Genomic DNA, 57,671 nt, shown 5'->3' with positions numbered 1-57,671 from the left:
GCCCGCCAGCGCCAGCCGGTAGCCGGCCTCGACCCGGCCGCCGAACATCGTCCCGTCGAAGCCGGTGTCGGCCGAAAAGCTGAGGTTAAACAAGGAGCGGTCGAAGCCCGCGTGCGCATAGCCGATGGTGGCGATGGCCGAAACGTAGGCCGCGCCCGCCGTCGCGACGCCGTAGAGGCTGGCGCCGCCATAATTGGTCGTGACGCTGGCGTTCTGGTCGTCCGCCGACAGGCTGCTGCTGGACAGCGTCACGGCGGCGCCCAGCAGCAGGGGCAGGTCGCTCGCCACCCCGTCGATGCCGACGCTGCCGCCGAACGCGGCGCCGGACAAGCCTCCACCGCTGGTGATGCTGCCGGCCGACGCCGCCCACACATAGCGGGCGGCCGCGGCGGCGCCCTCGGCGTCCTCCGGCGCCCCGGCCGGCGCGCCACCGCCCGTGGTGGAGGCAGGCCGCAGGCCCATCCGCCACCGGTCGAGCTGGTTTGTGACCCCGGCGATGGACGCGGATGCGGCATTGATCATGGTCTGCGGCACCATGGACACCGCGCCGCCGCCCACCTTGTCATAGGCGGCATCGAGCGCGGCGACGCTGGAGACGCCCAGGAGCTCGGGCACCACGGCTTCAAACAGAGCGGACGATCCGCGCCCCTGAACCTGACCGATCAAGGCGCCGATCACTTGGCCGCCTGGGGAGAGGCCGGACGGCGTGAAGTCCACCTTGGTGCCGAGCGTGAGGCTGTTGCCGGACTGCGCCACGGAGACATCAAGAATGGCGGTGTCACCGGTCGCCTGGAGGTTTGAAACCGTCAGTCCCCCCTGTGCCGTCAGGATCGTGTGGTCGAACGACCCCGCAGTGATGCCGGACGGATCGGAGACGACGCCCTCAACCTTGCCCGACAAGCTGGCGCTGCCGGTGATCGTCAGCCCATCCGATCGGGTCGAGAGTGGATCGGCCCGCAACACGAGCAGGCCGGTCTTGGTCTGCACCAGGTTGCCGTCGATGGTCGTGGTGCCCAAGCTCGAGGCGCCCGACCGCAGGGTGCCGGCGTTGACGAGCACGCCGGTTCCGCCCAGATCAAGCGAGCTGCCGGCCAGGATCGTGCCGCCCGCCAGGTTCTGCACCCGGTTGGCCGCCCCGGCCTCCAGATCGAAATTGCCGAGGATGGTGCCACCGGTGACAATGTCCGCGTAGCCGCTGCTCACCTTGATGGCGAGCCCATCGGCGCCTTCCGTGGTGGACAGGGTGCCATGGTTGGTGATGTGGGTTTCCGGCCCGTCGCTGGTGATGGCCGTGCCGCCCGCGCCGCCCGTCACCGACACGCCGGAGACGACCACGATCACCGGGTCCCCCTTGCTTTGGGTGATGACGCCGCTCGCTCCGGAACCGGTGGCCGAGATGGTGGCGTTCACGTTCACCGTCACCGTGCCGAAGCTGCCCCATCCCCCGGCGGCGGGCTCCATCACCACGGCGTTCCCGGTCATGACGAGGCCGCCGCCGCCACCGATGGACTGCGCCACCACGCCGGACGCGCCCGCGCCGGTGGTGGTGATCTTTGCCCCCACGGTGACTTTCACATTGTTGCCGTTGCCGGTGCTGGCCCGCGTCTTGGCCGCCACCGTATTGCCATTGCCCAGGGTGGCGCCGCCGCCGCCGCCGATGGACTGGGCGAGGATGCCGAACGCGTTCTCGCCCGAGGTGGTGATGGTCCCGCTCGTGCTCACCGTCACCGCGCCGGAATTGCCGGAATTGCCGCCGCCGCCGAGGGTCGCCGTGTTGCTGGCCAAGGCCAGGCCGCCGCCGCCGCCGATGGATTGCGCCACAATGCCGATGGCCGCGTCGCCGGTGGTCTTGATGGCGCCCGAGCTGGTGATGTTCACCGAATTGCCCACGCCGCCGCCGGTGCCACCGAGCGTGGTGGTCTCGCGCGAGATGGAGAAGCCGCCGCCGCCGCCAATGCTCTGCGCCAGGATGCCGATGGCATAATCCCCAGCGGTGGAGAGGGCGGCCGACGAATTGACGGTGACCGAGCCGGCGTTGCCGCCGGCGGCGCCGCCCAGGGTCTGGCTGCCGCTCACGCTGGTGCTGGCGTTGGAGACGATCCAGCCGCCAATGCCGCCGCCGCCACCGATGGACTGGGCGATCACCGCCGCCGCTTTCTTGTCGCTGGTGGTCACCGACCCCGACACCGTGGCCGTGACCGCCCCGGCGCCGCTGCTGCTGCCGCTGGTGGCACCCAGCCGCAGGCTCTCCGTGCCGTCGACGCTGCTGGAGGAGCCCATCGCGTTGATGGCCACGAGGCTGAGGCCGCCGCCACCGGAAATGGACTGCGCCACCACGCCGAACGCCGCCCGCGCGGCGGTCGTCACCTTGCCCGACGACGACACGCTCACAGCGCCCGCCGCCCCGTAGAGATTGCCCGCCCCGCCCAATTGGGTCGCGATGGTGAAGTCGGAGACGGTTCCGGTGAGGCTCACCCCGGACGTGGCCAGGCCGCCGCCATAGGCGATGGACTGGACCACCAGGCCATGGGCGGCAAGGCCCGTGGTCGAGATGTTGCCGGTGTTCGAGACCGTGGCGCCCGCGCTGTTTCCCCCCTCGCCGCTGGTGCTGCCGAACGTGATCGTGCTGGAATACGGCACGGAATAGCTGGTGCCGGAGTTCAGCACGTCATAGGTGCCGGTGGCGCCGCCGCCGCCGGCGATGGACTGGACCAGATAGGCGGTCGCGCCCAGACCGGACGTGGAGAGGGTCGCCGCCGAGGTGGCGGTCACAAGCCCGGCACTCCCGACCGCGCCCTGGAGCGAGATCTGGTTCTGAGCCTCATTGTTGCCGGTCGCCCCCGCGGTGGTGGAAAGAGCGAGGCCGCCGCCACCACCAATGGACTGGGCCACGAGGCCGAAGGAATTGGCGCCCGTGGTGGCGATGCTGGTCCCGGAGTTGGTGACGGAAAGCGTCACCGCGCCGCCATTGCCAGCCGTCGAGGTGGCCGCACCGAGCGCCACGACGGTCGCCGCCGCGCCATAACTGGATGCCGCGCTGGCATAGGTCGAGGAGGTGGCCAAGCCCCCACCCGCACCGATCGACTGCAGGACGACGGCGGGCGCGTTGGCGCCGGCGGTGGAGGCGCCTTGCGAGACCGTGGCGCTGACCGTCCCGCCATCGCCGCCCTCCCCGCCCGATGCGCCCAGCACCAGGGCCTTGCTCACCTCGGCGTCGAAGCCGCTCTCATAGGAGCTGGCGCCGATGCCGCCACCGCCGCCGATGGATTGGGCGACCACCGCGCTCGCGCCGGTCCCGGTGGTCACCATGCGGCCCTCCACCGACACGGTGACGGCGCCGGCATCGAGGTTGCTGCCGCCCGAGCTGCCGAGGGTCATGTCAAGCAGCACGTTGCCGGTCGCGGAGGTGGTGGAGCTGACGTCTCCCGTCATGCCGCCGCCGCCGCCGATGGACTGGCCGACAACGCCATAGGCGAGATCGCCCGCCGTGGTGACCGCGCCTCCGCCCTGGTTAATGGCGACATTGCCGCCGGCCCCGGAAGTGGATGCCGAGGCCCCCAGGGTGAGGCTGACCAGATAGAATGAGCTCGCGGTGTTGGTGGCGCCGGAGCCGCTCACGCCGCCGCCGCCGCCCAGGGACTGCGCGACGATGCCCGCCGCCAGGTCGCCCGCCGTGGTGATGGGCGTGTCGGACGACACGGTGACCATCTCGCCGGAGCCCCCGGCCCCCGCCGACCCCTGCGCCACCGCCACCGCCACGCCGCTGTCGGTGACGGCAGCCGAGCCGATGGTGGCCGAGGTCGAATAGCCGCCCTGGCCGGTCACGTCCTGGTAGACTTCGGTGTTGGAGCCGGTGAACGATCCGGCCGAACCGCCACCGCCGCCCACCGACTGCGCCAGGATGCCATAGGACTGGGCGCCAGAGGTCCAGATGCCCGGCGTCACCCCGAAAGCATCCACCCCGCTCGTCACATTCACGATCACGGAGCCGCCGTTGCCGCCGCCGCTGCCCGATCCCCCGAGCCCCAGGGCGAGGGAGGCGGTGGCGAGGCCGCCATAGGTGGTGGAGCTGTTGCCGCCATTGCCGCCGCCGCCGCCCACCGATTGCGCCACCACGGCGCCGGAATTGGCGCCCAGCGTCACCAGCGAGCCCTGGGTGTTCACGGTGACGTCGCCGCCATAGGCCCCGCTGCCGCCATTGCCGCCGATCGACATCGACACGCTGCTTTGGTTGAACGACGTGCCGTAATGGGTCGAGCCGCCGTTGCCGCCGCCCCCGCCCACCGACTGGGCGAAGATGGCGGGGGAATTGTCTGGGCTCTCTTCGGCGACGGAACCGTCGGTGAGCGACAGGCCGGTGACGATGACCGCATAATTGGTCACGTTGACGCTGTCGCCCGGGCCAGCGACGCCGCCCGAGCCGCCGATGGACAGACCCACACCAACACCGAGCAGGTCGGTGAAGGAGGTCGAGCCCTTCTTGCCGTCCGCGGCGACCCCGGTTTCCGAGCTCAGCCCGGTCAGGTTGCCGACGAAGTTCATCCCCAGAGCGGTGTAGGCGGTGGTTTGCTTCGCGCTGAGCTTGACCTTGATCGAGGTCTTGGTCGCAACGTGGGCCTGGCCTCCGCTGCCGCCGCCACCGCCCACCGATTGCGCGAAGATGCCGGACGCGGACGCCCCGAGGGTGTTGATGTAGGAATAGTCTTTCCCTGCGGCGCCGGCGATCACCGAGACCGCGCCGCCGGTGCCGCCATCGCCGCCGGAGCCCCCGAGGCCCATGGCGAAGGTGCCGCGCATGCCGATGGATGTGCTGTTGGAATAGGCGCCCTTGGCGGTGCTGACCACCGAGCCACCGTTGCCGCCTCCCCCGCCCACCGATTGCGCGAAGATGCCGATGGCCTGGGTCCCGAGGGTCTGGATGTTGCCGGTGGAGGTGACCGCGACGCTGCCGCCATCGCCACCCGAGCCGCCCGAGCCGCCGATGCTCATCGCCAGGCCGAAGGTCTTGCCGGTGGAGCTGGTGGACACGCCGTCGCCACCATTGCCGCCGCCGCCGCCCACTGACTGGGCAAAGATGGCGCTGGACTGCGCCCCCGAGGTGCCGATGGCCGAGGTGGAGGCGATGGCGACATTGCCGCCGTTGCCGCCCTCGCCCGCCGCCCCGCCGATGGACAGCGACGCAGCGGTCGCATTCTTCGACTTGGAATTGGTCCAGGACGCGATGCTGTCGAGATACGATGCCGCCACATACGACACGTCCGCCGTCGCCGCCGCCGCCGTCGCGCCGGCACCCGCCGCCGACAAGATGGCTTCCAGCGCCGGACCGGTCAGCAGGCTGTTCGACCCGGTGGTGCTGGTGCCGCCATTGCCACCACCCCCGCCCACCGACTGGGCGAAGACGGCGGTGGAATAATCCCCGTAACTCAAGAGCGTGCCGCCGGTGTTCACGTTCACCGCGCCGCCGTCGCCGCCACCGCCGCCGGAACCGCCGATCGCAAGCTGCGCCGTGTAGTTGGAGGTGTATCTGCTGTACTGGCTGTAGGACTGGGCGGCACCGCCGTTGCCGCCGCCGCCGCCCACCGACTGGACGAGGATCACCGGCGACTGGGTGCCATAGGTGACGACGCCGCCGCTGGTCCGGCCCACGTTCGAGGAGACGGTCACGATGCCGGCCTTGCCGCCCGATGCGCCGCCCCCGCCCACCGCCACCGAAAGGGAAATCTCGCTGGCCGTGGACATGGACTGCGCGGCGCCGCCATTGCCGCCCGAGCCGCCGATGGACTGGGCGACGATGCCGGGCGCCAGATCGGTCAGGACCGTGGCTGAGCCGGATGGGGCCGTGCCGGTCTGGATCGTGCCGGCCTGCGTCACGGTCACGGTTCCCGCGTCACCGCCTGAGGCGCCGGAGCCGCCCAGGGCGAGGGACATCGAATAGCCCTCGAGCTTCACCTCGGGGTCCACGCGGACCCCGGACAGGCTCTCCGAGATACTGGTGCCGCCATTGCCGCCGGCGCCACCGATGGATTGCGCCAGGATGCCGATGGACAACTGGCCCTGCGTGGAGATGCTCGCCGCGGTGATGCTCACGTCGCCGGCGGTCTGCCCGGAACCGCCGGAACCGCCGAACGCATAGGCATCGCCGATGGACATCTCGTTGGACGTGCCCACCGCATAGGAGCCCGCGTAGGCCGCGCCACCCGAGCCGCCGCCGCCGCCGATGGACTGGGCGAGAATGCCGATGGACTGGGCCTGCTGCGTGGTGATGGTGCCCGGCATCTCGACGGTGACGCTGCTCGAACCCCCGCCCGAGCCGCCGCCGCCGCCGATGGCCACGGTGGTGGCAATATCCATGCTCCCGGCGCCGCTGGCGCTGATGCCGCCATTGCCGCCGTTGCCGCCGATGGACTGGGCAACGATGCCGGGCGAGAGCAGGCCGTCGGTGGAGATGTTGCCCGAGACCTCGACCCTCGTGACGGTCTCGACCGATCCGCCGGCCCCGCCGGCGCCGCCGAGGCTGAGCGCGGCCGCCGCGTCGCTGCCGATCGTGCCGGCCACGTCCCAGCCGCCCGCGCCGCCGGCGCCGCCGATGGCCTGGGCCACCACGCCGGCCGACTGATCCCCCGAGGTGGTGACGGACGTCGTGTAGACGGTGACACCATAGGACTTGCCGCCGCTGCCGCCACCGCCACCGACGCTCGCGGACACGCTGACGTCGTCACCGACGCTGCCGGCGACGCTGAACCCGCCGGTGCCGCCCTCGCCGCCGAGGCTTTGGGCCACCAGGGCGGACGACATCGGGCCGACGGTTTGAATCGTCCCGACATTGTAGACGACGACGGGCCCCCCGCTGCCGCCGGCCCCCCCGCCGCCGCCGATCGACATGGCGACGCTGCCATTCGACAGCGATGCCCCCGCCGCGAAGCCGCCGTTGCCGCCCGAACCACCCAGCGCCTGGGCCAGCAGGCCCGGCGCGTTGCCCGTCGTCGCGGAGTCCGAAACGATGGAGGCGTAATTGAGGACCACCACGTTGCCGGAGGCGGCTCCGGCGCCGCCACCGCCGCCGACGGCGACGGCGACTCCGGCCTCGCCGCCGATGTCGCCCGAGGCGGAAAATCCGCCGGAGCCGCCGCCGCCGCCGATCGACTGGGCGAGCAGAACCGGCGCACCGCCGCCATAGGTCGCGAGCTGCCCGGTGTTGAAGACGTACACGAGCGAGCTGGCGTTGCCCGCGCCTCCGACCCCACCGATGTTCTGGCTGACGCTCACCGGCGACAGAGCATCGCCCGAGATCGAGAAGCCGCCGACGCCGCCGCCGCCGCCGATCGACTGGGCGACGATGGCGCTCGAGCCGAAGCCATAGGTGGTGATGGCCGAGGAACCGGACGCGACCGTTTGGGTCGCCGAGGCCGCGGTGGCCGTGGCGGTGCCGCTGGTGCTTTCCTGCGCGGAGGAGGAGGTTTCCACGGCCGGGCTCGGCTCGGTGTAGACCATCGGCTGCGGGTCTACGACGCGCGCACTCTCGATCGCTTCCTCGATCTCGGCCATCTCGCCCGAGGCGATCATCGCGATCTTCTCGGCCAGCAGCGTTCCGGCGGAGGTGCTGGATGCGTCGCCGCTGTTGATCGCGGCGACGGCACTCGCCGCGCCGCCGGAGCCGCCCGTGCCGCCGATCGACAGGGACAGGTTCGGCAACTCGCCCGCGGTCACGGAGATGGTCGCGCCGCCCGCGCCGCCGCCGCCGCCGACGGACTGCAGCAACATGCCATGCGAGCGCTCCCCATAGGTGGTGATGACGCCGCCAGGATTGAGGCCTTCGACCGTGTCTCCGGCGCCGCCGGACCCGCCACTACCGCCCACGGACAGGCCGAGGGTGAAGCCCGCCGAGACGGCACTCGACACCGCCGCGCCACCCGCCCCGCCACCGCCGCCGATGGACTGGCCGATGACGCCGGGCGAATCATCGCCGGCGGTCGTGATCTGCATGCCGTTCGTGCCCGCGAAGACGGTCCCCGCCGCGCCGCCGGAGCCGCCGGAGCCGCCGAACGCCAGCGCGAAGCTGCCGCTGGTCGAGCCCGACAGCGCCACCGCATAGCCGCCGGCGCCGCCACCACCGCCGAGGGACTGAGCGACGATGCCCGGCGAGCCCTCGCCTTGCGTGGAAATCTTGGCATCCGGATAGCGGGCGCTCAGGTCCAGCGTGGAACAGGCGAAGCCGCCCGTCATGTAGACATCGGTCTTTTGAACGCAGTTGGTGGCCACCATCCCGCCCGCGCCACCCGAGCCGCCGGAGCCCCCATGGCTCAAACTGGTCGAGAGGCCGCCCGAGAGGTCGAATGCGAGCGCGCCACCGGCATTGCCGCCGCCGCCGCCCACGGATTGGGCGAGGATGCCGGCGGAATTGGCCTCCACCGTGGAGATGGAACCGGTGTTGAGCACGAGCACGCTGCCGCCATCGCCGCCATCGCCGCCCGAGCCGCCGAGGGCGACCGACGCCCCCGCCACCAGCGACGCCGAGCCCGACAGGCCAAAGCCGCCCGAGCCGCCGCCGCCGCCGAGGGACTGGGCGAAGATGCCGAAGGCGCCTCCGGCCGAGGAGGTGGGCACCGCCGAGCCATCGCAGCTGCCGGTGCAGATGTCTCCCGAGTTCTCCACCTGGACGAAGTTACCGTCGCCGCCGCCGCCCCCCGTGCCGCCGACGGATACGGCAAGCGCCGCCGACGAGCTGAAGGCCATGCCGCCGGAGCCCCCCGCGCCGCCCACCGACTGGGCGTAGATGCCCCCCGAGGAGCCGCCGGTCGCCTGCACGCTGCCGGAGTTGTAAACACCGACCTCCCCGGCATAGCCCGCCGGGCCGCCGGCGCCGCCGAGCGCCACCAGGCCGGCCGACACGCCGGCATTGCCGCCGCCGCCGCCCACCGACTGGGCGTAGATGCCGAACGATCCCTGGCCGGTGGTGGCGAGACCGCCCGAGGTCGTGACCGCGACCTCCCCGCCGTCCCCGCCATAGCCGCCGCCGCCGCTGGTGCCGCCGAACCAGGCCGACGACGAACCGGATCCGCCGCCGTTGCCGCCGATGCTCTGGGCGAAGACGGCGCTGACCATCTGCGAGGACACCGCCGCGTTCGCGGTCACCCAGACGGTACCGCCGGCACCGCCCGGGCCAGCGTCGCCCCCGTTGCCACTGCTGAGGGAACTGTCCTCATTGCCGCCGTTGCCGCCCTGGCCGCCGACGCTCTGCGCCCATATTCCGTAGGAGCTGGCGCCGAGCGCCGAGATGGGCATGTTCGTGGTGACGTTGACCGCGCCCCCATTTCCACCCGCGCCGCCATCGCCGCCGCTATAGGCCGTCGAGCTGGTGCTGCCGCCCTGGCCGCCCTGGCCACCCTTGGAATAGACGACGATGCCGGTCGCGCTGAAGGCATAGGTTCCGGCGAGGGTGCTGGTGTCCACCGTGACCGCACCGCCGACGGCGCCGCTGCCGCCGCCACGACCGCTATAGCCGCAGTCCTCGCCCGAGCCGCCCTCGCCGCCGGCGCCGCCCGTGGAGCTGGCGGCCACCAGGGTTCCATCATAGGTGCTGCCCGAAACGCCGGAGTAGGACACCGTGGCATTGATGCTGGTGCCAGGCTGTCCCGGCTGACCATCGCTGGGCTTGTCCATGCACGTGTCATGGGCATTGGAGCCGCTCGGGCCGGACGCGGCGACCTGCTGATTGTTGTAATAAATGGCCGGCCCGACAGATGCCGTTTGGGCAAAAGCCGGAGCACTCAGGGCACCCATGGCGACGGACACAAGAAATCCGCTCCGCGACGCCTTCAACGCGCGCCGCCCCTCAATTTCGCCCTGATCCATAATTGCCGCACGCCCTGATTTCGGCTAGTGTCCGAAAATTATTTCGCCGACAAACTAGCCAATGACTCATTTTTCAAATTTTCAACTTAGCGAAATCAGGCGGACACCTTAAACGCAACGCTATTTTTTGACCCCATCTCAGGGCCTGCCGTGCGGAGATAGACGCCCGCGGGTCATGGCCAAGACCGGACATCAATGCCTTGGAATGCGAGGCGGCATCGACCGAATGCCCCGCCTGTGCGGTCGATGGCGCGTGACAAAAAGGCGGCGACGGCCCCGCATCCCGGCGGAAATCGGCATCCGCGGCAGTCTCGATGGTCGGCTTCCGAGGCTCCGGCCCCCGCGAGTGGAGCCCTCGCCATGGCCGGAACACGGCGTCTGCGCGGAAAGAGCGGTGCCGGCGCTAAGAAGACCGGACAGCCCGGCCCGGACATCACCACCTGCGGCCGGCCGCGCCAGACCCGGTCACCGCGACGCGCAGGAGACGGGGTTGAAGCCACCAGTCGCGAGAGGCCAACCGGGCTGCGCCGGCTCGCCCCGCCGGCGCAGCCCGCGAACAGGCGCGCGGCCGTCACGCGCGGACGCCCCTGCCGGCGCGGCGGACGTCTGTCATCGGCCCCAGTCTCTGACTGGTGCATATGGGGGCGGTCAAGCGCCGCGCAGGCTGAACCAAGGCCCATGAGGTAAACTCATCTGCCTTGGGACTTAAAACTTCACCTCGAAGCGTCCGGTGAAGGCATTCTCCGATGCGGAGGATGCGATCTGCCCGTTGTATCGCAGGGACAGGTTCGCGCCCGGCAGGACGGTGTAACTCAGCCCCGCCTCGATCACCGCCGCATCCGTGGCGACCGGCACGCCGGCGACAGAGAAAGGTGTCGAACCCGACGCATAGGCCATCACCGCCTCGGGCGTGGTGTCGCCGAAGGCATGACGCCAGCCGATGCCGACCTGCGGCGTCAAGGTCTGTTCCGCCACCGGAAGGCGCGCCGCCACCCGCACGCCGAGGGTGCTGTAGAGGGTATCCATGTTGCCCACGGAGAAGGTGAGAGCGGAGGTTGACCCGCCCTCCGTCCCCGACCCGCCATCGACGTGCAGATAGGCAAGGCCCGCGAACGGCTCCAGGGCCATGCCATTGCCGTAGACGGCATAGCCGGCCTCTCCGAACACCTGGGCGACCCCCGTCATGTAATCCGAAGAATTGCTGCCGTGATAGCCGGAGAAAGCCACGCTCCGGCTCATGGACACATCGTGCCACGCATAGCCAGCCCCCAGCCGCAGGCCGAGCCCGCCATATTGCGCGCCCGCGTAGAGGCCGACATCGTAATTGTCCATGGAACCGGACGAATGGACATCCTCCATGTCGAACGAGGACTGGCTGAAGCCGCCAAAGGCGCCCGCCCGCCAATTGTCGCCGAGCGCCACGTCGAAGCCCCCCAGCGCGCCGCCGATGGAGGACGAGACGGACGCCCCGTTACCGTCGGAGAAGGTGTTGCCCCAGCCGCCGAAGGCCTGGGCCCAGAGCACCGGTGCCCAGCCGGCCCCAAGCCCGGCGGTGGCCGGGCCGGAAGCGGCGAGGCCCGCCGGGAGCGAACCCGAGAAGGCCTGCAGCAGGCGCCCCGTCACCGCGTCGCGCACATAAGCCGACTGCTGCTGCATCACGGTTTCGACTGAAGCATAGGCTTCACCCGAGAGCGCCCGGAAGGCGAGGTGAGCCTCGTTCTCCCTTTGGGAGACGACCGCGTCGTAGACCTCGTTGCCCGGTCTAAGTCCATCGGTGGCGCGGGCGACCGAGCGCTCGTTGGCGGTGCGCGCTTCGGACACGAACGGCACATCCTTGCGAACCAACGTCATCTTCACCGCGTTGGTCCCATAGCTCAGCAGCGGATCCAGGAAGGCGAAATTGGAGGTGACGGTGGAAAACGCGCCGGTGATCCCGCCCCCGGCCCGAAGAATAGTGAAGCTGGACGAACCCGGATACTTCCCGCGCCCCGCGACCACCGCCAACGTGCTGCCTTTCTTGATCGCGATCTCGCCCGAGGTCACGATGAGGTCGTGCGCGCTCGTCGGCACCACGTCGGCCTGATAGGTCGAGCCGTTTTCAAACGTGGCATTCCCATTGACCTTGAGGGTTCCAGGCGAATAGCCCGGCGAGACCGTACCTCCCCAGCCGACGGTCAGCCCCCCGATGGCGGCGATGCCGCTCAACACGCTGTCGTTCCCGACGACGAAGCTGGCGGCGCTGGTGGCACGGCGGCTGAAGATCAGGTCGCTGCCGGCGAGGGTGACCGTGCCGGCATAGGTGCTGCTGACAAAATGCGCAGTGCCGCCGCCCTCGAGAATGACCGCGCCGGATCCCGTCAGGCGCTGGGGGAAAACGTATGTGCTCGCGAGATCATAGATCAAGGTCCCCCAATTGGTGATGGGGCCGGACAGGGCGCCGGAGGTCCCGCCGTCGCCCACCTGGAGAACGCCCTCCTGGATCACGGTGCCCCCGGTGTTGCGCACGGCGCCGGTCAGCACCAGCTTGCCCTTGCCGGTCTTCACGAATTGCCCGGTCCCGTCCACGCCCCCGGCATAGGTGCCGAGGCCCACCTGGTTGAAGGTCAGCACGCCGTTGTTGTGCACATTGCCCAGGATGCTCGCCGCATTGCCGATCACGGTTCCCGCGCCGATCACCACGCCGCCGGTGTAGGAATTGACCCCGCTCAGCACCAGCGTGCCCGCGCCGTTCTTGCGCAGAGGGCCGGTCCCCGAGACCGTGCCCTTCAGGGCGAGCCGCTCATTCTCGCTCACATTGAACAATCCACCGCCGTTCAGGATCACTGAACGAGAAGTGGCGAAGCTCGCCTGCGCGGCCAGCGCCGCCCCATTGATGAAGATCGTGCCGGCCTTGGCGCCCAGGCCGGAATCCGCGACCACCGCAAGGGTGCCGCCATTGATCTCGGTGCCCTTCGTGTAGGTATTGGCCGCGGTGAGAAGCAGCGTTCCGCTGCCGGTCTTCACCAGCGTTCCCTTGCCGCTCACCGTGCCCGACAGATCGAGCGTCGCCCCCCGCACCACGCGGATGGTGCCGTTGCCGGCCAGGGAGACGTCGCGGGCGCTGGAAAAACCGGCCGTCGCCCTCAGCGTGCCGCCCATCAGGGTGATATTCGACGCGAGGCCGCCCAGATAGCCGTCTTTGGCCACCGAAAGGGTGCCGCCGCCGCCGATCAGGGTGCCCCCTGCGTAGGTGTTGTGGCCAGTCAGCGTCAAATTGCCGGCTCCGAGTTGCACGACCTTGCCGGCCCCGGAAATGACGCCACCGAAGGTGATGGCGTCCGACTGGCGGAAGACCAGCGTCCCATCGTTCCAGACATTGCCGGCGATGGAGCCGGAGGTTCCCCCGTCGCCGACCTGCACCCGGCCCGAGGTGATGAGAGTGCCGCCGGTGTAGGTGTTGGTGCCGGCCAGGACCAGGGTGCCGGTCCCGGCCTGAACCACCTGCCCGGTGCCGGAGATCGCGCCGGCGAAGGTGACCGTGTTCGCGCGGTCGAAGCGCAGCAGGCCGCCGTTGACCACGTTACCGACGATGGAGCCGGTGGTGCCTCCATTGCCGAGCTGAAGCGTGCCGTCGGCGCCGATGACGGTGTTGCCGGTGTAGGCGTTGTTGGCCGTGAGGACCACGGTGCCGCGCCCGGCCAGGTTGAGCCCGCCATTGCCCAGAACGACGCCTGAGAGGGAGAGGCTCTCGCCGCTGGCCACGCTGAGGGTGCCACCGCCGGCGAGGCGGACGACGCGGCTGCTGGAGAAGGAGGCGCTGACATCCAAAGTGCCGCCGGCGAGGATGAGCGCGCCGATGTCGCTGCCCAGGTTCGCGTCCTGGGACACGCTCACCGTGGCGCCGGCCCCGATGGTGGTTCCGCCGGTATAGCTGCTGGTCCCGGTCAAGGTGAGCGTGCCGCCGGACTGATACACGGCGCCGCTGCCGGAGATGGCGCCATCGAACGTCGTCGCATCGCTGCGCGCGAAGATCAGGGCACCGTTATTCTGCACCGCTCCGACAAGCGTGCCGCTGGTGCCACCATTGCCGATCTGAAGCGTGCCGCTTTCGATGACGACGCCGCCCGCGAGCTGGTTGTCCCCGGTGAGAACCAGGCCACCGCTACCGGCCTGGACCAGGCTGCCGGAGCCAGTGATATCGCCCGTGAACAGCGTGTTGGACGACAGATCGAACGCCAGGACACCGCTGTTCTGCACATCGCCGGTGATCGCCCCGGACGTGCCTCCGGTGCCCACCTGGAGGGTGCCGGCCGCGATCACGGTGCCCCCGGCATAGCTCGTGTTCGAGGCCAGGACGAGGGTGCCGCCGCCGCTCTTGGTGAGGCCGCCGGTGCCGCCGACCGCCCCGCTGAGCGTCAGCTGCGCGGAGCCGGCGACGGACACCGTTCCCCCGTTCACAAGCGAGATGACGCGGGCGGAGGTCAAGCTGTCGGTCGCCGCGAGGGTCCCCGCCTCCAGCACCACGCCGCCGCTGGCGGCACCCAGGTTGGCGTCGGACGAGACCTGAAGGGTGCCGCCGGACACCAGGGTTCCGCCGGCGTAGGTGTTGCTGCCGGTCAGAACGAGCGTGCCGCCGCCCGCCTGTACCACCGCGCCACTACCGGAAATGGCGCCGCCGAAAGTGACGGTATCGGAGCGATAGAAAATAAGGCTCCCGTTGTTCGTCACATTTCCGGCGATGGCGCCATGGGTGCCGCCTTCGCCCACGATCAGGGTGCCGGCCGTGATGGTGGTGCCGCCGGCATAGGTGTTCCCGCCGCCCAGGGCGAGGATGCCGCCGGACACCACCAGGCCGCCGGTTCCCGATATCCGCCCACGGAAGACGGTCGCGGACGTCCCGGACACGGTGAGGGTATTGGCCCCGAGCTGCACGCGGCCGGCCCCGGACAGGGAGGCGATGGTTTCGCTGGCGCCCAGCGCCAAGGTGCCGGCGGTGTCGATGGTTACGTCGGAGGCGTCGGAGATGGCGCTGCCACCGGTCACGCTGAGCGTGCCGGCGGCGATCACGGTGTCGCCGCTGTAGGTATTGGCGCCGCTGAGCACGACCGTGCCCGTGCCCTCCTTGCGCAGGGTGCCCGACCCGGAGATGGTGCCGGTCACGGTCAAGGTGGTGCCGGAATCGGCTGCGAGCGTGCCCCGCGTCGCCAGCGTCACCGCGCGTGCGGTCGTGAACGACGCGAAGGCGGACAACGCGCCCTCCGAGAGCGTGATCCCGCCGTCCGCCGCCCCCAGGGCGCTGTCGGCCCCGACCTCCAGCACGCCGCCGGACACGGTGGTTCCGCCCATGTAGCTGTTGACGCCGGTGAGCACGAGAGTGCCGGCGCCGATCTTCTCCAGGCCTCCGGAACCGCTGATTCCTGCGCTGATGGTGGCGGTCACGTCGTGACCTTCCGCCCAGAGCACACCGCCATGTTCGAACGCGAGCCCGGAATCCGCATGGCTCGCGTCGGCCGCGAGGACGAATCCGGAGCTGACGAACTCCAGCTTCTCGAACGTCTGCTTGTGGGACACGAGCACCGTGCCGGCGGTGCCGGTGAAGATGCCCACCTTTCCGCCCCAGGGCATGGTGACCCCTTCCGCCGCCTCGTACCAGGTGGTGCTGGTGGAAGACCAGGTCCCCGCGCCGCCGAGGTTCTGTCCGCCATCGGCGGTCCAGATCTGGAGCCGGCTGGCATCGGTCAGGAGCACATTGACCTGGCCCGTGTTCGAGGTGTCGAGGGTGGCCGTGTAGCCGGCCGGCACCGCGGCGATGGACAGAGCGTTGGTCAGGGTGCCGGTGTAGGTGAAGGCGCGGTAGTAGCCGGCGCCGTGCACCGGCGCACCGGTCACCGAAAGGCTTCCGGCGGCGGACAAGTCGCCCTGCGCCGCGGCCACCCCGGAATTGGCGTGCCCGCCAAGGGTGAGGATCGCATTCGACCCGGCGGCAAGGGTCAGATCCCCCGTCACAAGGCCTGTCCGGGTGGGATTGTCGGTGCTGCCCACGCCACCGGCCAGGGTGCCGCCGGCCAGGACGCTGACCGCCCCGTTCACCGTTCCGTACCCGGTCAGCGTGCCGCCGCTCGACACGGTGAGGCTGCCGGTCTCAAGCGCGGCGCCATAGAGGGCGAGCGTTCCCGACGCCACGGTGGTGGCGCCGCCGATGCTGCCGGTGCCGGTGAGGATGACCGTGCCGGGACCGGTGGTGGTCAGATTGCCGCTGCCCGAGATCGGGCCAGCCAGCGTCAGGCTCTGGCCGGACGCGACGGCGAGGGTGCCGCCGCTGCTGCCGATGACGACGCTGCGCGCGGAGCTGAAACTGCTAGTCGCGGCCAGCGTGCCACCGGACAGGGTCAAGCCGCCGACGGTCGCGCCCAGATTGGTGTCGGATGACACCGACAACGTGCCACCCGACACCACGGTGCCGCCCGTGTAGCTGTTGGTGCCGCCGAGCACGAGGGTGCCGGTGCCGCTGGCGGTCAGGGTGGACGCGGCGCCCGAGCCCCCGATGGCGCCATTGAGGGTCAAGGTGGTGCCCGCCGCCGTCGCGATCGCGGCCGCCCCCTCCAGGGCGAGCGCGCGCGTGCTCGTGAAGCTGGCAGAGGTGGCAAGGGTGCCCGCCTCAAACGTCAGAGCCCCGGTGGCGGCGCCGAGATTGGAGTCGGCGCTGACCACGACGCTCGCCCCGTCGGTGATGAGGGTGCCCCCGGAATAAGTGTTCGCCGCCGTCAAGGTGGTGGTGCCGCCGGCCTGGAACGCCACCGCGCCGGCACCGGAAAGAAGACCGGCGAACGTGCTCGTGGCCGAGGCGTTGAAAACCAGCGATCCGCTCTCGATCTCCACATTGCCGCCGATGGAGCCGGTGGCCCCGCCATTGCCGAGCTGAAGACTGCCGGAACGGATGAGCGTGGTGCCGGTGAAGCTATTGTCGGCGGTGAGGGTGACGGTCCCCGTGTCGACGATCAGCGTGCCGGTGCCGGACACGACCCCTTGCAACGTCATCGCTCCGGCGGGCCTCAGGGTGAGGGTGCCGTTGTTCTGAACATTGCCCTGAAGGGTGCCGCTGGTGGTGCCGTTGCCAACCCGCACCGTGCCGGAGGCAATGGTGAGGCCGCCGGACAGATCGGCGGTGCCGGTCAGGGTCAGCCGGCCGGTGCCGTTCATGGCAAGGGCGCCGCCGGAAATGGTGCCGGAGAAGGTGGTATCCCTGCCGTTGCCACCCAGGATCAAAGCATTGCCGCCGAGCACCACCGTGCCGGCCCCGTCCAGGGAGCCGATGGTTTCGCTCGCGTCGAGCTGAAGCGTGCCGGCCGCCAGCACCTTCACCGCCCCATTGTCCGAAATCGCCTGTCCGCCATCGAGCACCAGCGTGCCGGCGTCCACCTCGGTCCGGCCGGTGTAGGTGTTGGCCCCGTTGAGGGTGAAGGTGCCGGAACCGCTCTTGGTCAGGCCGCCGTCGCCCGAGAGATCCCCGGAGAAAGTGGCGGCCGTGGTGTTTGATACCGTCAGCCGGTTCTTCCCGAGATTGACGGTGCCCTGGCCGGTGATGCCGGCGATGGTCGTGTCCTGCCCCAGCGTCAAGGCGGCGGGTTCGGCGAGGGTGACTTGAAGGCCGGAGGAGACGGACACCCCTTTCTTGATCTTGACCAGGCCATCCTCGACATCGAGCTGGCCCACATCGAGCGCACCGGCGGCGAAGGTGAAGCCGAGGGGCGAGTCCAATGTCAGGGTGCCCGCACCGGTCACGGTCCCACCGAAGGCGGACGCCTGAACATTCGACGGGATGGTGAGCGTGTTGCTCCCCACATCGATGGTGCCGCCGCCGGAGATTGCCGGCAGGGTCACGTCCGTGTCCAGGGTGACGCTGGCGCCGGCGTCCACCACCAGTTGCGCCACATTGTTGAGGGCCGACGCATTGCCCAGTTCCAGCGTGCCATCCGCGACGGCCACCGTCGCGCCATAGAAATTGTTCGATCCGGTCAGCACCACCGTGCCGCCCCCGCCGAAAATGAGCCCGCTGGGACCCGAGCCATAAGAGGGGGGCTGGCCCGTGATCGTCCCGCTCAACGTCAGGATGGTGCCGGTCAGCGCATTGATCGAGGCCGGCGCCACAGATGAACCGGTGATAGTGATGGGGACGGCGATGGACATGGTCGCCGTGGTTTGTAGCGTGCCGGCCGAGCCGAGCGTCAAGCCCGACCCCTGCCCGCCCAGGCTCCCCGCCTGACCGATGGACATGGTGCCTTGCTCGACCAGCCAGTTCAGGGCGCTGGTGTTGGTGTTGGTGAGCGCCCAGGTGCCGCCGCTGACGGCATAGGTGTCGAAGCCGTCGAAGCTGTCGCCGATCTGGCTGACGTCAAAACTCCCCGGCGCACTGCCACCCAAGGCAAGCGTGTTGTCCGCGCCCGAAACGGCTTTGACATCGCCATTGATGGCGTAGCCGGTCTCCAGCACCAGAGTAATGCCACCGCCATTGATCTCGATGGCGGGCGCCTGGTCGGTCAGGTCGCCGTTCAAACCACCTGTCACCGTGCCGTTCGCGGTGATGATGATTGTATTGTCGAGACCCGTGACGATAAGACCGGTCCCGCCATCGCCGGCCTCGCCATCCTCCTGGCCGGTGCCGGCAGTGCCACCCATGCCGCCTTCGATATCGCCATTGACGAGCAGCGTGGACTTTTCGCCGGCGAAGTAGAGCCCGGTGCCCCCCTGGCCGCCGTCGGCCCCCCAGCCGGAGATTTGCGCGCCGCGAAAGCCGCTGCCGCCCGCCCCGCCCTCGCCGCCCGAGACCGGCAGCGAGATGACGATCGTGCCGCCCTGGGGAGAAAGCGACGCGCCATAGCCGCCATTGCCCCCAGAGCCACCGCCGCCGGCAAAGTACACCCACCCGTCTTCAAGATAGTAAGAGCCGTAGGTCCCGTTGGCCCCATCACCCCCATCGCCACCGAGTGCCACGGAGGTCGGCGCGCTGTTTCCGACATAGCCGTGGGCGCCGCCGCCACCCCCGCCGCCGGAACCGCCATTCGAGCCTTCGGTACCCTCTCCGCCCTCACCTCCGGTCAGGGTCTGGCCGACCAGGGCTGCGGCGCTTCCTCCTTGCCCTCCCCCACCTGGCTGGGGAAAGCGATAGCCATAAACGCTCGCACCGCCGCCAAAGCCACCGACCGTGCCGGCGCCGCCGCCACCGCCGCCCTCTCCTCCACCCCCCGGCCCGGGTCCGCCGGTCCCGCCATCGCCGCCGGTGCCTTGCGGGAACGAAATCCCCTGTTCGCCCACCCAGGGGCTCTGCGCCCAGGCTGGGACATGCCACAGCAGAATGAGAGAGGTCGCGGCGGACGCCAGCAGCGCCCGCTTCAAAGAACAATGATGAGACCCCAAACCCGCGCCCGCCCGCACCGCCGCCATGCCGCCCCCAACACTCTGTCCCGCCCCGACCCGCCGATGGGTCGCACCGCATGCGACCTCGCATCCAGGGCGCGCATTACGCCATCACAACCCCAAGGCCCGGCAGGCCGTTTCACGACCCCGCAGCCGGAGCAGCCCACATTCTGAGAGAGAAGAAAAGCCGTGCGAACCGGCGGAGATCGGCATCCAGCGTCGGCGCCCGCGCGGGGCCAACGCGCGTGAACGCGACCTGCTCCACCCCAACGACCGCCCAGCTTCACACCCCCGCGTGATCCAGACTTGCGAGGCTAGCGGCAAGCCCCAGGGTCAGCAACCGGAATTGCCAAGCTTTGCCCCGCCCGCGAGAGGAACAACCGCAGGCGTTGCAGGCAAACGACACCCGCTGTGTCCCGGTCGATTCTGGAGGTATTCAGACACATGAAGACCTAAGGATTTCACGCCATGGCCACAACTTGAGGATATTGCATGTCGCTTTCTTCAATCGTGACCAACTGGGCAAGGTCCGGCCCCTTGGCGGGCGCCGCCATGGGGCAGGCCAATCCCGGCAACACCACCACGTCGAACATCTCGCGGATGCGATCCTCGAACCAGATCCATTCCTCGATCCGGCCGCTGGCCAGGTTGATGATGGCGAGGCCGCAGCGCGGGTCCACGCCGCGCCGGTCGAGCTCCTGCTGCAACGGCAGGCCCTCAAAGCTGAAGCTGCGGGGCAGGGACACGGTGACCAGCGCATATCCCCCGTGCAGCGACAGTCCGCGCAGGAAGCCGGGGCAGAAGGCGACGTCCTCGCGGGCGCCGGTGAGGGGGTCGAGGCGCACCAGATAGCCCCGCCCGGAATCAAGCAGGTAGACCCACTCCCCCTCGACGCGCGGCGAGTGCGGCATGGACAATCCCTCGGCGACCACCGCGCCGTCCGCGATGCGGATGAGCAGGCCGCCACCTCGGCGCCCGGCGCGCCAGCCATCCGGCGTATCGGCGCGACCGCAAACCGTCACATAGCGCGCCACGCCGCCCTCAAGGGCCAGACCGTTGAGGTGGCAGCGATCGTCGCCCGCCAGCCGGGAAATGAACTCCGGCGTGAAGATGGGACGAAAGCTGTGGGTGGTGCTCAAGGTGGCGAGGCACGAGAACCGGGTCGCGGCGAACACCATGCGTCCGCTCGCCTCCACCGCCAGTTCGTGCAAGTCCACGCCGCCGGTGACGAAGGTGGCGCGCGGCACGAACAGCGCATCGAAATGCGCATTCGCCCGTTCGCCGGGGCGCAGCACGTTCTCAAGGCGCCAAACCTGGATCGCCGAGCCGAGATAGAGCTGCCCCGGCGCATGCCACAGGCCCATGGCCCGCTCGAAATTGCGCTGGTAAAAGGAGATCTGGCCATTGGGAAAACGGCCGACCAGGAACACTTGGCCGGTTTGGTACGATGACAGCGCGAGCGCGACCCGGTGTCGTTCCAGCCACCCGGACAGGCCGGGCGAGCATCTGATGGCATCGGCGGCCGCCGGCGACGGCGCCTCGGCGCCCGGTTGGGATGTCATGCTGTCCGACGACGCGCCCACATGCCCCTCCCCGCCGGAAGACGCCGGCGCTCTCCGTTACAGCATCGCCGGGCGCGACCCGCAACGGCGTTGCGACCGAATGGCGGCGCGCTCAGCGCGCCGCCCACGCCATGAGGGCGGCGGTGTCGGGCTCGTCCTCGGCCAGGACCGCCGGCCAGGCGCCCTCGCGCACCAGCTTCACGAGCGTGGTGTGGGCCAGTTCCTCGATCGCCCGCACCGCGTTGGAAAGCGGCCGATCCGACGGGCGCACGAGATAAAGATTGCGGGACAGCACCGGGCGGCCCATCGGCCAGGTGCGCAGCACGCCGTTGGCCACCTCAGCCCGAAGCGCGGTGCGCGGCAGCACGGAATAGCCGAGCCCGCCCGCCACCAGCAGCTTGATCTGGCCATAGGTGTCGATATCGATCACCGTGCTGAGATGAACGCTCTCGGCCAGCGCCCGCTCCTCCACCAGTTCGCGCAGGCCGTGGCCGGTGCTGGGCAGGATCAGCGGCAGGTCGCCCATCGCCGCGAACGACACCGGGCCGTCGGGCAGGGGCGGCAGATCCGAGGAGGCCGCCGGCCCCAGCAGGCACAATTCCTCGGACAGCACCCGCCGGGCCTGGAGCGTGCGCTCCGACACCGAGCGATAGAGCACCCCGAGATCGATCTTGCCCTCGCGTAGCCAGTCGAGCACGAAGCCGCTCATGGCCTCGGCGACCCGCAGCTTGATCTTGGGGTAGCGCCGGCGCGCCTCGCTCAGCAGCGGCACGCACAGCATCTCGCTGACGGTGCCGGGCAGGCCGAAGCGCACCTCGCCCTCGGGCTCGCTCTGGCCGCGCCGCACCGCCTCCTGCGCCACCTCCACCTGGGTGAGGATGAGCCGCGCGTGGCGCACCAGGGTTTCCCCCGCCTCGGTGGGGCGCACGCCCTGGGGGCTGCGGAACAGCAATTCCACCCCCAGGTCCAGTTCCATGTTGCGCACATGCTGGCTCAATGCCGGCTGCGCGACGCACAGGCGATGGGCCGCCTTCGAGAACGAACCCACCTCCACAATGGTCACGAAATAGCGCAGCTGGCGCAGGTCCATGGCGTTTCCCCGTCTTTGGTTAGACGCGGAGCTTATAGGAGCGCACCGGCACGAGGCGAAAAATTATAATCCTGCGGGCCGGCAGAGCAGCACGGCGCGGTGGGGCTGGTCCAGCCGGATGCCGTCGCCGTCGCGCGTGCCCCATTGCGCCATGCGGGCTTCGACCGCGCCGCGCAGGCGCGCCGCCGCCGCCGCGCGGCCGGGATCCACGCCGACGATCTTCGCCAGAAAGGCGTCCACGTCCGGGAACCGGCGGACATCATCGAACGTGTGCTCCCGCACGATGGCGGCCCGCCCCTCGGACACATGGCGGGCGATGGCGGCCTGGGCGGCGGCGCGCAGGTCCGTCTCGTCCTCCACCGGCCGCATGGCCTCGAAGAAGGGGCCTTCCGCCAGCGGCTCGATGACCAGCACCGGCCCGGCGCTCACCCGCAGCACCGCGTCGAGGGCGGCGGCCATGAGCGGCAGCGGCACATGATGCAGGCTGTTGAGCAGCACCGCCCCATCGAAACTGCCCGCGGCAAACGGCAGCGCCTCGGCGCCGGTCTCCAGAAACTCCGCCTCCGGCACCCCTGCGCGCGCCTCGGCCACCGCCGCGCCCAAGGGATCCACGCCGCACACCCGCGCGCCGCGCGCCACCAGGTGCCGCGCCAGGGCCCCACGCCCGCAGCCCACATCCAGCAGCCGGCGCCCCTCGACCGGCGCCAGCCAGGCCTCGATCACCGCCAGCGGGCTGCCCGCCACCCGTGGCGCGCCCGCGCCCTTCTGCCCTGCCTGCTGCATCAAGGTCCTCCCGTCACCCGTTCACCTGCGGGGAAAACTCCCGGCGCAGGTCCTCGCTCTGTGCCCCAAGGGCCGGCACCGGCCCGAACTGCGGCACGGCGCGGTCGAACACCGCCCCCGGCGCCAGGCACCGCACCGGCCCGGTGGGGGTGTCCACCTCCACATAGCGGTTTTGCGGGTGGGCGGTGAGGTCTTCCATGGTGCTCACGCGGCCATAGGCGATGCGCGCCGCCTCCAGCCGCGCCACCATCTCCTCGCGCGGGTGGGCCGCGAAGGCCTCGCGCACCCGCTCTTCCAGCGCCGGGCGGTTCGCGACCCGCAGGCTGTTGCTGGTGAAGCGCGCGTCGGCGGCGAGCGCGGGCGCGCCCATCACCCCGGCACAGAAATTCACCCATTCCCGCTCGTTCTGGACCGAGAACAGCACCGACTTGCCATCGGCGCAGGTATAGGCCCCATAGGGCGCGATGGTGGGATGGCTGAGGCCGGCCCGCTCCGGAATCTTGCCGCCATAGGCGTATTGCAGGAACGGCACGTTCATCCAGTCCGCCAGCGCATGATAGAGCGACACCGAGATGTGCCGCCCCACCCCCGTCCGCGCCCGGCCGATGAGGGCCTGGAGCACCGCCTGATAGGCGGTCATGCCGGCCGCGATGTCGCACACCGACACCCCCACCCGCGACAGGCCCGCCCCGTTGCCGGTGATGGACGACAGGCCGCTTTCCGCCTGCACCAGGAGGTCATAGGCCTTCAGGTCGCGGTAGGGGCCCTCCTCCCCATAACCGGAAATGGAGCAGGTGATGAGGCGCGGATTCCGCGCCCGCAGATCGTCGGGCGGAAAGCCGAGGCGATCGATGACGCCCGGCGCCAGGTTCTGGATGAACACGTCCGCCCGCGCGATCATGGCGGCGAGCACCGCGGCATCGGCGGGCACCTTCAGATCGAGGCAGATGGATTGCTTGCCCCGGTTGAGCCAGACGAAATAGGCGCTCTCGCCATGCACCAAGGCATCGTAATTGCGGGCGAAATCGCCCTCCGGGCGCTCCACCTTGATGACGCGGGCGCCGGCATCGGCCAGCCGACCGGAAACATAGGGCGCCGCCACGGCCTGCTCGACCGAGACGACAAGAAGTCCTTCGAGATCACGAAGCATCGAAACACCGAGGAGCTGCCGTGTGACGGGGGGACGAGGCCCTGCACCATCGGCCCCGGTCTTTGACCGGAGCCAAGTGGATACGCTCACGCGCCGCACCGGCCGGAATGGCCGGACCGAAGGCCCCATTCCCGCGCAAGGTCGCCGTGGTCCGCGGGAAATACAAATATAACTGAAGCCTAGGTGGCATAGCGCAATGTTATGGCCCACCCGGATAACGCCGTTTGGGCGGCTATAGGCGCGGCATCTAAAGGCCAGCGCAAATCCCTATTTCGCTCTGCGCTGTATTTCCGGCATCTGTTCACGGGCTGCAATTTTTCCCATCCCGCAAGCGTTCAGGTCCCGCACGTGTTCGCCAGCGTTTCGAGCGCCTCACCGGAGGGTGTCAGACCATGACCGTTCCGCCTCACCCCACCCCGCTCCGGAGGGGACGGCTCGTCGCCCTGTTCGTCCCGGCGACGCGGCCCGAACGGTTCGCGAAGGCCGCCGCCGCCGGCGCGGACGCCGTCATCATCGACCTCGAGGACGCCGTGGCGCAGGCGGAAAAGGACGCGGCTCGCTCCGCCGTGGCCACCGCCGCCCTGCCGACAGGCGTGCCCCTGCTGCTGCGCATCAACGGGGTGGAAACGCCGTGGCACGCGGATGACATCGACCTCGCCCGCCGCCTGCCCCTCGCCGGCGTGATGCTGGCCAAGGCCGAGCACGCGGCAGACGTGGCGCGGGTCGCCGCGCGGCTCGGCGAAACGTCCCTCGTGCCCCTCATCGAAAGCGCGCGGGGCCTCGGCCAGGCGCGCGCCATCGCGGCGCTGCCGCAGGTGGCGCGGCTCGCCTTCGGCTCCATCGATTTCGCGGCCGACCTCGGCTGCGCCCACACCCGGCAGGCGTTGCTCGCGGCCCGCGCGGAACTGGTGCTCGCCGCCCGCCTCGCCGGCCGCGAGGGGCCCATGGACGGCGTGACCACCGCGCTGACCGACCCGGCCCTTGCACAAGACGATGCGGCGCATGCGGTGGAACTGGGCTTTGCCGGCAAGCTCGTGATCCACCCCGGCCAGATCGCGCCGGTGATGGCCGGGTTCGCCCCCTCGCCCGAGGAAATCGCCTGGGCGCGGCAGATCGTCGGAGCCCTCACCGCCGGCGGCGCGGTGGTGAGCGTGAACGGAACCATGGTGGATGCCCCGGTGCGCCTGCGCGCCGAGCGCATCCTCGCCCGCGCCTGAGCGCTCAGGGCCGACCGAAGCAGACCCGAGGATCAAGCCCCATGAAGACCATCGGCAGCGACCAGTTCCAGGATATCCGGGATGCGGTGCGCGCCCTGTGCGCGGACTTTCCGGCCGAATACCACCGCGCCATCGACGAGGCCCGCGCCTACCCGGAAGCCTTCGTGGACGCCCTCACCAAGGCCGGCTGGATGGCGGCGCTGATCCCGGAACAATATGGCGGATCGGGCCTCGGCCTCACGGAAGCCTCCGTCATCATGGAGGAGATCAACCGCGCGGGCGGCAATTCCGGTGCCTGCCACGGCCAGATGTACAATATGAACACGCTGGTGCGGCACGGCTCGGAAGAACAGCGGCGGAAATACCTGCCGAAGATCGCCGCCGGCGAATTGCGCCTCCAGTCCATGGGCGTCACCGAGCCCACCACCGGCACCGACACCACCAGGATCAAGACCACAGCGGTGAAGACCGGCGACCGCTATGTCATCAACGGGCAGAAGGTGTGGATCTCCCGGGTCCAACACTCGGACCTCATGTTTCTACTGGCCCGTACCACGCCCCTCGATCAGGTGAAGAAAAAGTCGGAAGGCCTTTCCATCTTCATCGTGGACATCCGGGACGCCATCAAAAGTGGCATGAGCGTGCGCCCCATCCTCAACATGGTGAACCACGAGACCAACGAGCTGTTTTTCGATAATCTGGAGATCCCGGCCGAAAATCTGATCGGCGAGGAAGGCCAGGGCTTCAAATACATCCTGACCGGGCTCAATGCCGAGCGGACCCTGATCGCGGCGGAATGCATCGGCGACGGCTATTGGTTCATCGACAAGGTCACCGCCTATGCGGGGGAGCGGGTGGTGTTCGGCCGGCCCATCGGCCAGAACCAGGGGGTGCAATTCCCCATCGCGGAGGCCTTCATCGAGGTGGAGGCGGCCAATCTCATGCGGTTTGAGGCGTGCCGGCTCTATGATGCGCACGAAGCCTGCGGCACCCAGGCCAACATGGCCAAATACCTCGCCGCAAAGGCTTCCTGGGAAGCGGCCAATGCCTGCATCCAGTTCCACGGTGGCTTCGGCTTCGCCTGCGAGTACGACGTGGAGCGCAAGTTTCGAGAAACCCGCCTCTATCAGGTGGCGCCCATCTCCACCAACCTCATCCTGAGCTTCGTGGCCGAGCATGTGCTCGGCCTGCCCAGATCGTTTTGACACTGTCGTTCCGCAGAGGCGCGCCCATGACCCCCCTCGACATCGACCACCTGCGCACCTGGATCGGCCGCGAGGAGACCGCCGAGGAAGCCGTCACCGCGGCTCTGGTACAGCGCTTCCGCGCCACCTTCGACGAGGAGCCGGGCACCCCGGTTGAGGGCGAAGCGACGCCGCGCTTCATCCACCTCTGCCTCGCCCCGCCCCTGGCCTTGACGCGGGCGCTCGGGCCCGATGGCCATCCGGCGCGGGGCGGCTTCCTGCCGCCGGTGCCGCTGCCCCGCCGCATGTGGGCGGGTGGCGCGCTGACCTTCACGGACGAACTGAGGGTGGGCGACACCATGCGCCGCACCTCGCGGGTGGAAAATCTCACGGTGAAGGAGGGGCGCACCGGCACCCTCTGCTTCGTCACCGTGCTGCACACCATCACCGCCGATGCGCGCGCCATCCTCACCGAGCGGCACGACATCGTCTATCGCGGCCTCGACGCGCCGGGCGGCGGCGCCCCCACCCCGCCGGCGGCGGCGCAGGGCCGGTTCCAAGATGCGGTTGATCCCTCGCCCGCGCTCCTGTTCCGCTATTCGGCCCTGACCTTCAACGGCCACCGCATCCATTACGACCAGCCCTATGTGACGCGGCAGGAGGGCTATCCCGGCCTTGTCGTCCATGGCCCGCTGCAGGCGACGCTGCTCTACCGCTTCGCCACGCGGATCCTTGGCCGGCCACCGGCCCGCTTCGCGTTCCGGGGCCTGTCGCCCGTGTTCGACACCGCCCCCCTTCTCCTCCATGCCGATGAGGCGGGTCCCGGCGCCCTCAAGCTCTGGACCGCGGCCCCCGGAGGACCGGAGGCGATGGTTGCGCAGGCGCATGGATAGAACCCACCGGCGAGGACCCGCGGCGCGGGCGCTCTGCTGCACTGCAAATATTGCTGCACCGCACGCGAAGCTATAACCCGATTCTATCTCCGCTAGGTCCATTCTCTATTGGCGTGCTTGGCCCGCTTCTGGATAATGCAGCATCGGAACGCACCAGAGGCTTCAAGAAGTGCGAAATGGGAAGGTGACGGCGCAGACTTCAGATCGGCCGCCCTTGCAAAAATATTGGGGAGGAAAGTGTGATGAACATCAAGCTCATCGGCGCAGCCGTGCTCGGCGCCGCCCTGCTTGCCGCGCCGGTCGCCATGGCACAGCAGACGGTCATCAAGTTCAGCCATGTCACGACGCCCGACACGCCCAAGGGCAAGGGCGCGGAGAAGTTCAAGGAGCTGGCCGAAAAGTATAGCAACGGCAAGGTCAAGGTCGAGATCTACCCCAACTCCCAGATCTACAAGGACAAGGAAGAGATGGAGGCGCTCCAGCTCGGCGCCGTCCAGATGCTGGCTCCCTCCCTCGCCAAGTTCGGCCCGCTCGGCGTGCGCGCCTTCGAGGTGTTCGACCTGCCCTATGTGTTCCCCGACAAGGCCGCCCTGCGCCGCGTCACCGACGGGCCGGTGGGCAAGGCGCTGCTCGCCAAGCTGGAGCCCAAGGGCATCAAGGGCCTCGCCTATTGGGACAACGGGTTCAAGATCATGACGGCCAACACGCCGATCGCGATGCCGAAGGACTTCCAGGGCCTCAAGATGCGCATCCAGTCCTCCAAGGTGCTGGAAGCGCAGTTCCGCGCCATCGGCGCCCTGCCGCAGGTGATGGCCTTCTCCGAGGTCTACCAGGCCATGCAGACCGGCGTCGTGGACGGCTCCGAGAACACGCCCTCGAACATCTATACCCAGAAGCACTACGAAGTGCAGAAATACGGCCTGGAGACCAACCACGGTTACATCGGCTATGCGGTCATCGTGAACAAGGCGTTCTGGGACGGTCTGCCCGCCGATACCCGCGCGCAGCTTGAAAAGGCGATGGCGGAAGCAACCGTCTATGCCAATTCCATCGCCCAGAGCGAAAATGACGAGGCGCTGGAGGCGATGAAAAAGTCCGGCAAGATCCAGCTCTCCAAGCCGACGCCGGAAGCAACCCTTGCATTCCGCAAGGCGATGGACCCGGTCTATTCGGAAATGTCTTCGCGCATCGGCCAGGACACCATCGACCAGGTGCTCAAGGCCACCTCGTCCGCCGGCCAATAACCTCCCGGCCGCGTGCGGCGCGCTCCGGTGTTCCGGGGCGCGCCCCTTTTTCGCCCCGCGGCCGGATGATGGCCGGCATCGGGATTGGGAGGCCCCATGGAAGACCCGTTCCACAAACTCTATGTGATGCTCGCCGTCGTCGCCGCCACGTTCGCGGCCTACCTCGGCTATCGCGTGCGCCGCGAGGGGCTCGGCAAGGCCCTGCGACACGCCCTCGACTATCTGGAAGAAACGCTGATCTCGGTGCTGATGGCGGCGGCGACGCTGCTCATCTTCGTGGCCGTGGCCCAGCGCTATGCGGCGGGCGTGCCGCTGCTGTTTCCCTATGTGCGCGGCATCAACCTGGGCTGGGCGCAGGAAGCGTGCATCATCATGTTCGTCTGGATGGCGAAGATCGGCGCCGCCTATGGCGTGCGCACCGGCATCCATGTGGGCGTCGACGTGCTGGTGAACGCCCTGTCCCCGTCCCGGCGCTACGTCCTCATTCTGTTCGGGCTGCTGTGCGGCGCGCTGTTCACGGCGGTGGTGGGCTCGTTCGGCCTCAAATTCGTGATCGCCCGCTATGGCTTCGGCGACACGACGCCGGAGATGGAGCTGCCGTCCTGGATCATCTACCTCGCCATTCCCCTCGGCTCCTATCTCATGTGCTTCCGCTTCCTGCAGGTGGCGTGGTCGTTCCTGCGCACCGGCACGCTGCCGGTCCATGACCACGGGCATGTGGACGGCCTTGAAGACCTGCCCGGCGCCGACAAATCCGACCTCTTCCCGCAGGATGCCCGCCGATGAGCGCCGCCATCATCTTCGGCCTGTTCCTGGCCCTCATGCTCACCGGCATGCCGATCTCCATCGCGCTCGGCATGACGGTGCTCACCTTCGTCTACACGCTGACGACGATCCCGGTCGACATCGTCGCTCAGAAGCTGTTCACCGGCATCGAGAAGTTCGAGATCATGGCGATCCCGTTCTTCATCCTCGCCGGCAACTTCCTCACCCATGGCGGCGTGGCGCGGCGGCTCATCAATTTCGCCACCAGCCTCGTCGGCCACTGGCACGGGGGCCTGGGGCTCGCGGGTGTCGTCGCCTGCGCCCTGTTCGCGGCGGTGTCCGGCTCCTCGCCGGCGACGGTGGTGGCGATCGGCTCCATTTTGCTGCCGGCGATGCAGAAGCAGGGCTTTCCGCAACGCTTCGGCGCCGGTGTCGTCACCACCTCGGGCGCGCTGGGCATCCTCATTCCGCCCTCCATCGTGATGGTGATGTATGCGGTCGCCACCACCGGGCTGCAGATGACCGGCCCGAACGGCGAGCGTGTCACCTCCGCCTCCATCGGCGACCTGTTCATCGCCGGCATCGTCCCAGGCCTGCTGCTGGCGCTGCTGCTGGGCGCCACCACCTGGTATCGCGCGTGGAAACACGACTACCCCCGCCTGCCGAAGGTGAGCCTTCGCGCGCGCTGGACCGCATTCCGCGAGTGTGCATGGGGGTTGGCGCTCATCGTCATCGTCATCGGCGGCATCTACACCGGCGCCTTCACGCCGACCGAGGCGGCGGCGGTGAGCGCGGTCTACGCCTTCATCATCGCGGTGTTCGTCTACAAGGACATGCGCCTTGCCGACGTGCCGAAGGTGCTGCTCTCCAGCGCCAACATGTCGGCGATGCTGCTCTACATCATCGCCAACGCCGCCCTGTTCTCCTTCCTGATGACCAATGAGAACATCCCGCAGGCGATGACCGAATGGATGGTGGGCCTCGGCCTCGGCGCCATCGGCTTCCTGCTGATGGTGAACATCCTGCTGCTGCTGGCCGGCAACGTGATGGAAGCCACCTCCATCGTGCTCATCATGGCGCCGATCCTGACCCCGGTGGCGGTGCGGCTCGGCATCAATCCCATCCACTTCGGCATCATGATCGTGGTGAACATGGAAGTGGGCATGTGCCATCCGCCGGTGGGCCTCAACCTCTATGTGGCCTCCGGCATCACCCGGCTCGGCATCAGCGAGCTGACGGTGGCGGTGATGCCCTGGCTGCTGGCGATGCTCGCCTTCCTCGCCCTCATCACCTATGTCCCGGCGGTGACCATGTTCGTGCCGCGCCTGCTCGGCATGTGAGGGGCCGGGACTTTCTCGGCCGCCGCGCACCCGCGGCGGCCGTTCCATTTCGAGGATGACGACATGACCGACGCGCCCGGCGTGGAGGGGCAGCCCGAACACGCGCATTTCAACCTCGCGGAACACTGCCTTGCCCGGCAGGCGCGCCAGTTCCCCGACCGGCGCGCCCTGGTGCTGATCGGTGAGGGCGGCGCCACCGAGATATGGACCTACGGCGCCCTCGACACGGCGGTGCGTCGCCTGGCGGCCGGGCTGAAGACCCTCGGCCTGCCGTCCCAGGCCCGAATCCTCATCCGCGCCGGCAACGATTCCAGTTTCGTCCTGGCCTATCTCGCCGTCATCGCCGCCGGCCATGTGGCGCAGCCCACCTCCGCCCAATTGACCACGGAGGAGGTGGTCGCCCTTTCCCTCGATTCGGAGGCTTCGGCCGTGGTCCTGGGCCGCGACTATCTCACCGAGCGCGCGGCCTTCCCCCATTGCGTCGTGCTCGATCCGGACGAAATGGCGCGCCTCGCCACCCATCCGCCGCTTGCCGCATACGCCCCGACCGCGCCGGACGACCCCGCCTATCTGGTGCATACCTCGGGCACCACCAGCCGCCCGAAGGGCGTGGTGCATGCCCAACGCGCCATCCTGGGGCGCCGGCCCATGCACAGGGACTGGCTTGGTCTCGGCGAAGGCGACGTGCTGCTGCACGCCGGCGCGGTGAACTGGACCTATACGCTGGGCGTCGGGCTGCTCGATCCCTGGGCCTGCGGCGCCACCTCGATCATCTACAACGGGCCGCGCGATCCGGCGGTGTGGCCCCGCCTGATCGAAGGGTGGCGGGCCACCATCTTCGCCGCCGTGCCCACCGTGTTCCGGCAGATCCTGAAAAACTGCGACATCGCCGCGTTCGACCTCACCAGCCTGCGCCACGGGGTGGCGGCCGGCGAGGCCCTGGCCCCGCAACTGCTCGCCGACTGGCACGCCGCCGCCGGCACCTGGATCTACGAATCCCTCGGCATGAGCGAGATCTCCACCTTCATTTCCAGCCGGCCGGGGGAACCCATCCGCCCTGGATCACCCGGCCGCCCGCAGACCGGGCGACGGGTCGCGGTGCTGCCCATCGACGGCGGCATCGATCCGCTGCCGGCGGGAGAGATCGGCCTGCTCGCCGTGCACCGCTCCGACCCCGGCCTGATGCTCGGCTATTGGAACCGGCCCGAGGAAGAGGCCGCCGTGTTCCGGGGCGAGTGGTTCGTGGGCGGCGACCTCGCCGCATTCGACGCCGACGGCTGGCTGTGGTTCCACGGCCGCAACGACGACCTCATGAACGCCCTCGGCTATCGGGTCTCCCCCATGGAGGTGGAGAAGGTGCTCGCCCACTGCCCAGGCGTGGCCGAGGCGGCGGTGGCGGAAACGCGGGTGCGGGAGGATGTCAGCATCATCACCGCCTTCGTGGTGCCACAGCCCGGCGCCGCGCCCGGCGAACAGGCGGTCCTCGCCTATTGCGGCGCCCATCTCGCCACCTACAAATGCCCGCGCAAGGTGGTGCTGGTCGCGCAGCTGGAGCGCACGCCCAACGGCAAGGTAAGCCGCAAGGCCACCGCGCGACGTTTCGCGCCGCCCCACGCCTGACGCACCGGCGCCCCACGCGGGCCGTTCCACCCCCCTTGGCCGCGGCCCGCCCCACACCCCTGCACCATCCCCCGAGCGCGCCGACGGCCCCGAAGCCGACGGCCACGGAAGCCCGCCCTGTTGCCGTGACGTCGCAGGGGCGCGAAAAGCCACCTTCCACGTTGTCGCAGCCACATTTTTATCACACGTTTTCATATATTTAAGTAACTTCTCCACCGCCTTGACACGCAATTTTGACACAACTATGGTGCGCCCCGGCTTCAAGGGGCTAAGCATTCGCTCCGCCTGGGAGCCGGGGTTTGTGCCATGTCCGAGCCTGAACATTCTCCATCTGGAGAGCGCAACCGGGCCGCGGATCAGGGGCGCAAGCCCGGATCCGACGACACCGAGCTCAACGCGCGGCTTGAGCGGCTCAACAGTTCGTTGAGCGACGTCCGTGCGAAAGCGCCGGTTCCCGAGGCCACGGGCGCGACGGACACGTCCTCCCGGTCGGGCGTCGCCCTGGCGTTCCGGCTCGGGGCGGAGTTCGTGTCGGGCGTGTTGGTGGGCGCGGCCATCGGCTATGGGATCGACAGGTTTCTGGCGATCTCGCCCTGGGGCCTGATCGTCTTCACCCTGATCGGCTTTGCCGCCGGGGTGATCAACATGATGCGGGCGGCGGGCGAAGGCCCCTCCCGCAACCGGCCCAAGTCCTGACGCGCCGCCTTGGCGGCCGCGCGGCGAGGTCTGGTAAGAGGAACACAAGACCGCGCCTTGCCGCGGTGGTTTTCAAGCGGCATTCGCCGCGCGGTTTTTCAAGCGGCGTCGGCCGCCCGGTCTTATCGGCGGCGGAGCCGTCGCGGTATTTGTCACGCGGTCTTGCACCGCAGAACTTGAGATTGCGGCGCTCTGCGTCGCAGACAGGAAACGCGGCGCATGCGCCGCATGGCATTTCACGCGGCGCATGCGCCGCCATGGCAGGGGGCGCGTTCGGATGACCGTCGATCCGATCCATCAGTTCGAGATCAAGCGCTTTGTGGACCTGCTGAACGTCAGCGGCGTGCAATTCTCGTTCACCAATGCCGCCGTTTTCATGTTCGGCATCGTGGCCATCGTCTTCCTCTTCCTCACCTATGCCACCCGCGGGCGCACCCTGGTGCCGGGCCGGGCGCAGTCGGTGGCGGAGATGAGCTACGAATTCATCGCCAAGATGGTGCGTGATTCGGCTGGCAGCCAGGGGATGGTCTTCTTCCCCTTCGTGTTCACGCTCTTCACCTTCGTTCTGGTGGCGAACGTGGTGGGGCTCATTCCCTACACCTTCACCGTCACCGCCCACCTCGTCGTCACCGCCGCTCTGGCGCTGCTGGTGATCGGCACCGTCATCGTCTACGGCTTCTTCAAGCACGGCACCCACTTCCTGCACCTGTTCGTGCCGTCGGGCGTGCCCGGCTTCCTGCTGCCGTTCCTGGTGGTGATCGAGGTGGTGTCCTTCCTGTCGCGGCCCATCAGCCTCTCGCTTCGTCTGTTCGCGAACATGCTGGCGGGCCACATCGCGCTCAAGGTCTTCGCCTTCTTCGTGGTGGGCCTTGCTTCGGCGGGTGTCGTGGGCTGGTTCGGCGCCACGCTGCCCTTCTTCATGATCGTGGCGCTCACCGCGCTCGAGCTGCTGGTGGCTGTGCTGCAGGCCTACGTGTTCGCGGTGCTCACCTCCATCTACCTCAACGACGCCATCCACCCCGGTCACTGACCGGCTGGATCGCGCGTTCGCGAGCAAGTTCCCCACCCGTTTCGTCAATCCAACAGGTTCTCAAGGAGCAGTCCAATGGAAGCGGAAGCTGGAAAATTCGTCGGTGCCGGCCTCGCCTGCCTCGGCATGGGTCTCGCCGGCGTCGGCGTCGGTAACATCTTCGGCAACTTCCTCTCGGGTGCGCTGCGCAACCCGTCGGCGGCTGATGGCCAGTTCGCCCGCGCGTTCATCGGCGCGGCCCTTGCCGAAGGTCTCGGCATTTTCTCGCTGGTCGTCGCCCTCGTTCTGCTCTTCGTGGCCTGATCGAGACCGGCTTAAAGGAGCCTCGCGCGATCTCGCGCGGGGCTTTTGGCTCAAGTTCAAGTCAGGCAGGCGAGCCATGATGAAGACGTGGAAATTGACTGTCGCGGTGGTGATGACCGGTGCCGGCCTTCTGGGCGCGCCTCTCGTCCTGGCACCGCAGGCCGCTTATGCCGACACGGTCGTTCGGGTGGCCGAAGCCGCCGCGCCTGCCGCGTCCGGCCATGCCGCCAGCGGTGGACAGGCCAACGCCCAAGATCACGGCGCCGCCGAAGGAAACACGGTGGACGCACACGCTGTGCACTTTCCCCCGTTCGACGCCACCACCTTTCCCTCCCAGCTTCTGTGGCTGGCCATCACCTTCGGTCTGCTCTATCTGCTGATGAGCCGGGTGACCCTGCCGCGCATCGGCCGCATTCTGGAAGAGCGTCACGATCGCATCGCTGATGATCTCGAGGAGGCCAACAAGCACAAGGCCGAAAGCCAGGCCGCCCAGGTCGCCTATGAAAAGGCCCTGACCGAGGCCCGCGCCAAGGCGAACGCCATCGCCGGAGAGACCCGCGACCGCCTCTCGGCGGACTCGGAGGCCAATCGCAAGGCGCTCGAAGCCGACCTCAATGGCAAGCTGGCCGCGGCCGAACAGCGCATCGCCGCCACCAAGACCGACGCCATGAGCCATGTGCGGGGCATCGCGGTGGACACCACCGCCACGATCGTCTCGACCCTCATCGGCACCACTGCGCCGAAGGCCGACATCGAAAAGGCGGTCGACGTGGCGCTGGCCGCGAACGAGCCGGCCTGATCACCAAGCCGCCCGTGGCGTCCCTCCTTGGACGCGCGGGCGCGCCGCTCGAAAGCGCTTTGGCCTCTCGAGCATGAATTGAGGAGCACACTCGCGTCGGGCCACCCGCTTTGCCCCTCGGATGTGCGCCATATTGGATTTCCGGCACCTCCGTCGCATGGGCGACCCGAGGGCTCCGATCGATCTTGAGGACCGTGACATGCACGAGATGGAACTGGCGGAACTCTGGGTCGCCATCGCATTCCTGGTGTTCGTGGGGATCCTGCTCTATGCGGGCGCCCACAAGGCCATCGCCTCGACCCTCGACAAGCGCGGCGCGCGCATCGCCGCCGAGCTCGAGGAAGCGCGCCGCTTGAAGGAAGAGGCCCAGAAGCTGGTCGCCGAGTTCAAGCGCAAGCAACGCGAAGCCGAGGCGGAAGCTGAGTCGATCGTCACCGCCGCCAAGGCGGAAGCCGAGCGTCTGGCCAGCGAGGCCAAGACAAAGCTGGAAGACTTCGTCACGCGCCGCACCAAGATGGCCGAGGAAAAGATCGCCCAGGCGGAAAAGCAGGCCATCGCCGACGTGAAGGCCGTCGCCGCCGACACCGCGAGCCGTGCCGCCGAGGGCCTGCTCCGGGTGGCCACCACCGGTGAGGTGGCCGAGCGCCTCATCTCCAAGGGGCTGTCCGAGGTCAAGTCCAAGCTGAACTGACCGCAAAGGCGGTCGCGGAAGACCGCGCCGCAGCCGGTCCATCGTCACAACGTCAGCCGTCCGCATCGCGGGCGGCTTCGTTTTTTCTCAGCCGGTCCGACTGCGGGCGGTCTCGCCCTGTGCGCCCCACTCAGGCCCGATGGGCGGTCGATTCACGCGCCTGCGTCCCGTGCCGACACCGACCTCCTTGAAATCGCCCTCAGGCTGCGCCACACCTGACCCATGTGGAAAATGCCGTCCGATCGGATCGAGCCCCTCCCGCGCCGCTCGCGTGCGCGCCGGGACCCGCGCGGCCTCCTGCACGCAAGCCCGCTTGCGCGCGCCGTGATCGTGGCATTCACCGCCCTGGCGGCCCTGGTGTTCCTTCGGCCACCGGAAGCTCATGCCCAGCCTGATTTCTTCTTCTTCCTGAGGCCGCCGGCGCCGGTGCCCCAGGCACCACGCACCAATCGCAACAGCGGCGGCTGGTGGCCCGGGTTCGGTTCGCCGCAGCGGGAAGCGCTTCCGCCCGAGGAGGCGCCGCGCCTCCCGCCGAAGAAACGCGAGCCGCCGCCCGAGCCCGAGGGCACGCTCTACCCCAGCGCCGACGCCGCCATCCAAGGCAAGCGCCAGCCGCCCACCCAATTCACCCTTGTGCTGGGCGACCGCACCGGCGGCCAGCTCGCCCAGGGCCTCGCCGATGCCACCGTGGCCGACCGCGCGCGCCTCGCCATCGTGGAATACACGCAGGACGACAGCGGCTTTCTGGCCAATCCCGTGGACTGGATGGCCAAAGCCCCCTGGGCCATCGCCAACGCCCGCGCGAACGTGACCGTGGTGGCCCTGGGCGCCGAGGACCTCAAGCCGATCAAGGAGGGCGACCTCGTCCTTGAGCCGCTGACCGACCGCTGGGTCGAAGCCTACAGCCGCCGGGTCGACGAGGTGCTCGCCCTGTTGCGGGAGAAAGCCGGCCGCGTGATCGTGGTGGGGCTGGCGCCCGTGGCCAACACCACCGTGTCCGCCGACTACGAGCGCCTGAACGAAATCATCCGGGCGCGCGCCGCCCGCGCCGGCCTGCCCTTTGTCAGCGTCTGGGACGGTTTCGTGGACGAGGAAGGCAAATATCTCGCCACCGGCCCCGCGGTCGACGGCCAAAGGCGGCGACTGCGCGCCAACGATGGCGTGCGGTTCACCCGCGCCGGGGGGCGCAAGCTCGCCTTTTTCGTTCAGAAGGATCTCAACCGCCTGCTGGAGGATCCGGCCAAGCCCAGCGCGTCGCTGGACAACGCCCCGCCGGCGCTGAGCCTTGCCGGCGCGGCGGCGAAGGCCGATCCCAAGGCCGCCGCGAGCCCGACGCCGGCGCCGATGGCCGTCTCCACCGCCCAGACGGCGACGCGTGCATTGGCCGAGGGGGTTCTGCCGCCTCCGGTCCGCGGCCGGGCGGACGATTTCTCCTGGCCGCCGCCCGCCGCGGCGCCGCCACCGGCCTCCAGATAGCGCCGGGCGCGCGGACCAGCCCCATCTGGAGGGCGGCAGCCGCGACGCGTGAACAAGTGCCCCATCGCCCGCTTCCCGCCGCACGCTTCAGGCCTTAAGTTCGGGCCCGGTTCAAACGGGGAGCTTTATCCATGACCATCCGCCCGCGCCGCAGCTTTCTCTATATGCCGGGCTCCAACGCCCGCGCCCTGGAGAAGGCGCGCACCCTGCCGGCCGACGGCGTGATTCTCGACCTCGAGGATGCCGTCGCGCCCGACGCCAAGGTGGAGGCGCGCGGCCGAATCGTCGAGACCGTAAAGGCGGGCGGCTTCGGCCCGCGCGAGGTGGTGATCCGTATCAACGGCCTCGACACGCCGTGGGGCTCCGACGACCTCGACGCCGCCGCGAGCGCCCGGCCCGACGCCATCCTGGTGCCCAAGGTGCAGAGCGTCGAACAGCTGGTGACCGTGGGCCGGCGGCTCGAGGCCCTCGGCGTGCCCGACACCACCCGCGTCTGGGCCATGATCGAGACGCCGCTCGCCATCCTCGACATCAAGGCCATCGCCGGCTCGGCCAACGACCCGGTCACCCGGCTTTCCGTGTTCGTGCTCGGCACCAACGACCTTGCCAAGGACACCCGCGCCGCGCTGGTGCCGGGCCGCGCGCCCATGGTGGCTTGGCTCACCCTGGTGGTGGCGGCCGCCCGCTCCTATGGGGTGGAGGTGCTCGATGGCGTCTGGAACGCCTATCAGGACACCACGGGTTTCGATGCCGAATGCGCCCAGGGCGTGTCCTTCGGCATGGACGGCAAGACCCTCATCCACCCCAGCCAGATCGAACCCTGCAACCGCGCCTTCTCCCCGCCCGAGGCCGACGTGGCGCGGGCCCGCGCCATCATCGCGGCGTTCGCGCTGCCGGAGAATGCGGGCAAGGGCGTCATCACCCTGGATGGCCGCATGGTGGAACTGCTGCACGCCGAGATGGCGAAACGCACGGTCGCCGTCGCCGACGCCATCGCGGCGCGGGGCTGAGGGCATGGACGCGCCTCACCCACTGCGCGTGGTCATGGTCGCCTATCCCGGCATGACGCAGCTTGATCTCACCGGTCCGTTCGAGGTGCTCAGCCGCCTGAAGGATGCCAAGATCGAGCTGGCCTGGAAGAAATGGCGCAAGCCGGTGGAAGACGCCTCCGGCCTCAAGATCATGCCCACCACGGCGTTCGGCATGGTGTCGGAATGCGATCTCCTGTTCGTGCCCGGCGGCCCTGGCCAGCTTGAGCTGATGGCCGATGTGGAGACCCTCGACTTCCTGCGCCGCATGGCCGGCAGCGCGCGCTATGTGACCTCCGTGTGCACCGGCTCGCTGCTGCTCGGGGCGGCGGGATTGCTGAAGGGCTATCGCGCCACCTGTCACTGGCTGTCCCTGCCGCAGCTCGAATTTCTGGGGGCGGAACCGGTGGCGGAGCGCGTGGTCATCGACCGCAACCGAATCACCGGCGCCGGCGTCACCTCCGGCATCGATTTCGGTCTGGTGCTGGCGGCACAGATCATGGGGGAGGACGAAGCCCGGCGCATCGCCCTCGCCATCGAGTACGATCCGGCGCCCCCCTTTCCTCCTGCCACGGCCGACCCGCGACTGGTGGCCGAGGTCCGGGAACGGACGATCGCCTTCCAGGCCCGGCGCGAGGAGGCGGCCCGCGCCGCCGGCGCGCGGCTCGGCCTCATTCCGCCGGCCTGATCCCTCCTCACCGCCAACGGCAGCACAGCCATGAAGCTCTATCGCTATCTCACCGGTCCGGACGACACGTCGTTCTGCAATCGCGTCACCGCCGCGCTCAACAAGGGGTGGCAGCTCTATGGCGCGCCCACCCTCACCTTCGATGCAGTGAAGGGCCGCGTCATCTGCGGCCAGGTCATCGTCAAGGAAGTGCCGGGCGATTGGAGCGAAGACGTCAAGCTCTCCGACTATTGACGCCGCGGGTCCCGGTCTGGAGCAATTTCAGCAAAAGTGTGCAGCGGTTTTGCGTCTGGAATTGCGATAAAACAAAGAGCTAGAGCATTTTCGGTGAACCGGATTCCACCGGAAATGCTCTAGGGCCGGAACCGTCGGCGCCACCACGCGCGGGGGATCTCCCTCAGCCGTCGGCGCGGCCCGGCAGGAGCACGATGGCCACCTCCACCTCGTCCCCGGCCGCGCGGAAGGACGCCTTGATCGCCGCCACCAGCTCGGCCACCACGGCGCGCGCCTGGGCCATGGTCCAGGCATCATCGAAACCGAGGTGCAGTTCCACGAACATCTTGCCGCCGAACTGGCGGGTGCGGATGTCGCCAAGCTCGGAAAAATCGTCGAAATGCGCCGTCAGCACCTTGAGGATGCGCAGCTGCCCGGCCTCGCCGATCGCCTGATCGAGCAGCGAGCTCACTGAATTGGTGAGCATCGCCAGGATGTTGTAGACCATGAAGCCGATCACGACGAACGACGCCATGGGGTCGAGATAGAAGATCCAATAAACCTCGTTGAAGATCGAGGTGATGACGGTGACGATGAACACCGCCCCCGAGGAGATGGCCGACACCAGATGCACCCGCGCCTGCGCGGCCAGCACCGGCGACTTGGTCTCCGCCGCCAGCCGCAGCGCCTTGCGGTTCAGCACCACATTGCCGATCACGGCCGCCGCCGTGACGAACAGGCCGAACTCGGCCCCGCTGACCCCTTCCGGATGAATGATGCGCTGCACGGCCTGGGTGGCGGCGATGATGACGAGCACGCTCTGCAGGACGGCGATCATCAGCTCCGCGAGATTTTCGAGCTTGCCGAGCCCATAGGCGAATTTGCCGGTGTGCGCGCTGTGGGCGACGCGCAGCACCAGCCAGCACGCCGTCAGCGCCGTCAGGTCGAATGACGTGGCGAGCAGGTCGGACAAAATGGCCGATGAATTGGTGAGCGTCGCCGCCAGAATGTAGAATGGGAACAGGCAGGCCGTGAATATCATGGCCTGGAACGACAATTTCTGACTGGCTGATCCCGACACCGCGGCCCCTCCGTTCGATCCGACATCAGCACCGCGGCGCCGCCATCCGTCAAGCGCCGGCACCGGCCGCGCCCTTCGCGAAAAGACGCAGCCGGGCGGCGCTGAGCGTGGTTGCCAGGCTCCCGCCCGGTCTGCCAACATGCGCCACCATTCCCGAGGACGCATGATGAGCAAGACCAACAAGGGCAATTTCTTCGAGGATTTCAAGGTCGGACAGGTGATCCGCCATGCCACGCCGCGCACCGTGACGGTCGGCGACGTGAGCCTCTACAGCGCCCTTTACGGCACCCGCTTCGCCGTGCAGTCGGCAGACAGTTTCGCGCAAGGCATCGGCTATCCCCGCGCGCCGGTGGACGATCTGCTCACCTTCCATGTGGTGTTCGGTAAGACGGTGCCGGACATCTCGCTCAATGCGGTGGCCAATCTCGGCTATGCGGGCGGGCGCTTCCTCGCCCCTGTGTTCCCGGGCGACACCCTTTCCGCCGTGTCCGAAGTGATCGGCCTGAAGGAGAATTCCAACGGCCAGAGCGGTGTCGTCTATGTGCGCTCGACCGGCTTCAACCAGGACGGCGTCGAGGTGCTCGACTATGTGCGCTGGGTGATGGTGCGCAAGGCCAATCCCGCCTCCCCCGCGCCCGAGCCGGTGGTGCCCAAGCTGCCCGCGGCGCTTGCCGCCGACGCCCTCGGCAGCGCGGTGCCTGTGCTGACCCTCGAAGGCTGGCGCGACGACCTTTCCGGCAGCACCGCGCGCTTCTCCGATTACAAGGTGGGCGAGCGCATCGACCATGTGGACGGCACGACGGTGGAGGAGGCCGAGCACATGCTCGCCACTCGCCTCTACCAAAACACCGCGAAGGTGCATTTCAATCAGTTCACCGAAGGCCAGGGCCGCTTTGGCCGCCGGCTCATCTATGGCGGGCACGTCATTTCCATCGCCCGCGCCCTGTCGTTCAACGGGCTCGCGAACGCCTTCCATGTGGCGGCCATCAATGGCGGGCGCCACGTGGCGCCGCTGTTCGCCGGGCTCACCGTGCACGCCTGGAGCGAGATCCTCGATGCCCAACCGCTGCCGGGCCGCGAGGATGTGGGCGCGCTGCGGGTGCGCACCGTGGCCACCAAGGACCGCCCCACTGCCGACTTCCCCAACAAGGCCGGGGAAGACTACGACCCGAGCGTGATCCTCGATCTCGACTACTGGGTGCTCATTCCGCGCTGAGCGGGCTCGTTCCCGCCTTGCGGCTGTGCCGCCGTCCGCTTGGGCTTGCGCGTGGCCGCCACCGGTGCGACGGCCGCGCCGGGCTCCGCCGGCGGCGGCGCGGCCGGGGCGAGGGAGAAGGCGGACATGAAGCGCCAGACCTCTTCCCCCGCGTCGATATCGTGGTTGCGCAGCCCCAGGAACGGCGTTGCGAGATCGGGCCTGGTCTCCACTCGCGCCGGCGATTGGTGGCCGCCGCGCTCGATGGTGAGGAGCGTAACCCCGGCGCCCTCCTGGCAGCCCAGCCAGCTGCGCTCGGTCACCGTGGTGCCATCGAAGGGGTCGAGATCGGGCAGGTCGCGCCGGCTCGAGGCGCTGCAGCCGTTGAGGCGGGCGAAGAAGGCCGCGCTGTCGGGCGCCGACAGGGTGGCGCCCACCGGCGTCCAGAAGCCGGTGTAGGTGATGACGCTGTCGGCCGTGCCGTGGATGAACAGGATCGGCACGGGCCGCGCCGGGTGGCATTCCTCCCGTGCATTGGCCGGCGTGGTGGCCATGATGACCGAATAGGCCGCGAACACGTCGGCGAACTCGCAGGCCATGCGCTCCACCATGAAACCACCATTGGAAATGCCGGTGAGGTAGATGCGCGCCGGGTCCGCCACCCCGTCCGCCACCAGCTTGCGCGCCAGTGCCACCAGGAAGGCCGCGTCATCACCGGGCCGCAGGACCGCCTTGAGCCGCATCGCCGCCGGCCGGCCATCGTTCCACACCTTGCCCTCGCCTTCCGGATACACCGCGACGAAACGATTGGCCGCGGCGGCCGAATCGAGCCCGAAATAAGCCCGAAAACTCTCCGGCGACTGCATCGCCCCATGCAGCGCGATCACCACCGGCGCCGGTCCGCTCACCCCCGCCGGGTTCGAGATCATGTAGCCGCGATCCTCGCCGCCGACGCTCAGATGTTGACGATTCGATGACGCCCCGGCGCCAGATACCAGCCCCCACCCCAAGATACCCGCAACAAGTGTGGCTTTCGCGCACCACCCTCCAAAGGAAATCCGCTTGCCCGCCTGCCCCGCTGAGGCCGCGCGGAACCGCCCCAAAAGGCCCATAACAACCACTGTCATACGCGCGAAAATCCTTGGAATACCGAGAATAGGCGCCGAACATGGCAGGCGCTTGCCGCCCCTCCCTTCGCCTCGAAATGCGGCGCGCGCACGGCGGGCCTGTGGCTCTTCGGCCACAGATGGGGCGGCACGCGAAGTGGACTTGATCTGAATCAATCCTATTCTGCCGCACAGGCGTGATGTCTATCTCACGAAATTTTCAAATCTGCGGGAGTTGGGGGATGATGAAGTTCGGCTTGGGGGCTGCGCTCGCGGCCACGTTTGGTGCGCTGGTGGCTGGTGAGGCTGCGGCCGCTGATCTCTCGACGCCCGTCTACAAGGCGCCGGTGGTGGAAGAGGCGCAGAGCCCCTGGATGATCCGCCTGCGTGCTCTGTACGTGAAGCCCGAGAATGGCGGCAGCGTGACCGGCGTCGGCTTCTCCGACCTCGATTACTCCGACTCGGTCACCCCCGAGCTCGACATCTCCTACTTCTTCACCAAGAACATCGCCGCGGAACTCATCCTCGGCACCACCAATTCCACCATCTCCGGCGCCGGCTCGCTGGCGAGCCTGGGCGACATCGCCAAGGTGTGGATCCTGCCCCCGACCCTCACGCTGCAGTATCACTTCACCGATTTCGGGCCGTTCAAGCCCTATATCGGCGCCGGCGTGAACTACACCGTGTTCTACAGCCAGAACACCAAGAACAGCGCCTTCAGCTCCATCGACGTGAAGGACACCTGGGGCCTCGCCCTGCAGGCCGGCTTCGACTGGATGTTCGACAAGCACTGGGGCGTCAACTTCGACGTCAAGAAGCTCTACCTCGAGCCCGACTTCGTGCTGCGCACCCCCGCCGGCGGCCTCCTGAACGGCAGCGCCAACCTGAACCCCTGGCTCATCGGCGGCGGCGTCACGTACCGCTTCTGATCCCGGTTCGATTTCATTGGATCCACGCGGCGTCGGGGCAACCCGGCGCCGCTTGCGTTTGCGGGCTGGCATCGCGGCTCTGCCTTTGCCCTTTGCGGCACCGCCCCCCCGAAGCGGGGGGTGCGTCTAAGAGAAGCAGCTCGGGTCCGCGGACCGCCCCCGCGTCCCGCGCCGCGCCCATCCGCCCGGCTGAAGACGTGGCGCACATGCGCCCCACAACTCGCCGCGCCAGCGGCGAAAGATGGAAAAAGTGAAGTCATTACGGGATACAAAGGTGCGCAGTTGGGTGTAAGAAGCATGCGTCGCCGAACGCGCGCACCTCGCAGCGCACCATCAGCGACCCCGCATCCGACCGATGCCGATCCCGCCATCCAACCTAGGGCCAATTGCGCCAGCGTCATCTTCCGAGCATTAAACAGCAGCCTTTCCGCTTTGGAATCGTTGCGAACTGGCCACGATTGAGATACCTGATCGGTCAATTTTTGGAGGAGGCCCATGGCCGATAGTCCTTCGCGCGTCGAGCGCCCCCTTTCGCCTCACCTGCAAATCTACCGCCCGCTGTTCACGATGGTGATGTCCATCGTGCACCGCATCACCGGCATCGGCCTGTACTTCGGCATGGTGCTGTTCGTGTGGTGGCTGCTGGCCGCGGCGTCCACGCCGTCTGCCTTCGCGACCTACAGTTCCCTGGCCGGTTCCTTCATCGGCCTCCTGGTGCTGTTCGGCTTCACCTGGGCCATGCTGCACCACGCCTTCGGTGGCGTCCGCCACTTCATCTGGGACTTCATCCACGGCTTCGGGCCGCAGGAGCGCATGCTGCTCACCCAGGTGTCGCTGGCGGGCTCGGTCGCGCTCACCGTCGTGCTGTGGATCATCGCCCTCGCGGTCAAGGGCTGAGGACAGCGCCATGAGCAACCCCACCCACACCCCCATGCGCACGCCCCTCGGCCGGGTCCGCGGCCTGGGCTCCGCCCATTCGGGCACCGAGCACTTCTTTCTGCAGCGGGTCACCGGCCTTGCGAACCTGCTGCTGATGATCGCCTTCATCGTCATCGTCATCCGCCTGGCGGGCGCCAGCTACGCGGAAACCCGCGCGGTGCTGAGCCAACCCCTGGTGGCGGTGATCATTCTGCTCACCCTTCTTTCGGTGACCGCGCACATGCGCCTTGGCATGCAGGTGGTGATCGAGGACTACGTGCACACCGAAGGCGTGAAGGTGGCGCTCATCATCGCCAACACCTTCTTCACCATCGCGATCGCTCTCGCCGGCGCCTTCGCCGTGCTCAAGATCAGCCTGGGAGGCTGACACATGGCCGATACCGCAACCACTGGTGCCGCCGCTCCGTCGAAGCTGGGCGCCGCCTATCCCATTGAGGACCACACCTACGACGTGCTCGTGGTGGGTGCCGGTGGCGCGGGCCTGCGCGCCGTCGTGGGCTGCTCCGAGGCCGGCCTGCGCACCGCCTGCATCACCAAGGTCTTCCCCACCCGCTCCCACACCGTCGCCGCCCAGGGCGGCGTCGCCGCCTCGCTCGGCAACATGGGCGAGGACACCTGGCAGTGGCACATGTACGACACCGTGAAGGGGTCGGACTGGCTGGGCGACCAGGACGCCATCGAGTACCTGGTGCGCAATGCGCCAGCCGCCGTCTACGAGCTGGAGCACTGGGGCGTGCCCTTCTCCCGCACCGAGGACGGCAAGATCTACCAGCGCCCGTTCGGCGGCATGACCACGCACTTCGGCAAGGGTACCGCCCAGCGCACATGCGCCGCCGCCGACCGCACCGGCCATGCCATGCTGCACACGCTCTACGGCGCGGCGCTGAAGCACAAGGCCGAGTTCTTCGTCGAATATTTCGCCATCGACCTCATCATGGATGAGGAAGGTCGCTGCCGGGGCGTGGTCGCCCTGAAGCTCGACGACGGCACCCTCCATCGGTTCCGCGCGCATCTTACCGTGCTCGCCACCGGTGGCTATGGCCGCGCCTATTTCTCCGCCACCTCGGCCCATACCTGCACCGGCGACGGCGGCGGCATGGTGCTGCGCGCCGGCCTGCCGCTCCAGGACATGGAGTTCGTGCAGTTCCACCCCACCGGCATCTACGGCTCGGGCTGCCTCATCACCGAAGGCGCCCGCGGCGAAGGCGGCTACCTGACGAATTCCGAGGGCGAGCGCTTCATGGAGCGCTATGCGCCGTCCGCGAAGGACCTCGCCTCCCGCGACGTGGTCTCGCGCTCCATCACCATGGAGATCCGCGAGGGCCGCGGGGTCGGCAAGAACAAGGACCACGCCTTCCTTCACCTCGACCATCTGGATCCCGCCATTCTCCATGAGCGCCTGCCCGGCATCTCTGAGAGCGCGAAGATCTTCGCCGGCGTGGACCTGACCCGCGAGCCGATCCCGATCCTGCCCACCGTGCATTACAACATGGGCGGCATCCCGACGAACTACTTCGGCGAAGTGCTGGACAAGCGCAAGGGTGACCCCGACACCGTGGTGCCGGGCCTGATGGCCATTGGCGAGGCGGCGTGCGTCTCCGTGCATGGCGCCAACCGCCTCGGCTCCAACTCGCTCATCGACCTCGTGGTGTTCGGCCGCGCCGCCGGCCTGCGCGCCGCCGAGCTGGTGAAGCCCGGCGAGAAGCACAATCCGCTGCCCGCCGACAGCGCCGAGCTCCCCCTCTCCCGGCTCGACGCCGCCCGCTACGCCAAGGGTTCGACCCCGACCGCGGAGCTGCGCCTGAGCATGCAGAAGGTCATGCAGGACAATTGCGCGGTGTTCCGCACCGGCGAGGTTCTGGAAGAGGGCAAGAAGCTCATCCACGACGTGTTCGACCACGCGAGCGACGTGGGCGTGTCCGATCGCGGCCTGATCTGGAATTCGGATCTCATGGAGACCCTCGAATTCCAGAACCTGATCGGCCAGGCGGTGGTGACCATGGAAAGCGCGGCCAACCGCAAGGAAAGCCGTGGCGCCCACGCCCGCGAGGACTATCCGGACCGCGACGACGTGAACTGGATGAAGCACACCCTCGCCTATTTCGACTCGAAGACGGGTGCGGTGCGGCTCGACGACCGCCCGGTGCACACCTACACGCTGTCGAGCGATATCCAGTACATCGAGCCCAAGAAGCGGGTGTACTGACGCCATTCACGCGACCGCGCGCGCCACACGACGCGCGCGGCCATGGCCAGAATTCCTGCGGGCGGTCCTTAAGGCTCAAGCGACCACCGCTCCAGCGATCCAGGACGTCCCATGGCTGAGTTCACGCTCCCGAAAAACTCCCAGATCACGCCGGGCAAGGTGTGGCCGAAGCCCGCCGCCGCCAAGAAGCTCACCGAGTTCCGCATTTACCGTTGGAACCCGGACGATGGCCGCAACCCGCGTATCGACACCTATTATGTCGATCGCGAGGACTGCGGTCCGATGGTGCTCGACGGCCTCATCTACATCAAGAACAAGATCGACCCGACGCTGACCTTCCGCCGGTCCTGCCGGGAAGGTGTGTGCGGCTCCTGCGCCATGAACATCGGCGGCACCAACACCCTTGCCTGCACCAAGGGCATGGACGAGGTGCTGGTGAAGGGCGTGGTCAATGTCTACCCGCTGCCGCACATGGCGGTGGTGAAGGATCTGGTGCCCGATCTCACGCACTTCTATGCGCAGCATGCGTCGATCGAGCCCTGGCTGCAGACCGACAGCGCCCCGCCCGAAAAGGAATGGCGCCAGTCCAAGGAGGACCGCGAGAAGCTCGACGGCCTCTACGAGTGCATCCTGTGCGCCTGCTGCTCCACCTCCTGCCCGAGCTATTGGTGGAACGGCGACCGCTATCTCGGCCCGGCGGTCCTGCTCCAGGCCACGCGGTGGCTGAAGGACAGCCGCGACGAGCGCACCGGCAGCCGGCTCGACAATCTGGAAGATCCCTTCCGGCTATATCGCTGCCACACCATCATGAACTGCGCCCAGGCGTGCCCCAAGAGCCTCAACCCGGCCAAGGCGATCGCTGAGGTGAAGAAGATGATGGTCGAACGCCACGTCTGAACCCGGCGGCGCGGACAAGGTCCGCGCCGGACCCACCCACCGGGCCCGATGGATGCGGTGCTGGGCGCCGGTGCGTCAGCGTCGGAGCCGGTTGAAATCTGGGCGTGCAGAAACGCCCCTTTTCACCAAGACTTCCCCATGGTATAGAAGAGGATGGCTCGCTTGGTCGGATGGCGCGCCCCGTTCTCGGAGAAGTGCGATGCTGCGCCGTTTGTCCACCTTTGCCATTCTGGCGGCCATCGTTCTGTTTGTCGTGGCCAGCTATCCGGCGCATAGCTTCTCCCTGTTTGCCGGGCTGCTCATCACCTTCAGCACCACCAGTACGCTGATTTTTTTCGCCTTCGCGGTCACCGCGTTGGTGTTCGGCTTTGACCGTGCCTATCACGGTCAAGTGGTGCAGGCGGAGCCGGCTCACAGAAATCTGGACGATCAATTCGTCGCCTGATCGAAGCGATCTCATCTCTGCAAGGAAGAGCGCGCCCCACGGGCGCGCTTTGTTTTTGTGGCCCGGTCGCGCAGCCTGCGGATGCGATAGGAAGCCGGGTGTCAGCGGGGCCGAGGCCCGCCCACTCCTGGCATACGCAAACCCCATCCCCGCCAGGCGCAATCCATACCGAAAGCGCACTTGGCCGCCGCCCGTGTGGCGCCCGGAGCCTTGAGAACGACAGCAACGGCCGATCGGTCGGCGGAGGCCTCCGGCTGCGGGCAGGTCCGCGACAGACAGAGCCGGCCCCGGTGGCGCGCCGTCCGCGGATCCCTCAGCCGCGGCGCTCACAGGATTGGGCAAAGCGCGCTTGCGTCAGAACGAAACCTGCCCGAAGCCGGCGCCGTATCACGGGCGGCAGAGCGCGCCGCTGCGGGGTGTGAACCTGCCGGGCACGGCAGCGGATGAAACCCATGTCGGCGACCTCAGCCAAGCCTTCCGGTTCGACCGCATAAGCCGCAGGACGATGGGGCCGCCCCACTGGCCCCGCCACGCTGCGACGGGCGGACGGCGAGCCCGCCGGGCCGAACGCGCCTGTCTCCAGAGAGGAAAGAGACGACGGGCGCCTGAAACCTCCTCGGGTTTTTCGCCGGGCTGCCGCGCTCCGCGCGGGTCGTCGCCGAGTTGGCCCGTTGGCCCCCGCTCCAAAGCCGCCCGCGCATCCTGAAGGATTCATGACCGCTGCCCCGGGGCGCGGGCGCTGTCATGCGCCCCGGCCTGCGCACCGCGCACAAAATACCGGACGCGGTCCCCGGCCAAGCATCAACCTCGGCAGGTCCAGCTCGGCCAGAACTTCTTTTGGAAGAACGGGCGCATTTCGATCTCATGGAAGACGCGCCAGATATTTTCGTTGGGCTGCGGGCACAGCCCCATCATCGCCGCTGTCGGATTGCCCTGCCACCCCTCGGGAAGATGGATCTCGACCGTGGTGCGCCCCGGGCTGAACTGGCTTTCCCGGCCCCACCACAGGCTCGGCAGGTGCTTGGCCAGATAGGCGCGGATGACCACATGGGGGTCGGTCGGCAAAAGCCGGTTCATGGGCGTCAGGTTCCGCTGCTCGGGCAACTCGTTCAGATCGAGGATCTGGAGTTGCGCCTGCACCGGCGGCGCTCCCGCCAGCACGGCAAGCGTGGCCACCACCGCGCGGACCCTTGCGGCCCGCGGTGCGTCGTGCTTCATGGGCACGCCTCGCCCACGGCCCGGAGTTCTTTCCGCGTGCGCCCCATCGAAGCCCGATACCTCCTGCTGCCGGCGCCGCGCACCGCACCGCGCGTCACCGAATCCCCGCGCCCGCCCTCATCCTCGCGGAGGCCGACGTCGCTCTCGAGCCGCCGCAATCCGGCCACGGCGCGCCGGGGAGCCTATGTCAGCCGCACGAACCTTCCAAGAGCCGCATGACGTTCACCCTTAAACCTCTTCTTCGCACCCTGCTGGCGCAATGGGCGTTTGGGGCCGCACTGGTGGTGCGGGGCATCGAGCTGGTCGGCAAGCTCGGCCTCTACATGCTCACGGCGCGTATCCTCGGCGTGTTCGAGGCGGGCCTGTTCTTCCTGTGCAACACCTGGGTCAGCGCGGCGGCGACGGTCGCCCGCGGGGGCTTCGAAAAGGCGGTGATGCGCCATATTGCCGCCGAGCTGGCGGTCGGCCGCGCCCCTCAGGCGCGCAAGGTGCTGCTGGAAGGCACGCTTTGGGTTTTCGCCGGGGGGCTGGCCGCGAGCCTTGCCACCCTGGCCGCGGCCGAGCCGCTCGCGACCTATGTGTTCAAGGAACACGAACTGACGGTGCCTTTGATGATTTCGGCGGCGGCGATCCTGCCGCAGACCCTGTGCATCTTCGCCGCGCACGCGCTCACCGGCTTCCATCGCGGGGTGGCGGGACAATTCGTCCAGAACGGGCTTTGGCCGATTCTCACCTTTGGCGCGCTCGCGGTGGGCATCCATTCGCTGCATGGCATCCTGTACGCCTTCGCTTTCGCCAATCTCGCCAGCGCCGTGCTCGGCTTCGGCCTGCTGTTGCACGAGCGGCAAAAGCTCATCGCGCAGCAGGCCCGCCCGCGCCCCGGCCCGCGGCGGGAGACCGCGCCCGCCGAGAACATGCCGGCCCTGTGGCGCACGGCCTGGCCGCTGGCGATCGTGGAAAACGTGCAGGCGGCGTTGAACTCCATTCCCACCGTGGTGCTTGCGGCCTATGCGTCGGCCGCGGCCGTGGGCGCCTTCAGCGTGGCAAGCCGCATCACGGTGCTGATCTGGGTGGTCATCATCGCCATCTCCACCATCGCCGCTCCCTCGTTCGCCGCGGCCCATCGGGTGGGCGACTTCGACCAGCTGCGGGCCCTCAACCGGCGCGCCCGCCTGGCCATCGCGGCCTGCGGCATTCCGGCGATCGCGGTGATGCTGCTGGCACCGACCTGGCTGCTCCACCTCATCGGCCCCGGGTTCGAGATGGCGGCGCCCGCGCTCATCATCATGGCGGTCGGCCAGCTCATCAACTGCCTGCTGCCCACGCAGGACGTGATGCTGGCCATGACCGGGCATGGCCGCGTGCTGCGCTGGCTCAACGCCGGCCAGCTCGCGAGCTGCATCGTGCTGTGCTTCGCCCTCATCCCCCCCTACGGCATGATCGGCGCCGCCATCGCGACCGCGCTATTCATCGCCCAGGGCGGCGTCGGCACCACCCTCGCCGTGATCAAGCTGATGCCCCGCGCCTATTGAGGGGGGTAACGCGGAAACCACTGGTTAACCGCAAAGTAATCGGGTGCGGTCATGATTCGCCGGCCCATCCTGGCCAGCGGACGTGAAACATCTGTGGCGGTAAAGCGGGCGAAAAACCGACACGCCCGTGGCGGATGCGCCGGTATCCGCGAGACCGGCCACAGGGGCAGGACGGGCAGAGGCGATGGCTGCAGGGGGAAGTATGTCGATGGCGCACCAGGCCGGCACCGCGGACGAAACCGCACTCGCACCGGCCATCGCCCCGGAGGGCTCCAGCTTCACGCTGCGCGACTTCCTCATCGCCACCTTCTTCCACATCCGGGTGGTGCTTGTGGCCGCCCTGGTGCCGCTGGTGATCGGCGTTGCCGCCGCGGCGCTCGCCAAGACCGAATATACCGCCTCCAGCCTGATGCTGGTGATCGTCAACCGCGAGGTCTCCACGTCCAGCAACGTCACCGACAGCGGCCCCGCCGTGCTGTCGGTGGAAGGCCTGAAGCAGGTGGAATCCGAGGTTCAGATCATCGAGAGCGCGGACGTGATCCGCACCACGATCGAGCAGATCGGCCTTGACCGGCTGTTCCCGCCCGGACCCCTGAGCGCCCTGACGCGCCTGCTCGGCGCCGATCAGGACGAGATGGACCAGGCGATCGAGCGCTTCCGGCGCAGCCTGCGCGCGAACGTGGTGTCCGATTCCAACATCATCGACGTGGAATTTACCAATCCGGATCGCGAGATCGCCGTCAAGACCACCGACGCGCTGGTGCAGAACTATCTCGCCAGCCGGCGCAAGGTGTTCGAAAACCCGACCGCGAAGATCCTGATGCTGGAGGTGGATCGCTTCAAGCGCGACCTCACCACCGCCGACAACGACATCGAGGCGCTCAAGGCCAAGGTGGGCGTGATCGATTTCAACCAGGATGCCATTCTCGCCTCCAACCAGATGGACAGCGTGATTCAGCGCATCCGCCAGGTGGACGAGCGCGAGGCGACGCTGGCTGCCCAGCTCCAGGAGGCGGAGGCCCAGCGCAAGGCGCTGCCGGATTCGGTGTTCGACTTCTCCGAGAAGACCGACGCCCTCTCCGGCGACGACAGCTCGAACCTGATGACGCAACTGCTGTTGGAGCGCGACCGCCTCGCCGCCCAGTATGCCCCCGGCAGCCCGCTGCTGAAGGAAGTGCAGAAGAAGATCGATACGATGCGCAAGCGCATCGCCGAGCGCGGCCAGAACCCCTATTATACCGACCGCGCCTCAAGGAACCCGTCCATCAATTACGTGGACAATCTGGTCCTCAACCTGAAGGTCGAGAAGGATTCCCTCGGCAAGCAGAGGGCCGAGCTGGAAGAACAGCGCACGGCGGCGCAACAGCGCATCGACACCTTGCGCGGCGCCGAAACCCGCCTCATCGAGCTGACCCGCCAGCGCGAGACCTTGAGCGAAGGCTATCGCGAATATCTGCGCCGGGCGGTGGCTGCGAACATCGAGGAAACCGCCGCCCGCACCCGCCAATCCAACGTGCGCCTGGTGCAGGAGGCGGGCGCGGCGGTCACCAAGCGCTCCCTGGTGCTGCCCATGCTCGCCGGTGGCATTCTCGGCGGCATCCTGTTCGGCGCGGCGGCGGGCGCCATCGCCTCGGTGCTGCGCACCACGTTCATCATGCCGAGCGAGCCGGAACGGCTCCTGGGCCTGCCCAACCTCGCCACCTTCGATGACGGCGCCGAGGACCATGCCAGCATGGCGGTGGACCAGGCGATCGGCAGTTGCGCCACCTTGCTGCTCGACACACGGGTCGACGACCAGCCATTGCGCGCCATGCATTTCCTCGCCCCCGAGCGGGGCGAGACCCTACCCTGGTTCTGCCGGCGCCTCGCGGAGGAATTCTCCACCCAGCGCCGCATGCGCACCCTGCTGGTGGACCTCAGCTCCAACACCCCCTATCCGCTTCATACCGGGCACACCGACATAATCGGCGGCCTCTCCGTCACCACCACGCCGGTGCCGCTGCTGTGGTCGGCGGCGGAGGTGGCCACTTCCCCCCTGCTCAGCGTGCGCCTGCCGGTGGTGGAAGGCGAAGAGATGATCAAGGCGTTGAAGGCGGCCTTCGACTGCATCGTCATCTGCTCCAGCCTTCCCGGCTCGTCGCTGGTCACCCAGCGGCTGACCCAGCTCGTGGACGGCAATATCCTTGCCGTCCACGCGGAAATCACCCGCAAGCCCGCCGCCATCCATCTGCGCGAGACGGTGGACGAAGTCGGCGGCGCGCTCCTGGGCTTCATCTTCTTCGGCCGGCGCTATTACCTGCCCAACTGGCTCTATCGGCGCGCCTGACCGGCGCACCGCCTCGGCTGAACCGCGAAAGATCAGGGCGCGCCCCACCAGGGCGCGCCCTGATCTTTTTGTGGCACCCTCACCGCCCTCTGATTCGCCGCCGGACCGCGGGGATAGGCCAGCACGCCCGCCGCGCGCGGAGGCGGTTGCAACATACCGAAGCGTAAAATTGACTTTTCCCCAGCGTTCTGACCCCGCCATCAGCAGATTCCGGGACTTAGCACGCGCGGATCCAGGCTGTGGCGTGGCGTTAAGGACTTTCTTAACCATGGGGCTTTAGCGTGTGTTAACCAAGAATTGCGGGTTTACCTGAGGTCCTCGGCCCGGCGCGCCGGCCATGGATTCAGGCGAGCGCGGTTTGATCGAGACATTTCGGGAGTTGTCGATGGTCTTGCCCCGGTGCGGTTGGATCGCATCCGCGCGCCAAATGGTGCGGGACGGCTTCAGCAGGCTTCGGTCCGTGGCCCCGGTCGCGACGACGCTGGTGGTCGGCGCCCTGGCGCTGGGCGGTTGTGCCGCCATCGCCACCTCGCAGAATACCGGCACCCCGCCCTTCACCACCGGGCAGGAGCTGCGATTCACCGAGGTGAACGCGGATCGCTTCAGCCCCTGGAGCGACATGGCGCCGGCCTACCGGGTGGCGCCGGGCGACCGGCTGAAGGTCAAGTATTTCATCACCCGGGACATGGACGAGGATCTCATCGTCAGCCCCGACGGCACCATCGCCCCCCGCGCCATCGGCCAGATCAAGGTCGAGGGCTCCACCTTGGGCGGCATCGAGGACTATATCCGCAAGGCCTCGCGCAAGGAGCTGGTGGACCAGAAGGTGGTTGTCGCGCTCGACGCCGCCGCCGGCCCGCGGGTCTATGTGGGCGGCATGGTCAAGCAGCCGGGCATGATCAAGCTCGAAAGCTCCGGCACCAGCGTCCTGCAAGCGGTCGTGGTGGCTGGCGGCTTCACCGAGGAGGCCCGCACCGGGCAGGTGGCGCTGATCCGCCGCGGCCCAGACAACATGCCCATGCTGCGCCTGATCGACGTGCGCGAGATGATCGAAACCGGCTTCTCCGATGGCGACGTCCCGCTTGTAAGCGGTGACATCGTCTTCGTCCCGCGCAGCTCCATCGCCGAGGTGAATCTCTGGATCGACCAGTTCATCAACCGCGTGGTGCCGTTCCAGCGCTCCTTCAGCTATACCATCGGCAACTACACTCAGAACGGCGGCACGACCTCCGTCGTGCCCTGACCGGGGACACGCCGGGAGCCGCCGCCGGCGCACAGGCGCGGGCGGCCGCTCCACGGTCCGGGTTGACGCGTTTTCTCCACGCCGGCCAGATCCGCGGCGCGCGGAGGCCGGAGCGAGGCCCCGCAACCTGATCCGCGGAACCAGAAGCACGGGACGCCATCATGCCGCAAAAGATCGCCCTTCCGCCGGACGTGAAAACGGTCATGTTCCTCAACGTGCCGTTCGCATGCCTCGATGTCGCGGGTGCAGCGGCCCTCATCGCCGCCCGTCCGCCCGGCGCGCCCTTCGCCTATGTGGTGACCCCCAATGCGGCCAATCTCACCCGGATCAACGAGCTGAAGGACCCGGTCTTCATCGAGATCTACGAGAACGCCTGGCTGCACACCATGGACGGCGCCGTGCCGCGGGCCCTGGCGCGGCAATTGTTCGGCCTCGACATCCCCCGCACGCCCGGTTCCGACCTCACCGAGGCCTTGTTCGAGCACCACATCAAGCCCGACGACGCCATCACCATCATCGGCGGGTCGGACGAGATGCTGGAGCGCCTCAAGGCCCGCTACCACCTCACCAACGTGGCCATGTGGGTGCCGCCCATGGGCTTCATCGACAAGCCCGATGAAGTGGAGCGCTGCGTCCGGTTCGTGCTGGACCATCCGGCCCGCTACCTCTTCTTCGTCACCGGATCGCCGCGCTCGGAATATGTCACGCGCCTGGTGTGGCAGCGCGGCACGGCGGTGGGCACGGGCCTGTGCGTCGGCAATTCGCTGAACTTTCTCACCGGCCTGTCCACCCGCGCGCCCCTCATCTACCGGCGGCTCGGGGTGGAATGGCTGCACCGGCTCGTCACCGATCCGAAGATCCAGGTGAAGCGGATCTTCGTGGATTCCCTGCCGGTGCTGCTCGCCGCCGCCAAGGCGCGGCTGAACCCGGCGGCCTACGGCATGGCGACGCCGGACAAAACCGCCCCATGACGGCGTTGGCCCCGCCGCCCCGCCGCAAGGTGGAGATGCCGCTGCGGCAACACTCGCGGTCGCGCGCGCGCCGGGGAGCCCGCATTTCAAAGACGGCGACCTTTGCCCTCGCCTTCGCCATGCCCTTCTTCGCGCAGGTGTTCCATTACCTGAACGAGCTGCCGCCGCCCTACCTGCTGTCCAAGGCGTGGCCGTTCCTGATGTTTCCGCTCAGCCTCTACGGCGCCATCCGGATGCGGCTGCCGGGGCGCAACCTGTTCCTGCTGCTGCTCGCCTACCTGCTGGGCTTCACGCCGCTGGTGTCCATCATCCAGCTCGGCAACGGCCTGCTGGACGCCCTCGCCACCACGGTGAAGGCGTGGCCCTTCACCTATTATTTCGCGCTGGCGGCGATGCTGTCGCTCCTGGCGCTGCCGCCTGAACGGGTGCGGGCCGTGTTTCTCAGCTACGGCATCGCCACTTTCGTGCTTCTGGTGCTGCTCTACACCCTTGCTCCCCGGTCCTGGTTCGTGACCGATCCCATCAACGGCAAGCTCTTGCAGTATGATACGGATCGCGGCCGGCGCGTATACATGTCGATGATCTTCGGCATGATCTTCATCTTCTACCTCGCGCGCAGCGCCATCCTTGAGGGCAAGCGCCTGCGCCTGCTTCTGATCCCGGTATGCCTGCTGATCCAGGTCCTCACCTACAAGCAGCGCACGGCCATCGCCGTGGCGGTGCTGGTGACGGCCTACGGCATCGTGATGTCGCTGCCCGGCCGGCTGCGCCGGCTCGCCATCGGCCTCGGCATCGGCATGATGGTGCCCATGCTGCTGCTGGTCGCCGCCAAGCTCGGCCTGTTCGGCGGCGCGGGCTGGGACACCCTGGAACAGAGCCTGGGCGGCTCGCTCTCGGTGCGGCAGAATTCGAGCGCGCTGGCGGCGCGCTTCCTGGGCGACGACACCTTGCGCTGGATCTTCGGGGTGGGCGCCACCACCCGTTTCGGCTCCGTCACGCTGGCCGACATCTTCGGCTACAGCCAGTTCTTCGTCTCCGATCTCGGCTGGCTCGGCGTCGTGTTCGAATACGGGCTCATCGGCGCCATCCTGGTGCTGGTGGTGCACGTCTGGGCCTATGTCACCACCGCCCGACGCGGCATGGCCACGCGCGACCCCTTCATTCTCGCCCTTTCAGACTATGTGCTCTACCTCATCCTGACATCGGCGGTTTATTCCCTGGTGCTCCAGCCGGGCGAGCTCGGCGTGGTGCTGGCGCTCGCCGTCTATCTGTCGGCGGTGGGACGCGCGGCGCCAGCGGTCCCGACCGTCGCGCGCACCGTCCCACGCAGGCACTGGCTCGCGCGTTGAGGCGCGCTTGGCGGGAGGATGCGGCGCCACCGCAGCGGCAGGGAAAGGGCGCAGCGGATCGGCGCGCGCAACCCCATTGCGCGCGCGAGTGGCGGACGCGACCTTCTGCCACCGGCGCGACGGCGTTCGATCCTTGGCCATTCACGTATAGACAAGCCACTATGTGCTCGGATGCACCTGCCGGAAAATGATGGCAAGGTACCTCCCACGAAACTAAGGTGACCTCGAAAGCCATGTCCTAAGCGTCATCTCACCCGCCCTTCCCCCCGCCTTTACACCCCAGCCATTGACAAGGCCTTCTCGGCTTGGCGCAATTGTCTCTCGGAGCCTGCAAGTGACCGTCATCGGCGTTAGCGATTCTCACAATTCGGCGGTGGCCGCACTGTGCCAGGATGGAACAGTGGCGGCGGTCCAGGAGGAGCGGCTCCGGCGGATCAAGAACTTCCACGACATTCCCACCATGGGCCTGGACTGGCTGCGCCGGGAGATCGGCGTGGAGCCGCAGGACGTCTCCGTCCTGGCGCTGGCGGGCATGCCCACGGTGCCGCTCGACCGCCCCGGTTGGATCGACGTGTTCCGGCGGTCCGCCAAATGGCAGGGCCGGCTGCGCACGGCGCTGGGCCAGACGCCGCTGCGCCTCGCGGTGGAGCGCAAACGCGCCCAGGAACGCCTCGACACCTATGTGGCCATGGGCTTCCGGCCCGAGGCCATCAAGGTCTACGGGCATCATGCCTGCCACGCGGCAACCGCCTATTTCGGCCAGAAGGAGCGCACCGAGCCGCAATTGGTCCTGACCGTGGACGGTGGCGGCGACGGCCTGTGCGCCAGTGTCAGCATCGGGCAGAACAACACCCTGAAGCTGCTGCATGAGGTGCCGTACCCCGATTCCTTCGGCACCCTTTATGCCGTGGTCACCTACATGCTCGGCATGGTGCCGCTGGAGCATGAATACAAAATCATGGGCATGGCGCCCTATGCCGCCATGTCCGGCAGCCGCCGCATCGCCGACCGGCTGCACACCCTGTTCCGATGGGTGGACGATCGCTCCCCCGTGTGGGCCCGCGCCCCCGGCGTGCCGCACACCCTGCACATTCAGCCGGTGCTGGAAAAGCTGTTCTACGAGCAGCGCTTCGACACCATCATGGGTGGCGTCCAGCTGTTCACCGAGGAAATCCTCTGCGAGTTCGTGCGCCGCGCCATCGCCGAGACCGGCATCC

Annotated in this window: 38 protein-coding genes (2 of these 38 cut by a window edge); 29 read left to right on the top strand and 9 right to left on the bottom strand. The window is 68.3% G+C overall.

The window, feature by feature from the left end; translation table 11 throughout:
- The 6 genes from HUW53_RS03315 to HUW53_RS03290 form a co-directional block, all read right to left on the bottom strand.
- A protein-coding gene (locus HUW53_RS03315; RefSeq protein WP_237344313.1) for an autotransporter outer membrane beta-barrel domain-containing protein crosses the window boundary here: on the bottom strand, window positions 1–9,660 show its 5' portion. It extends 438 nt beyond the left edge of the window; the window shows 9,660 of its 10,098 coding nt (coding positions 1–9,660); its start codon is at window positions 9,658–9,660; its stop codon lies off the left edge, out of view.
- An 897-nt stretch (window positions 9,661–10,557) separates the two neighbouring features.
- A complete protein-coding gene (locus HUW53_RS03310; protein ID WP_237344312.1) occupies window positions 10,558–19,224 on the bottom strand; it encodes an autotransporter-associated beta strand repeat-containing protein in 8,667 nt (2,888 codons plus the stop codon).
- Window positions 19,225–19,706: 482 nt separating this feature from the next.
- Complete coding sequence (locus HUW53_RS03305; protein ID WP_237344311.1) at window positions 19,707–20,807, bottom strand: TIGR03032 family protein; 1,101 nt, start codon at window positions 20,805–20,807, stop codon at window positions 19,707–19,709.
- A 112-nt stretch (window positions 20,808–20,919) separates the two neighbouring features.
- Window positions 20,920–21,897 (bottom strand): LysR family transcriptional regulator, encoded by a 978-nt coding sequence (locus tag HUW53_RS03300; protein ID WP_237344310.1) that lies wholly within the window; start codon window positions 21,895–21,897, stop codon window positions 20,920–20,922.
- A gap of 63 nt (window positions 21,898–21,960) precedes the next feature.
- On the bottom strand, window positions 21,961–22,680 hold the full coding sequence (locus tag HUW53_RS03295; RefSeq protein ID WP_237344309.1) for a class I SAM-dependent methyltransferase: 720 nt from the start codon (window positions 22,678–22,680) through the stop codon (window positions 21,961–21,963).
- Between the two features lie 13 nt (window positions 22,681–22,693).
- Window positions 22,694–23,830, bottom strand: a complete 1,137-nt coding sequence (locus HUW53_RS03290; RefSeq protein ID WP_237344308.1) for a CaiB/BaiF CoA transferase family protein — start codon at window positions 23,828–23,830, stop codon at window positions 22,694–22,696.
- Between the two features lie 392 nt (window positions 23,831–24,222).
- Here HUW53_RS03290 and HUW53_RS03285 point away from each other — a divergent pair, with 392 nt between their 5' ends.
- The 16 genes from HUW53_RS03285 to HUW53_RS03210 all read left to right on the top strand — a co-directional run bounded on the left by HUW53_RS03285 (window position 24,223) and on the right by HUW53_RS03210 (window position 39,038).
- Window positions 24,223–25,047, top strand: a complete 825-nt coding sequence (locus HUW53_RS03285; protein ID WP_237344307.1) for an HpcH/HpaI aldolase/citrate lyase family protein — start codon at window positions 24,223–24,225, stop codon at window positions 25,045–25,047.
- Window positions 25,048–25,088: 41 nt separating this feature from the next.
- Window positions 25,089–26,252 (top strand): acyl-CoA dehydrogenase family protein, encoded by a 1,164-nt coding sequence (locus HUW53_RS03280; protein ID WP_237344306.1) that lies wholly within the window; start codon window positions 25,089–25,091, stop codon window positions 26,250–26,252.
- A 26-nt stretch (window positions 26,253–26,278) separates the two neighbouring features.
- A complete protein-coding gene (locus HUW53_RS03275; protein WP_237344305.1) occupies window positions 26,279–27,124 on the top strand; it encodes an HTD2 family dehydratase in 846 nt (281 codons plus the stop codon).
- A 242-nt stretch (window positions 27,125–27,366) separates the two neighbouring features.
- Window positions 27,367–28,368 (top strand): TRAP transporter substrate-binding protein, encoded by a 1,002-nt coding sequence (locus HUW53_RS03270; protein ID WP_237344304.1) that lies wholly within the window; start codon window positions 27,367–27,369, stop codon window positions 28,366–28,368.
- A 249-nt stretch (window positions 28,369–28,617) separates the two neighbouring features.
- Entirely contained in the window at window positions 28,618–29,154 is a 537-nt protein-coding gene (locus HUW53_RS03265; RefSeq protein WP_237344345.1) for a TRAP transporter small permease, read from the top strand.
- Window positions 29,151–30,473: a TRAP transporter large permease gene (locus tag HUW53_RS03260; RefSeq protein ID WP_237344303.1), complete on the top strand. Its 1,323-nt coding sequence runs from the start codon at window positions 29,151–29,153 to the stop codon at window positions 30,471–30,473. Before HUW53_RS03265 ends, HUW53_RS03260 begins: the two co-directional genes overlap by 4 nt.
- A 63-nt stretch (window positions 30,474–30,536) precedes the next feature.
- On the top strand, window positions 30,537–32,093 hold the full coding sequence (locus HUW53_RS03255; RefSeq protein WP_237344302.1) for an acetate--CoA ligase: 1,557 nt from the start codon (window positions 30,537–30,539) through the stop codon (window positions 32,091–32,093).
- Window positions 32,094–32,399: 306 nt separating this feature from the next.
- Window positions 32,400–32,789, top strand: coding sequence for an AtpZ/AtpI family protein (locus tag HUW53_RS03250; RefSeq protein ID WP_237344301.1), 390 nt, complete (start codon window positions 32,400–32,402; stop codon window positions 32,787–32,789).
- 277 nt (window positions 32,790–33,066) lie between these two features.
- Window positions 33,067–33,819, top strand: a complete 753-nt coding sequence (locus HUW53_RS03245) for a F0F1 ATP synthase subunit A (RefSeq protein WP_237344300.1) — start codon at window positions 33,067–33,069, stop codon at window positions 33,817–33,819.
- A gap of 75 nt (window positions 33,820–33,894) precedes the next feature.
- A complete protein-coding gene (locus tag HUW53_RS03240) occupies window positions 33,895–34,122 on the top strand; it encodes a F0F1 ATP synthase subunit C (RefSeq protein ID WP_234051604.1) in 228 nt (75 codons plus the stop codon).
- 112 nt (window positions 34,123–34,234) lie between these two features.
- Window positions 34,235–34,921: a F0F1 ATP synthase subunit B gene (locus tag HUW53_RS03235; RefSeq protein ID WP_237344344.1), complete on the top strand. Its 687-nt coding sequence runs from the start codon at window positions 34,235–34,237 to the stop codon at window positions 34,919–34,921.
- Between the two features lie 199 nt (window positions 34,922–35,120).
- On the top strand, window positions 35,121–35,612 hold the full coding sequence (locus HUW53_RS03230; protein ID WP_237344299.1) for a F0F1 ATP synthase subunit B family protein: 492 nt from the start codon (window positions 35,121–35,123) through the stop codon (window positions 35,610–35,612).
- Between the two features lie 324 nt (window positions 35,613–35,936).
- Window positions 35,937–37,088 (top strand): SGNH/GDSL hydrolase family protein, encoded by a 1,152-nt coding sequence (locus tag HUW53_RS03225; RefSeq protein WP_237344298.1) that lies wholly within the window; start codon window positions 35,937–35,939, stop codon window positions 37,086–37,088.
- A 131-nt stretch (window positions 37,089–37,219) separates the two neighbouring features.
- Complete coding sequence (locus HUW53_RS03220; protein ID WP_237344297.1) at window positions 37,220–38,098, top strand: HpcH/HpaI aldolase/citrate lyase family protein; 879 nt, start codon at window positions 37,220–37,222, stop codon at window positions 38,096–38,098.
- 4 nt (window positions 38,099–38,102) lie between these two features.
- Window positions 38,103–38,804, top strand: a complete 702-nt coding sequence (locus HUW53_RS03215) for a DJ-1/PfpI family protein (protein ID WP_237344296.1) — start codon at window positions 38,103–38,105, stop codon at window positions 38,802–38,804.
- Window positions 38,805–38,834: 30 nt separating this feature from the next.
- On the top strand, window positions 38,835–39,038 hold the full coding sequence (locus tag HUW53_RS03210; RefSeq protein ID WP_237344295.1) for a DUF1737 domain-containing protein: 204 nt from the start codon (window positions 38,835–38,837) through the stop codon (window positions 39,036–39,038).
- 163 nt (window positions 39,039–39,201) lie between these two features.
- On the opposite strand, the gene HUW53_RS03205 is transcribed toward HUW53_RS03210, so the two are convergent.
- Window positions 39,202–40,098 (bottom strand): cation diffusion facilitator family transporter, encoded by an 897-nt coding sequence (locus HUW53_RS03205; RefSeq protein WP_237344294.1) that lies wholly within the window; start codon window positions 40,096–40,098, stop codon window positions 39,202–39,204.
- Window positions 40,099–40,264: 166 nt separating this feature from the next.
- Between HUW53_RS03205 and HUW53_RS03200 the strand changes: the two genes are divergently transcribed.
- Entirely contained in the window at window positions 40,265–41,314 is a 1,050-nt protein-coding gene (locus HUW53_RS03200; protein WP_237344343.1) for a MaoC family dehydratase, read from the top strand.
- On the opposite strand, the gene HUW53_RS03195 is transcribed toward HUW53_RS03200, so the two are convergent.
- Window positions 41,290–42,222, bottom strand: coding sequence for a CE1 family esterase (locus tag HUW53_RS03195; RefSeq protein WP_237344293.1), 933 nt, complete (start codon window positions 42,220–42,222; stop codon window positions 41,290–41,292). The genes HUW53_RS03200 and HUW53_RS03195 overlap by 25 nt on opposite strands.
- Window positions 42,223–42,644: 422 nt before the next feature.
- On the opposite strand from HUW53_RS03195, the gene HUW53_RS03190 reads away from it, so the two are divergent.
- The 6 genes from HUW53_RS03190 (at window position 42,645) to HUW53_RS03165 (ending at window position 47,815) form a co-directional block, all read left to right on the top strand.
- On the top strand, window positions 42,645–43,328 hold the full coding sequence (locus HUW53_RS03190; RefSeq protein ID WP_370877767.1) for an OmpW/AlkL family protein: 684 nt from the start codon (window positions 42,645–42,647) through the stop codon (window positions 43,326–43,328).
- Between the two features lie 495 nt (window positions 43,329–43,823).
- Window positions 43,824–44,225: a succinate dehydrogenase, cytochrome b556 subunit gene (gene sdhC, locus HUW53_RS03185; protein ID WP_237344291.1), complete on the top strand. Its 402-nt coding sequence runs from the start codon at window positions 43,824–43,826 to the stop codon at window positions 44,223–44,225.
- Between the two features lie 10 nt (window positions 44,226–44,235).
- The gene (gene sdhD, locus HUW53_RS03180) at window positions 44,236–44,634 is read left to right on the top strand and encodes a succinate dehydrogenase, hydrophobic membrane anchor protein (protein ID WP_237344290.1); all 399 of its coding nucleotides are present in this window, start codon (window positions 44,236–44,238) and stop codon (window positions 44,632–44,634) included.
- Between the two features lie 3 nt (window positions 44,635–44,637).
- On the top strand, window positions 44,638–46,473 hold the full coding sequence (gene sdhA, locus HUW53_RS03175) for a succinate dehydrogenase flavoprotein subunit (protein WP_237344289.1): 1,836 nt from the start codon (window positions 44,638–44,640) through the stop codon (window positions 46,471–46,473).
- Window positions 46,474–46,584: 111 nt separating this feature from the next.
- Complete coding sequence (locus tag HUW53_RS03170; RefSeq protein ID WP_237344288.1) at window positions 46,585–47,370, top strand: succinate dehydrogenase iron-sulfur subunit; 786 nt, start codon at window positions 46,585–46,587, stop codon at window positions 47,368–47,370.
- Window positions 47,371–47,569: 199 nt separating this feature from the next.
- Window positions 47,570–47,815: a hypothetical protein gene (locus HUW53_RS03165; RefSeq protein ID WP_237344287.1), complete on the top strand. Its 246-nt coding sequence runs from the start codon at window positions 47,570–47,572 to the stop codon at window positions 47,813–47,815.
- A gap of 801 nt (window positions 47,816–48,616) precedes the next feature.
- Here the strand turns inward: HUW53_RS03165 and HUW53_RS03160 are convergent.
- Entirely contained in the window at window positions 48,617–49,033 is a 417-nt protein-coding gene (locus HUW53_RS03160; protein ID WP_237344286.1) for a hypothetical protein, read from the bottom strand.
- A 215-nt stretch (window positions 49,034–49,248) separates the two neighbouring features.
- Here HUW53_RS03160 and HUW53_RS03155 point away from each other — a divergent pair, with 215 nt between their 5' ends.
- The 6 genes from HUW53_RS03155 to HUW53_RS03130 all read left to right on the top strand — a co-directional run.
- Window positions 49,249–50,565, top strand: coding sequence for an oligosaccharide flippase family protein (locus tag HUW53_RS03155; RefSeq protein ID WP_237344285.1), 1,317 nt, complete (start codon window positions 49,249–49,251; stop codon window positions 50,563–50,565).
- 202 nt (window positions 50,566–50,767) lie between these two features.
- Window positions 50,768–52,891, top strand: a complete 2,124-nt coding sequence (locus HUW53_RS03150) for an exopolysaccharide transport family protein (RefSeq protein ID WP_237344284.1) — start codon at window positions 50,768–50,770, stop codon at window positions 52,889–52,891.
- Window positions 52,892–53,351: 460 nt separating this feature from the next.
- Complete coding sequence (locus tag HUW53_RS03145; protein WP_237344283.1) at window positions 53,352–54,134, top strand: polysaccharide biosynthesis/export family protein; 783 nt, start codon at window positions 53,352–53,354, stop codon at window positions 54,132–54,134.
- A 161-nt stretch (window positions 54,135–54,295) separates the two neighbouring features.
- Window positions 54,296–55,105, top strand: coding sequence for a WecB/TagA/CpsF family glycosyltransferase (locus HUW53_RS03140; RefSeq protein WP_237344282.1), 810 nt, complete (start codon window positions 54,296–54,298; stop codon window positions 55,103–55,105).
- On the top strand, window positions 55,102–56,454 hold the full coding sequence (locus HUW53_RS03135) for a hypothetical protein (protein ID WP_237344281.1): 1,353 nt from the start codon (window positions 55,102–55,104) through the stop codon (window positions 56,452–56,454). Before HUW53_RS03140 ends, HUW53_RS03135 begins: the two co-directional genes overlap by 4 nt.
- A 334-nt stretch (window positions 56,455–56,788) precedes the next feature.
- On the top strand, window positions 56,789–57,671 hold the 5' portion of the coding sequence (locus tag HUW53_RS03130; protein ID WP_307499554.1) for a carbamoyltransferase C-terminal domain-containing protein. Its footprint extends 824 nt past the window's final position; only the first 883 of its 1,707 coding nucleotides appear in the window; it begins with the start codon at window positions 56,789–56,791; its stop codon lies beyond the right edge, outside the window.

Origin of the sequence: Xanthobacter agilis, from assembly GCF_021730435.1 — a bacterium.
Lineage (GTDB): Bacteria > Pseudomonadota > Alphaproteobacteria > Rhizobiales > Xanthobacteraceae > Xanthobacter > Xanthobacter agilis.
The sequence above is the reverse complement of the archived record's forward strand: the minus strand, read 5'-3'. Positions and strand labels throughout refer to the sequence as shown.

What these genes read in the sequence shown, in the direction of transcription:
- HUW53_RS03305 (WP_237344311.1), bottom strand. Translation starts at nt 20,807, where the DNA reads ATGACATCCCAACCGGGCGCCGAGGCGCCGTCGCCGGCGGCCGCCGAT.
- HUW53_RS03300 (WP_237344310.1), bottom strand. Translation starts at nt 21,897, where the DNA reads ATGGACCTGCGCCAGCTGCGCTATTTCGTGACCATTGTGGAGGTGGGT.
- HUW53_RS03295 (WP_237344309.1), bottom strand. Translation starts at nt 22,680, where the DNA reads ATGCAGCAGGCAGGGCAGAAGGGCGCGGGCGCGCCACGGGTGGCGGGC.
- HUW53_RS03290 (WP_237344308.1), bottom strand. Translation starts at nt 23,830, where the DNA reads ATGCTTCGTGATCTCGAAGGACTTCTTGTCGTCTCGGTCGAGCAGGCC.
- HUW53_RS03285 (WP_237344307.1), top strand. Translation starts at nt 24,223, where the DNA reads ATGACCGTTCCGCCTCACCCCACCCCGCTCCGGAGGGGACGGCTCGTC.
- HUW53_RS03280 (WP_237344306.1), top strand. Translation starts at nt 25,089, where the DNA reads ATGAAGACCATCGGCAGCGACCAGTTCCAGGATATCCGGGATGCGGTG.
- HUW53_RS03275 (WP_237344305.1), top strand. Translation starts at nt 26,279, where the DNA reads ATGACCCCCCTCGACATCGACCACCTGCGCACCTGGATCGGCCGCGAG.
- HUW53_RS03270 (WP_237344304.1), top strand. Translation starts at nt 27,367, where the DNA reads ATGAACATCAAGCTCATCGGCGCAGCCGTGCTCGGCGCCGCCCTGCTT.
- HUW53_RS03265 (WP_237344345.1), top strand. Translation starts at nt 28,618, where the DNA reads ATGGCGGCGGCGACGCTGCTCATCTTCGTGGCCGTGGCCCAGCGCTAT.
- HUW53_RS03260 (WP_237344303.1), top strand. Translation starts at nt 29,151, where the DNA reads ATGAGCGCCGCCATCATCTTCGGCCTGTTCCTGGCCCTCATGCTCACC.
- HUW53_RS03255 (WP_237344302.1), top strand. Translation starts at nt 30,537, where the DNA reads ATGACCGACGCGCCCGGCGTGGAGGGGCAGCCCGAACACGCGCATTTC.
- HUW53_RS03250 (WP_237344301.1), top strand. Translation starts at nt 32,400, where the DNA reads ATGTCCGAGCCTGAACATTCTCCATCTGGAGAGCGCAACCGGGCCGCG.
- HUW53_RS03245 (WP_237344300.1), top strand. Translation starts at nt 33,067, where the DNA reads ATGACCGTCGATCCGATCCATCAGTTCGAGATCAAGCGCTTTGTGGAC.
- HUW53_RS03240 (WP_234051604.1), top strand. Translation starts at nt 33,895, where the DNA reads ATGGAAGCGGAAGCTGGAAAATTCGTCGGTGCCGGCCTCGCCTGCCTC.
- HUW53_RS03235 (WP_237344344.1), top strand. Translation starts at nt 34,235, where the DNA reads ATGACCGGTGCCGGCCTTCTGGGCGCGCCTCTCGTCCTGGCACCGCAG.
- HUW53_RS03230 (WP_237344299.1), top strand. Translation starts at nt 35,121, where the DNA reads ATGCACGAGATGGAACTGGCGGAACTCTGGGTCGCCATCGCATTCCTG.
- HUW53_RS03220 (WP_237344297.1), top strand. Translation starts at nt 37,220, where the DNA reads ATGACCATCCGCCCGCGCCGCAGCTTTCTCTATATGCCGGGCTCCAAC.
- HUW53_RS03215 (WP_237344296.1), top strand. Translation starts at nt 38,103, where the DNA reads ATGGACGCGCCTCACCCACTGCGCGTGGTCATGGTCGCCTATCCCGGC.
- HUW53_RS03210 (WP_237344295.1), top strand. Translation starts at nt 38,835, where the DNA reads ATGAAGCTCTATCGCTATCTCACCGGTCCGGACGACACGTCGTTCTGC.
- HUW53_RS03200 (WP_237344343.1), top strand. Translation starts at nt 40,265, where the DNA reads ATGAGCAAGACCAACAAGGGCAATTTCTTCGAGGATTTCAAGGTCGGA.
- HUW53_RS03195 (WP_237344293.1), bottom strand. Translation starts at nt 42,222, where the DNA reads ATGATCTCGAACCCGGCGGGGGTGAGCGGACCGGCGCCGGTGGTGATC.
- HUW53_RS03190 (WP_370877767.1), top strand. Translation starts at nt 42,645, where the DNA reads ATGAAGTTCGGCTTGGGGGCTGCGCTCGCGGCCACGTTTGGTGCGCTG.
- sdhC (WP_237344291.1), top strand. Translation starts at nt 43,824, where the DNA reads ATGGCCGATAGTCCTTCGCGCGTCGAGCGCCCCCTTTCGCCTCACCTG.
- sdhD (WP_237344290.1), top strand. Translation starts at nt 44,236, where the DNA reads ATGAGCAACCCCACCCACACCCCCATGCGCACGCCCCTCGGCCGGGTC.
- sdhA (WP_237344289.1), top strand. Translation starts at nt 44,638, where the DNA reads ATGGCCGATACCGCAACCACTGGTGCCGCCGCTCCGTCGAAGCTGGGC.
- HUW53_RS03170 (WP_237344288.1), top strand. Translation starts at nt 46,585, where the DNA reads ATGGCTGAGTTCACGCTCCCGAAAAACTCCCAGATCACGCCGGGCAAG.
- HUW53_RS03165 (WP_237344287.1), top strand. Translation starts at nt 47,570, where the DNA reads ATGCTGCGCCGTTTGTCCACCTTTGCCATTCTGGCGGCCATCGTTCTG.
- HUW53_RS03160 (WP_237344286.1), bottom strand. Translation starts at nt 49,033, where the DNA reads ATGAAGCACGACGCACCGCGGGCCGCAAGGGTCCGCGCGGTGGTGGCC.
- HUW53_RS03155 (WP_237344285.1), top strand. Translation starts at nt 49,249, where the DNA reads ATGACGTTCACCCTTAAACCTCTTCTTCGCACCCTGCTGGCGCAATGG.
- HUW53_RS03150 (WP_237344284.1), top strand. Translation starts at nt 50,768, where the DNA reads ATGTCGATGGCGCACCAGGCCGGCACCGCGGACGAAACCGCACTCGCA.
- HUW53_RS03140 (WP_237344282.1), top strand. Translation starts at nt 54,296, where the DNA reads ATGCCGCAAAAGATCGCCCTTCCGCCGGACGTGAAAACGGTCATGTTC.
- HUW53_RS03135 (WP_237344281.1), top strand. Translation starts at nt 55,102, where the DNA reads ATGACGGCGTTGGCCCCGCCGCCCCGCCGCAAGGTGGAGATGCCGCTG.